The sequence below is a fragment of the Streptomyces sp. AM6-12 genome, assembly GCF_044327085.1.
GTDB lineage: Bacteria > Actinomycetota > Actinomycetes > Streptomycetales > Streptomycetaceae > Streptomyces.
The window spans coordinates 229,757-287,427 of the sequence record NZ_JBIQWN010000003.1 but is presented as its reverse complement, the minus strand read 5'-3'; the positions used below and the strand labels follow the sequence as shown (position 1 = coordinate 287,427).

General features: G+C 71.0%; 35 protein-coding genes and 5 pseudogenes (2 of these 40 running past the window's edge). 10 read left to right on the top strand and 30 right to left on the bottom strand.

All coding sequences use genetic code 11. From position 1 onward, the window contains the following. From ACE4Q9_RS34490 to ACE4Q9_RS34465, 6 genes and pseudogenes are all read right to left on the bottom strand, one after another. Positions 1-113 carry the start of a helix-turn-helix domain-containing protein gene (locus ACE4Q9_RS34490; protein ID WP_397988624.1) on the bottom strand. 862 nt of this gene lie to the left of the window's left edge, so only the first 113 of its 975 coding nucleotides appear in the window; it begins with the start codon at positions 111-113; its stop codon lies off the left edge, out of view. A gap of 1,164 nt (positions 114-1,277) precedes the next feature. Then, positions 1,278-6,293 (bottom strand): amino acid adenylation domain-containing protein, encoded by a 5,016-nt coding sequence (locus ACE4Q9_RS34485; RefSeq protein WP_397988623.1) that lies wholly within the window; start codon positions 6,291-6,293, stop codon positions 1,278-1,280. Continuing rightward, entirely contained in the window at positions 6,290-12,013 is a 5,724-nt protein-coding gene (locus ACE4Q9_RS34480) for an SDR family NAD(P)-dependent oxidoreductase (RefSeq protein ID WP_397988620.1), read from the bottom strand. Before ACE4Q9_RS34480 ends, ACE4Q9_RS34485 begins: the two co-directional genes overlap by 4 nt. Positions 12,014-12,359: 346 nt before the next feature. Continuing rightward, positions 12,360-12,950: an IS630 family transposase gene (locus ACE4Q9_RS34475; RefSeq protein WP_397982123.1), complete on the bottom strand. Its 591-nt coding sequence runs from the start codon at positions 12,948-12,950 to the stop codon at positions 12,360-12,362. Further along, the gene (locus ACE4Q9_RS34470; RefSeq protein ID WP_397982122.1) at positions 12,947-13,462 is read right to left on the bottom strand and encodes a winged helix-turn-helix domain-containing protein; all 516 of its coding nucleotides are present in this window, start codon (positions 13,460-13,462) and stop codon (positions 12,947-12,949) included. Before ACE4Q9_RS34470 ends, ACE4Q9_RS34475 begins: the two co-directional genes overlap by 4 nt. A 53-nt stretch (positions 13,463-13,515) precedes the next feature. Beyond that, a pseudogene (locus ACE4Q9_RS34465) lies at positions 13,516-13,992 on the bottom strand (integrase core domain-containing protein); the annotation flags it as partial. On the opposite strand from ACE4Q9_RS34465, the pseudogene ACE4Q9_RS34460 reads away from it, so the two are divergent. Next, a pseudogene (locus ACE4Q9_RS34460) lies at positions 13,984-14,226 on the top strand (hypothetical protein); the annotation flags it as partial. The pseudogenes ACE4Q9_RS34465 and ACE4Q9_RS34460 overlap by 9 nt on opposite strands. 350 nt (positions 14,227-14,576) lie before the next feature. Then, positions 14,577-15,141: pseudogene (locus ACE4Q9_RS34455) on the top strand (type 1 glutamine amidotransferase domain-containing protein). A gap of 111 nt (positions 15,142-15,252) precedes the next feature. Here ACE4Q9_RS34455 and ACE4Q9_RS34450 read toward each other — a convergent pair. Next, entirely contained in the window at positions 15,253-17,190 is a 1,938-nt protein-coding gene (locus tag ACE4Q9_RS34450; protein ID WP_397988618.1) for a BTAD domain-containing putative transcriptional regulator, read from the bottom strand. Between the two features lie 137 nt (positions 17,191-17,327). Here ACE4Q9_RS34450 and ACE4Q9_RS34445 point away from each other — a divergent pair, with 137 nt between their 5' ends. Then, the gene (locus tag ACE4Q9_RS34445) at positions 17,328-18,206 is read left to right on the top strand and encodes an alpha/beta fold hydrolase (protein ID WP_397988616.1); all 879 of its coding nucleotides are present in this window, start codon (positions 17,328-17,330) and stop codon (positions 18,204-18,206) included. A gap of 47 nt (positions 18,207-18,253) precedes the next feature. Here ACE4Q9_RS34445 and ACE4Q9_RS34440 read toward each other — a convergent pair whose 3' ends face one another. Continuing rightward, positions 18,254-19,069: a helix-turn-helix transcriptional regulator gene (locus ACE4Q9_RS34440; protein ID WP_397988614.1), complete on the bottom strand. Its 816-nt coding sequence runs from the start codon at positions 19,067-19,069 to the stop codon at positions 18,254-18,256. Between the two features lie 83 nt (positions 19,070-19,152). Between ACE4Q9_RS34440 and ACE4Q9_RS34435 the strand changes: the two genes are divergently transcribed. Next, positions 19,153-19,866, top strand: a complete 714-nt coding sequence (locus ACE4Q9_RS34435; protein ID WP_397988612.1) for an SDR family oxidoreductase — start codon at positions 19,153-19,155, stop codon at positions 19,864-19,866. 71 nt (positions 19,867-19,937) lie between these two features. Here ACE4Q9_RS34435 and ACE4Q9_RS34430 read toward each other — a convergent pair whose 3' ends face one another. Then, positions 19,938-20,927, bottom strand: coding sequence for an alpha/beta fold hydrolase (locus ACE4Q9_RS34430; protein WP_397988610.1), 990 nt, complete (start codon positions 20,925-20,927; stop codon positions 19,938-19,940). Between the two features lie 174 nt (positions 20,928-21,101). Here ACE4Q9_RS34430 and ACE4Q9_RS34425 point away from each other — a divergent pair, with 174 nt between their 5' ends. Next, positions 21,102-21,692, top strand: coding sequence for a helix-turn-helix domain-containing protein (locus ACE4Q9_RS34425; protein ID WP_397988878.1), 591 nt, complete (start codon positions 21,102-21,104; stop codon positions 21,690-21,692). A gap of 85 nt (positions 21,693-21,777) precedes the next feature. Here ACE4Q9_RS34425 and ACE4Q9_RS34420 read toward each other — a convergent pair whose 3' ends face one another. The 14 genes from ACE4Q9_RS34420 to ACE4Q9_RS34355 all read right to left on the bottom strand — a co-directional run bounded on the left by ACE4Q9_RS34420 (position 21,778) and on the right by ACE4Q9_RS34355 (position 47,223). Continuing rightward, the gene (locus ACE4Q9_RS34420; protein WP_397988608.1) at positions 21,778-21,933 is read right to left on the bottom strand and encodes a hypothetical protein; all 156 of its coding nucleotides are present in this window, start codon (positions 21,931-21,933) and stop codon (positions 21,778-21,780) included. Next, the gene (locus ACE4Q9_RS34415) at positions 21,930-22,658 is read right to left on the bottom strand and encodes a hypothetical protein (protein WP_397988606.1); all 729 of its coding nucleotides are present in this window, start codon (positions 22,656-22,658) and stop codon (positions 21,930-21,932) included. The genes ACE4Q9_RS34420 and ACE4Q9_RS34415 overlap by 4 nt, the downstream gene beginning before the upstream one ends. Before the next feature lie 274 nt (positions 22,659-22,932). Then, the gene (locus tag ACE4Q9_RS34410) at positions 22,933-23,493 is read right to left on the bottom strand and encodes a GNAT family N-acetyltransferase (RefSeq protein WP_397988604.1); all 561 of its coding nucleotides are present in this window, start codon (positions 23,491-23,493) and stop codon (positions 22,933-22,935) included. A gap of 219 nt (positions 23,494-23,712) precedes the next feature. Further along, the gene (locus ACE4Q9_RS34405) at positions 23,713-24,153 is read right to left on the bottom strand and encodes a cysteine dioxygenase (protein WP_397988876.1); all 441 of its coding nucleotides are present in this window, start codon (positions 24,151-24,153) and stop codon (positions 23,713-23,715) included. Positions 24,154-24,406: 253 nt separating this feature from the next. Beyond that, the gene (locus ACE4Q9_RS34400; protein WP_397988602.1) at positions 24,407-25,246 is read right to left on the bottom strand and encodes a thioesterase II family protein; all 840 of its coding nucleotides are present in this window, start codon (positions 25,244-25,246) and stop codon (positions 24,407-24,409) included. A 25-nt stretch (positions 25,247-25,271) separates the two neighbouring features. Next, complete coding sequence (locus ACE4Q9_RS34395; protein ID WP_397988600.1) at positions 25,272-32,558, bottom strand: amino acid adenylation domain-containing protein; 7,287 nt, start codon at positions 32,556-32,558, stop codon at positions 25,272-25,274. 62 nt (positions 32,559-32,620) lie between these two features. Further along, positions 32,621-38,308 carry an amino acid adenylation domain-containing protein gene (locus ACE4Q9_RS34390; protein ID WP_397988598.1) on the bottom strand — a complete coding sequence of 1,896 codons (5,688 nt, stop codon included), beginning with the start codon at positions 38,306-38,308 and terminating at the stop codon, positions 32,621-32,623. Continuing rightward, positions 38,301-42,122: an amino acid adenylation domain-containing protein gene (locus tag ACE4Q9_RS34385; RefSeq protein ID WP_397988596.1), complete on the bottom strand. Its 3,822-nt coding sequence runs from the start codon at positions 42,120-42,122 to the stop codon at positions 38,301-38,303. Before ACE4Q9_RS34385 ends, ACE4Q9_RS34390 begins: the two co-directional genes overlap by 8 nt. Positions 42,123-42,124: 2 nt before the next feature. After that, positions 42,125-43,168 (bottom strand): TauD/TfdA family dioxygenase, encoded by a 1,044-nt coding sequence (locus ACE4Q9_RS34380; protein WP_397988594.1) that lies wholly within the window; start codon positions 43,166-43,168, stop codon positions 42,125-42,127. Positions 43,169-43,176: 8 nt separating this feature from the next. After that, positions 43,177-44,505, bottom strand: a complete 1,329-nt coding sequence (locus tag ACE4Q9_RS34375) for an MFS transporter (protein WP_397988592.1) — start codon at positions 44,503-44,505, stop codon at positions 43,177-43,179. Continuing rightward, a complete protein-coding gene (locus ACE4Q9_RS34370; protein WP_397988590.1) occupies positions 44,441-46,027 on the bottom strand; it encodes a condensation domain-containing protein in 1,587 nt (528 codons plus the stop codon). Before ACE4Q9_RS34370 ends, ACE4Q9_RS34375 begins: the two co-directional genes overlap by 65 nt. Continuing rightward, a complete protein-coding gene (locus ACE4Q9_RS34365) occupies positions 46,027-46,278 on the bottom strand; it encodes an MbtH family protein (protein WP_397988588.1) in 252 nt (83 codons plus the stop codon). Before ACE4Q9_RS34365 ends, ACE4Q9_RS34370 begins: the two co-directional genes overlap by 1 nt. Before the next feature lie 458 nt (positions 46,279-46,736). Then, the gene (locus ACE4Q9_RS34360) at positions 46,737-47,045 is read right to left on the bottom strand and encodes a hypothetical protein (protein WP_397988586.1); all 309 of its coding nucleotides are present in this window, start codon (positions 47,043-47,045) and stop codon (positions 46,737-46,739) included. 7 nt (positions 47,046-47,052) lie between these two features. Further along, entirely contained in the window at positions 47,053-47,223 is a 171-nt protein-coding gene (locus tag ACE4Q9_RS34355) for a hypothetical protein (RefSeq protein ID WP_397988584.1), read from the bottom strand. A gap of 419 nt (positions 47,224-47,642) precedes the next feature. Here ACE4Q9_RS34355 and ACE4Q9_RS34350 point away from each other — a divergent pair, with 419 nt between their 5' ends. After that, complete coding sequence (locus tag ACE4Q9_RS34350) at positions 47,643-48,614, top strand: LuxR C-terminal-related transcriptional regulator (RefSeq protein WP_397988582.1); 972 nt, start codon at positions 47,643-47,645, stop codon at positions 48,612-48,614. On the opposite strand, the gene ACE4Q9_RS34345 is transcribed toward ACE4Q9_RS34350, so the two are convergent. The 3 genes from ACE4Q9_RS34345 to ACE4Q9_RS34335 all read right to left on the bottom strand — a co-directional run bounded on the left by ACE4Q9_RS34345 (position 48,586) and on the right by ACE4Q9_RS34335 (position 50,067). Continuing rightward, positions 48,586-49,011 (bottom strand): hypothetical protein, encoded by a 426-nt coding sequence (locus ACE4Q9_RS34345; RefSeq protein ID WP_397988580.1) that lies wholly within the window; start codon positions 49,009-49,011, stop codon positions 48,586-48,588. The genes ACE4Q9_RS34350 and ACE4Q9_RS34345 overlap by 29 nt on opposite strands. Beyond that, entirely contained in the window at positions 49,008-49,262 is a 255-nt protein-coding gene (locus ACE4Q9_RS34340; RefSeq protein WP_397988578.1) for a winged helix domain-containing protein, read from the bottom strand. The genes ACE4Q9_RS34345 and ACE4Q9_RS34340 overlap by 4 nt, the downstream gene beginning before the upstream one ends. A 97-nt stretch (positions 49,263-49,359) precedes the next feature. Beyond that, a complete protein-coding gene (locus ACE4Q9_RS34335) occupies positions 49,360-50,067 on the bottom strand; it encodes a DUF4232 domain-containing protein (protein WP_397988576.1) in 708 nt (235 codons plus the stop codon). Between the two features lie 930 nt (positions 50,068-50,997). Here ACE4Q9_RS34335 and ACE4Q9_RS34330 point away from each other — a divergent pair. Next, positions 50,998-51,726 (top strand): DUF4232 domain-containing protein, encoded by a 729-nt coding sequence (locus ACE4Q9_RS34330; RefSeq protein WP_397988574.1) that lies wholly within the window; start codon positions 50,998-51,000, stop codon positions 51,724-51,726. Positions 51,727-51,969: 243 nt separating this feature from the next. Continuing rightward, complete coding sequence (locus tag ACE4Q9_RS34325) at positions 51,970-52,485, top strand: DUF4232 domain-containing protein (protein ID WP_397988572.1); 516 nt, start codon at positions 51,970-51,972, stop codon at positions 52,483-52,485. Positions 52,486-52,820: 335 nt separating this feature from the next. Here ACE4Q9_RS34325 and ACE4Q9_RS34320 read toward each other — a convergent pair. Further along, a pseudogene (locus ACE4Q9_RS34320) lies at positions 52,821-52,943 on the bottom strand (IS5/IS1182 family transposase); the annotation flags it as partial. A gap of 335 nt (positions 52,944-53,278) precedes the next feature. Then, positions 53,279-53,530, bottom strand: coding sequence for a hypothetical protein (locus tag ACE4Q9_RS34315; protein ID WP_397988570.1), 252 nt, complete (start codon positions 53,528-53,530; stop codon positions 53,279-53,281). Positions 53,531-54,033: 503 nt separating this feature from the next. Here ACE4Q9_RS34315 and ACE4Q9_RS34310 point away from each other — a divergent pair. Then, a pseudogene (locus ACE4Q9_RS34310) lies at positions 54,034-55,676 on the top strand (IS1182 family transposase). Between the two features lie 104 nt (positions 55,677-55,780). Here ACE4Q9_RS34310 and ACE4Q9_RS34305 read toward each other — a convergent pair. Next, positions 55,781-55,951, bottom strand: coding sequence for a DUF5670 family protein (locus ACE4Q9_RS34305; protein WP_011113206.1), 171 nt, complete (start codon positions 55,949-55,951; stop codon positions 55,781-55,783). Positions 55,952-56,474: 523 nt separating this feature from the next. Continuing rightward, the gene (locus tag ACE4Q9_RS34300; RefSeq protein WP_397988568.1) at positions 56,475-56,852 is read right to left on the bottom strand and encodes a hypothetical protein; all 378 of its coding nucleotides are present in this window, start codon (positions 56,850-56,852) and stop codon (positions 56,475-56,477) included. 545 nt (positions 56,853-57,397) lie between these two features. Between ACE4Q9_RS34300 and ACE4Q9_RS34295 the strand changes: the two genes are divergently transcribed. Next, a protein-coding gene (locus tag ACE4Q9_RS34295) for a hypothetical protein (RefSeq protein WP_397988567.1) crosses the window boundary here: on the top strand, positions 57,398-57,671 show its 5' portion. It continues 68 nt past the right edge of the window; 274 of the gene's 342 nt are visible here — the first part of the coding sequence; the start codon lies at positions 57,398-57,400; its stop codon lies off the right edge, out of view.

Here is a 57,671-nt window from a genome sequence, read left to right as displayed (position 1 = left end):
GACTGTTCCACTCCAAGGTGGGCGGCGATGTCCGAGGCCTTCCAGCCCTGCTGCGTGATCAGGGCCTCGTAAACCCCGCTCGTCCGCTCATCGAGTCCCAGTACCTCGAGCATCACCGCTCCTGACTCCCTGGCTGTTCCTTCCCCTCAGCTTGCCCCTGCCGTAGTGCCAACGGACTGCTTCTCCTGGCGTCATAAACGTGCACTTCACCATCCTGAGGCGGCGACAGCAGGGAAGATCAACCGTCAAAATGCGGCATTCCGGACGTATCCATTTCTCCGCCGCCCTGCTGCTCCGGTCATCCGGTGCAGGAGTCGACGGTGTCGGCAGAAGCTGCCTGCATAGCGCCCACCGAGGTGGAAGGGCGAGATCACGGTGTGCACTGGACGGTTTCGTACGTGGCCCGCCCGGAGGGCCGACATGTCCCGCACGCGGGGCACGATGAAGCGCTGGGCGACCATCGGACACGCCTCGGACACCGACTCAGCGAGGACCTGCCGCCAAACGTCCCCGCTCGTCTGCCGCTCGGGTTGCGCTCCAGGTGGACGGTGAGGTGCGCGCGGTGCCCCTCGGGCAGCACGACCTGGCGTTCGCCGACGACCACCGGTGTAAAACACTCGGGCCAGATCGAAGTCATTGCCTCGGGGGCCCCGCAGCCTTCCGTCGTGGATGGACACGTCGCGTAGACCGGCCTGGTGGGCCGGCAGTGAGTGTTTGTGGAGCTTCTACACTTCGTCGCCGAAGACCGCATCGGGGTAGCACTCATGGGGTTGGTTGATGCCGATCACGGCCGTCCGAGGCGGAAGGCTGCAGCCTGTGGGCTCGCACCCTGAGCGGCCGCCGGACCGCCGAGGTGCGCTCCGACCGCCGCAGCCATCGCACCCGCCCGGCCCAGCACGCTGTCCATATCGATCTCGCAGACCTGCCGGCCGTCGATGCTCAGCACGACATCCACATGCGCCGCGTCGGTCCAGCGCTCGATCCCCGGGGTATGGGGGAGCAGTCGGCCGGTGGTCGACTCCGACCAGGGCAGCGAGCCGCTCGGCGTTTCCCGAGCAGCGTCGGAGCGTTTCCTCTCGGATCAGTTGAAGCAGCCGTTCAATGTCCGCTGCGAGGGCCTGTGTACGGGATCGGTCAGCCAGTAGGGGGCTGCCCGGCATCCAGCCTTGGCTGTCCGCGAAGGGGTGGCCTCGCATGGCGTCGGCCAGGTTCTCCGCTTCCGTGCTTGTCTCCTCCAGCGCCCGGCCCAGAGGTGGGCACGTCGTGCAGGCTCTGTGTCATCGCGGGCCCCGAATGCGGGCGCCACCGGTCAGGCCCCGAGCGCGCTCGACCCTGCGGCGCAGTGCCTCTTGGCCGGGCGACGATGCGGTGCGGCCCTGTGGTGCCTGCTCCGTGGCGCCCAGCCGCTCGGCCAGGCTCCGCACAGTCGAACACTCGAACATCATGGTGCTGCGCACGGTCCGGCCAAGCCTTCGGGAGAGCCGGCCGGCGACAGTGAGCACCGCCATGGAGTCACCACCCAGCGCGAAGAAGTCGTCGTCCGGTCCGATGCACCGGCGATCCAGCACCAGCTCCCATTCCTCCGCGATGATGCGTTGCAGCTCTGTCGTGGGCCGCGCCGCGGCGGAGTTCAGCTCGTCCGCTTCCTGCGCTGCGGTGATGACGGCCGCATGATCGACCTTGCCGTTCGGCGTGAGTGGAAGTGTGTCGAGAACGACGATGCGAGCGGGGACTAGGTAACCGGGCAACCTTGCCTGCATCCAGCTCCGCAGCTGCGCCGAGTTGGTGGTCGCCCTCGTGGAACCCCATTCCACTCCCGCGAGCAGCCGCCGGCCACCGGCGGGATCATCCGCTGCCAGAGCCACCGCACGCCGCACGTCGGGATGCGCCATGAGCGCGTGCTCGACCTCTCCCAGCTCCACCCGGAAGCCCCGGATCTTGACCTGTCCGTCCGCGCGGCCCAGATACTCGATCGCGCCATCCGGCAGCAGTCGTCCCATGTCACCGGTGCGGTAGAGACGGCTGCCGGGCTGTCCGGGATGATTCAGGAACCGGGCAGCCGTCAGTTCGGGGTCGTTCAGGTACCCCACGGCCAGTCCGCTTCCGCCGACCACGATCTCGCCCACGGCTCCGACGGGCAGCGGCTGCAGCCAGTCGTCCATCACCTGTGCGGTGGAGCCGCTGATCGACGGCCCGACGGGGATGGAGCGGAGGGTGGATGGGTCCCGGTCGAGTCGATAGCAGCAGGAGTACGTGGTGTTCTCTGTCGGCCCATATCCGTTCATCAGGATCCCGCGCGGAACATGGCGCTCCGCTTCCGTGAACAGCCCGGGTGGCACCGCCTCTCCACCCACCAGGAGGTGCCGCATCCCGGCGAGGTGCCCGGGCGACGTCTCCAGCATCCGGGCGAAGAGGGTGACGGGGAAGAACCCGACCGTTACACCCTCCCTGGCGACCGCAGCGCACAGCCTGTCCGGGTCCGCGAGGTCCGCCGGGTCGGGAACGACGATGGAACCGCCGTTCACCAGGGACCCCCAGACCTCCATCGCGGCAACGTCGAACGAGGAGTTGACCACCAGCATGGTGCGGTCCTCGGGCCCCATCGGCAGCGTGGAGCTGCCGTGAACCATTCGCACTACGCCGCGGTGAGGAACGCCGACCAGCTTGGGGATACCGCTGGTGCCGGACGTCGGCATCACGTAGAGAAGATCGTCCGGGCCGGGCGTGGCTGCCGCGGGGATGTCCGAGGGTTCGGCCGGGCGGTCGAGCAGGACAGTGCCGACCGAAGTGGGCAGATCGATCCCGTTCAGCAGATCCGAGCGGCTCACCACGACTGCGGCGTGGGACCGCTCGGCCAGCTGGGTCAGCCGGGTACGGGCATGGTCGGGCGCCAGCGGCAGGTAGCAGGAGCCGACCCGGGCCGCAGCGATCAGCGCAGCGACAAGATCCGGCGACTTGTCTAGCACGACCACGACCGGCCGGCTTTGGTCTGCCCGGCCCCCTATCTCCGCCGCGATGGCGTCCGCCCGCCGAGCCAACTCGGCATAGCTGACCGTCTCGCCCGCGTGGCGGACAGCCGGTGCGGTCGGCCGCTCGGCCAGTTGCCGGTCGAAGAGTTCCAGCACCGTGGTGTCGTCGGACGATGTGCCCGGCACGGGCCGGGCGGCGGCGTCCAGAAGCCTTCCCTCAGCCGCCCCGACCGCCGGGAGCAGCCGTATCTCGGTGTCCGGCGCAGCGGCAAGAGCGGTGAGGAATTCCTCAAAGCCCTCCGTCAAGCGCTGTCGCTCTCCTTCGAGGAAGCTGCTGTCGTCGCACACCCAGCGCAGCCGCAGCCCGTCCCGCTCGTCGACGAAGACGGCGAGATCGTAGACGGCGTTCAGCGGCACGTCCTGCCACTGGGAGAAGACGAGGTCACCGGCGGTCTGGGACTGTTGAGCCCTAATCTCCTGAGCGAGGATGATCCTGGCCGGTGCGGCAACGCCGGTACCTCGTGCGGCGGGCAGGTCCTTCACCATCTCCTCGAACGGCAGGGCGGCGTGAGTGAAGACCTGGTGGGCTCGTGCGGCCAGTGAGCTGAGGTACGTGCTGAACGGCAGCATGTCGTCGACACGGTCGGTAAAGGGCACCAGGTTGACGAAGTAGCCCAAGGTGTCATGCGCGTCTACGGCGTCGCGGCTCGAGTGCGCGACGGAGACGGTGTTCTCCGGACCGAGCGCGCGGCGGTGTAGAAACGCTTTGAACGCCGCTAGGACGGCGGTGAAAAACGTCGTTCCCTCCCGTGTTGCCAGCTTACGCAGTCCCGAGGCCACCTCGGCGGGAACGGCCATGGCGGAACTAGTGGTCCGGCGCTGGTCCGGCGCTGCGCGGGTGAGTGGCTCGGGAAGAGTCATCTGGCCGCTGAAAGCGCCCAGCTCCGCTGCCCAGAAGTCGCGTGAGGGCCGACTCTCGGTGCTGGTGAGCCAGCCCCACTGTGCTATGGCAGCGGGTCCGGGTGCCGTCCCGCCCGGGAGGGGGCGAGCCAGCTGCGCGTCGCCATAGGCGCGTACCAGTTCGGCGTCGAAGATCTCGGCCGACCAGCCGTCGAAGATCATGTGGTCCGCGATGACGACCAGGACCGAGAACTCCGGGGCGCACAGTAGTTCGGCGTCCCAGGCCTGCACGGTGACGTCGAGGCGGCGCCCGCGCAGCTGTTCGAGCCGTGCGTTGACTTCAGCCGAAGACCCCACCCTGCGCAGGGACCACGGCGCGCTGGTCGAGGCGCCTACGTGCTGGCGCAGGCGGCCTGCCTCATCGGTGCGGAATACGGTACGTAGGGCCGAGTGGCGATCCGTCACCGACTGAAGGGCCTCGCGCAGCCGTTCCGTGTCCAGCGGTCCGTCCAACCGGACGGCATGCAACACAGTCGTGTCGGAGCAGTGGGGGTTGAACTCTCTCCAGGCCCATAGCCCCTGCTGGGACGCAGCAGCGGGGAAGACATCCCGGACGTCTTCCCGCCCCGGCTGCGCCGACTCCTCGACGCACCGCTCCGCCAGGGCGCGTACGGTGCGAGTACCCAGGATGTCGGCGACCGAGACTACTAGCCCCTCGGCACGCAGGCGTGCGACGATCCGGATCGCCGCCAATGACGAGCCGCCGCACTGCTGGAAGTCGTCCGTGACGCCTAGCCACGGCAGATCGAGCACTTCGCGCCAGACCTCGGCCAGCAGCTGTTCACGCGGGTTCGCCGGATCGATCTTGTCGCCTGCCTCTGTCGGCCGTTCCGAGGCCAAGGCAATCAATGCCGAATGGTCCACCTTCCCATTGGCGGTCAGGGGCAGGGCCTTCACGGACAGCAGTCGATGGGGAACCATGAAGGCCGGCAGTCGCTCCTCTAGCCAGCGGCGCAGTCCGGTGCTGTCCGTCTCCGTTTCGCTGCTGCCGGGGAACCGCTCAGCGGCGCCCCACAGACGCCGTCCTGACGGGTACTCCTCCGTGAACACCACGGCCCGTCGGATCCCCGGGTGGGCGGCGAGCGCGGCTTCCACGTCACCGGTTTCGACGCGGAATCCGCCGATCTTGACCTGGTTGTCCCGGCGACCGGTGAACTCCAGCGCTCCGTTCGGCAGTTGGCGGGCGTGATCTCCCGTACGGTAGGCGCGGCGGCCGTTGATCGGGTTCACGATGAAGGAGTCCTGGGTGAGCTCCGGGGCACCGACGTAACCTCGAGCCACGCCTGCGCCCGACACCACCACTTCACCCACGTCGCCCGGCTCCACGAGGGCGAGGTCCGGGTCCAGGAGGTGGACCTCCGTTCCCGGCAGCGCCCGCCCGATCGGGGTACGCCGCCAGGGAGCGTCGACTTCGCCCTTGTCGAACAGATGGAGTGTCGCGACGACGGTCGTCTCAGTCGGGCCGTAGCCGTTGACGACGCGCAATCCGGGCACGGCCTCGGCCAGCTGCCCCAGCAGTTCCTGAGGCAGCGGTTCGACCCCGACCAAGACCCGGTCGAGCACCGGCTCGGCCTCAGTCGGTGACGTCCGCCGCGCAGCCGCCTCGACGACTCCCGGGAGCAGCCCCGGCGGAATGTAGGCGCTGGTCACTCCGGCACGGCAGATGGCGCGCCAGACCTGGTCCGGGTCAGCGAGGAGGTCGTCATGGGGAACGTACAGGGTGCCGCCCGTACCCAGAGTCCCGAAGATCTCCCAGACGGATACGTCGAAGGAGGTTCCCGCGATGAGCGTCCCCACGTTGCGTTCCCGCGTGGGGGCCACGTTCTCGTATCCACGCAGCATGTTGAGCACCGAGCCGTGCTCGATCTCGACACCCTTGGGTCGTCCGGTGGAACCGGAGGTGAACATCACGTACGCGAGGTTTGACGCCGCGACCGGGAACGGCTCGACGTACTGCCCTTCCGTAGCGACATCTTCGAACCTCAGCACGGGCAGGTCGCCTGGGATCCCCTCCACTTCGTCGGTGCCCGGGTCCGTCAGCAGCACTGCCTTGGGGGCGAGGTCCTCGAACATCATCCGCCTGCGAGCAGCCGGCAGGGCTGGGTCGATCACACAGTAGGCGCCGCCCGCATGCAGCACTCCGACCAGCCCGAGAACCGTCCGGGCGCTGCGCCCGCCCACAACCGCCACCGCGTCCTCGTCGCCGAGGCCGAGCGCGCGCAGAGCCATGGCGACGGCTGCGGACACTGCTCGTAGGTCGTCGTAGGTCCAGCTGCCCGAGGCGTCCTGCAATGCAATACGCTCAGGGTGACGCCGTGCCTCGTCCATGACGGCAACGGCCAGGGTCTCACTGTTCAAACTCATCGCGTTACGCCTTCGGTGTGCGGAGTGCGGGTGGTGACGACCTCGGCCGGTTCTGGTGCCGGCACGGGTACGGGAGGGAGCACGGACCGGGTGAAGCGGTCGGTGAAGCGAGCGCGGCCAACGGCCTTTGCAAGTGCTGGTGTCCCGACCTCGGATGCGGATCCGTGCTCCGCCAGTGTGTTGAGGAGCCACGCGACGCGCTGAACGAAGCGTTCGACGGTCTGCGGCCGGTAGTGATCTGCCGGGTAGAGCACCTGGAAGGCCAGACCGGTCGGACCGGGAAAGAATTCGACGCTCAGCGTGTACTTGACTCGCGACTGTGTGGGAAGTTCCAGGGCTTTCGCCTTGAGGGGGCCGGCAGGGTGGCTCTGAGCCTGTCCGTCAAACATGGTGGCCATGACGGCGAAGAGCGGATTCTGCGCGCCACGCCCGCCGAGACCGGAGGACCGGACAACTTCCTGGTAAGGCAGATCACTGTGGTCGAGGGCCGACAAGAACGCGTCGCGCACCGCGTCGAGAGACGCTCCCCATGTGCCGTCACCCTCCTTCGGGAGAGGGCGCAAGCGCAGAACAACAGGGTCGACGAACATGCCGACGAGGTGTTCGAGACCGGGCTGGTTGCGGTTGGCCAGGTTCGTTCCCAGCACTACTTCGTCCCGTCGGCACCATTCGGCCAGCGCGATGGTCAGGGCGGTGAGCGCCAGCGTGTACAGCGTGGTGTTCTCCTGCTGGGCCACCCGCCTGAGCCTGGCAAGCACGTCGGGTGCGAGTGTGTGGCGTGCCTCCCTCGCCGCACCCGGTTCGGCTGAGGGATCCACGAGGTCGGCTGGGGGCGCGACGGGTTCGATGTCCTGCGTGACGGATTGCCAGTACGCCACCTGCCGGTGGTATTCGTCCGAATGATGGAACGCCTGCTCGGCTTCTACGAAGTCGCCGTAGGAGGCACCAAGCTGCGAGGGGAGCGCGCCGGGGCCACCCACGATCAGTGCTGCCAGATCGGTGCGGATCAGCTCGACCGACCATGCATCCACGGCGATGTGGTGGCACACCAGTAGCACCCGAGTGTCGCCGAGGGGGGAACCAGCGACCAGCACCCGCATGGATGCTCGTGTGAGGTCGAACGGCCGTCGGATGAAAGCGCCGGCGCGGTCGAGGAATTCGGTCTCGCACTCCTCTTCGGTCATTCCGGTCAGGACGATGGACTCCACGGGCACCTGGTCCGGTGCTGTGATGCGCCGCTCCGGTGCCCCGGCGGCGTCTATGTCGTAGGACGTCCGCAGCGCAGTGTGTCGCTCCACCAGCGCGCGGACTGCAGTCACCACCCGGTTCGGCTCCGTGTCGGTGTACCGCCAGCCGAACGGAACGTTGTAATTGACCTCTTCCGGATCGAGCTGCCACAAGTACCAAAGTCGTTGCTGCACACTGGCCAGCTCACGTGTTACGTCCGGCTTCTGCGATGCCGCATCCAACCTCGCCGTACGCTCCGGTGCTTCCCGTAGGCAAACACTCTCCATCTCCCGTACCGACTGGGCGCGGATGAGGGAAGCCAGCGAGATGTCGACGTCGAGTGACGCCCGCAACCGCGCGGCGATCTGCATCATTTGCAGGGAGTCGGCTCCCAGCCTGTTCAGGCTGTGGTCCAGGCTCTCGGGTGCCCGGCCGAGCACCGCCTCGACGGTGTTCAGGATGATGCGGAGCGCGTCGCTCGACGAGCCTTCGTCGGCGGCTTCGGCATTCCGGGATACGCGGGCAAGAGTGCCGAGCACCTCTGCTCGCCGGTCCTCCGTGGTGTTGACCGCCGCGACGATCACGGGAGCTGTAGCGCGCAGGGCCCGGCGGAGGAGCCACCCGCCGTCCTCGCCGCCCAGAGCGTCGGCTGTGGTGCTCAGGTCCTCGTGCCAGCCGTCCCAGCAGATGCTGGTCCACGGCACACCCGTGTTCGCCCGTTCCCGCACGGCCAACGCGTCGAGGTAGGCGTTGGCACTGACATAGGGCGCGAAACTCAGCGCACCCAGAACGGTGGAGATCGACGAAAACTGCACGACGAAGTCACAGGACTGGTCCCGCAGGACCTTCGCAAGGGTCGCGGCGCCGCGGACCTTGGCCTCGGCCACTTCCGAGGATGGAGTCTCGGCAAGCTCCTCCAGTAGCGGGAATTCGCCCGTGTCGGTATGGCCCGCCAGGTGAAAGACGCCGTCCACCCGCCCGAACTCATCGGTGAGATCGGTCATTACGGCACGCAGCGCCCACTCGTTCGTGACATCGACCTGGAGGGTACGAATGGTGCATCCTCGACGCGCGGCGGCATCCAGCATGGCCTGGCGGCCCGCGTCCAGGGGCCGATGCGGGTGCCGTCCGGCCAGGAAGACGGTTGCCGCGGCTTCCCTGCTGATCGCGTCGGCCACCACCGCGCCGAGCCGCCCTGTGCCACCGAGCACCAGGTATGTACCGCCGTCCTTGAGCGGAGACCGTGCGTCCAGGGACGCCGGAGCGTAATGCGCCGTGAAACGAGTGCCCGATCGATAGGCCACGTCACGCGAGTCGGGATCGGCCAGCTCGCCGACGATCGCGGAGGCCTCCAGATCTGCTTTGGCATTGTCCAGATCGCACAGTTGGGTACGGAGGCCAGGCACGTCGTGCGGAGCACACCGGACCAGGCCGAGTACGGCTGCCGCTCCGACATCAGGTACCTCGTGAGGAGCCACTGCCATCAACCGTCGGGTGACGACAAGCAGTCGCCGCGCAGCCGGCCCACGCGCCAGCAGTGCCCTGGTGGGACTCCACAGGCCGCGCTCCAGCCAGGCGTCGAGTTCCGCGGCGCTGGACGGATCGATCCCTGCCTCGGGCTCACACTCGGCGTGCGTCAGATCCAGTACGGCGTCGGCCGGTCCACGGTCGGCCATGGTGAGTACCGATACACCCGCCTGGGCCAGCTTCGTGGTCACAGCGTCGGCCAGGCGGCTACCGCGAGTGATCACCGCGACCCGCGAGGGGAGGTCCGTGAGATCTGACGTCCTGGTGTTCGCTTGGGTCCGGCTCCGGGGGGAGACCCGCCATCGCGGTGCGTCGATACTCATCGGGCGGAGACGGTCAGCCCCGGCCGCCGGTTCCGGCGCCCTGTCCGGCTGGTGGCTCCAGAAGCGGGTGCTGCGGTCGAAGACATGGCCAGGAAGGGGGGCGAAGGGTTCCTCGGTGGTGCCGTTGAACTCGTCCCAGTCCAGATCCACGCCGTCCTGCCACAGAGCGCCCAGTGTTTCGGCGAGGCCCGTGAATCCGGCCCTTCCGTCGCTCCCCGCCACGCTCAACGCCAAAGGCTCACGAGATGCGTTTCGAAGTGTCAGCCCCGTGAGCGCTGTCCCGGGACCGACTTCGACGTAGCGTCGGCGTCCGGAGTCCAGCAAGGTGCCCAGGGCGGTCCTGAGCTGAATCGGTTCCCTCAGCTGTCGGACCCAGTACTGCGGGTCGGTAGCCTCCTCGGGCCTGAGCCAGGCGCCCGTCAGTGTGGAGACGATGGGTGACTCCGGTGGGTGGGGCGCTGCCTGCCGGACGGCCTCCCGGAACGGGTCAATGATCTCGTCCATGAGTGGCGAGTGAAAGGCGATAGTGCCAGGCAGCCGTCGGCAGCGATGCCCTCGCTCGGACAGAGCGCGCTCGGCGAGGGAAATCGCGTGCTCTGTACCGGCGAGCACGATTCTGTCGGGTGCGTTGTCCGCAGCGAGGGACAGTTCGGGCCCCAGGACGTCGACCACGTCTGCGACTGCGCAGTCCACGGCGCACATGGCTCCGGAGACGGTGGTGCGCATCAGGCGGTCCCGTTCCTGCAGGAGCCTCATCAGGCTTCCCCGCTCGAATACGCCGGCCAGGTGTGCTGCGGCGAACTCGCCGAGACTGCTGCCCACCACTGCATCTGTCTGCAGCCCCAGTTGTGCCAGCAGCCGGGCGTAAGCGATCTCGACGGCCACGTATGCGGGCTGGTAAGGGTTGCCGCTCGGCGCCTCGGTCGGCTCCGCGTGCCCGATCGGCCCGTTGAGGCCGGACATCAGCTGAGCAGCGGTCAAGTTCAGTTCCGCCGCACAGCTGTCGATCTCGGCGCGGAAGACCGGGAAGCGTGCGTAGAGGTCCCCCACCTCGGCTGCCTGCCGACCGGCCTGACCAGGGAAGGCCAAGACCAGCAGGCCATCGGCCCCCGCTCGTTCGCTTGGTTCCCCGGCCGGTGGGAGCTCGCGCAGGGCGACGGCCGCGTCGGTGGAGGAACGCGCGAGTACGGTCGTGCGGACGTGGGAGGCTGCGCGGCCGGTGCCTGCGAGTGTGTGAGCGACGGTGCCGATCCGCAGGGCACTGTCGTGCTCCAGCCGGGTCGCCAGAGCACGCGCGCGGCGGCCGAGCGCGGGAGCATCGTGTGCGCTCAGAGCGAGCACTACGGGACGGGACTCGTCCTGCTCCTCGTCCTCGGACTCAGTCGGTTCATGACGTTCGACGATCGCGTGAGCGTTCGTGCCACCGACACCGAAGGAGCTCACGGCGGCACGGCGTACACGCTCCGGCCATGGTTCAGCGGCCAGAGGGACCCTGAAGGGGGATGCCGCGAGGTCCAATTCCGTGTTGGGTTCTCGGAAACCTGCCAGGGGAGGGCGGATGCCGTCCCGCACAGCGCACACGACCTTGATCAAGCCGGCTACTCCCGCGGCCCTGTCGAGGTGTCCGAAGTTTGCTTTGAGCGATCCGAGGGCCGCGAAGCCGGTGGCGTCGGTGAAGAGTTCATAGGCACGGCTCGCGGCTTCGATCTCGATCGGGTCACCGAGTCGGGTACCGGTGCCGTGCGCCTCGTAGTAGCCGATGCTCTCGGCGTCGACCTGGGCCAGGGCCAGTGCCGTCGCGACGGCCTCCGACTGCCCCCGCACCGTGGGTGCCATGAAACTGCTCTTCGACCGGCCGTCGTTGTTCGTGGCGGTAGCGCGGATCACCGCGTGGATGGGCCGCCGCTGGGCGATCGCGTCCTCCAGCCGCTGAAGCACCACGACACCCGCGCCGTTCGACGGCACCGTGCCGTTGCTGTGGGCGTCGAAGGGGCGGCATCGGCCGTCAGGAGAAGAAATCATTCCTTCTTCATAGGCATATCCGGAATGCTGATCCGGGTCGAACGAGACCCCGCCAGCCAGGGCAATGTCGCAGAGCCCTGACCGAAGGTTCTGCGCTGCGAGATGCACCGCCACCAGTGACGATGAACAGCCCGCCTGAACCGATATCGCTTCTCCGCGGAGATCGAGGAGATAGGCGACGCGAGTCGCAAGAAATTCAGAACTGTTCCCGATGAGGTGCTGATAGCGCTCGTTCTCCGAGCCGTTCCCACCAGCCGGGCGGTACCGGCTCGGCGCCGAGGCGGCGTAGACCGAGATGACTTCTTCGGTCCGCCCCGGTACGACAGCCGCCGATTCCAGCGCTTGCCAGCTGAGTTCGAGAAAGATCCGATTCTGTGGGTCCAGGATCTCGGCTTCGGCCGGGGATACTCCGAAGAAGGCGGCGTCGAACGCGTCGGCGTCCTCCAGCAACCCCACCACGGGCACACGCCCCGGGTCCTCCTGGCCGGCGTCCCAACGAGTCAGGCAGTCGTCACCACCGATGCAGTGCGCCCAGAACTCGTCCACATCGGCTGACTGTGGAAACCGGCCAGCCATTCCCACCACAGCTATGGAAATTCCGTTGTCCGGCGTTGCGTTCATCTCCAACGTCACTCCTGACCAGTGGACCCGGACTCAAAAGCGCAGCAAGCCCTCAGGGCTCTCAGCTGAGCAGAATCGGTGGTCTCTCATCCGTACAGTTCATGCCCTTCCACCCTGCAGTACGGGCCGGACGCCAGACAGCGAGGCAAGCGTCAGCAACATGCACGGACCAGAACCGGAAGGATCAGCAATCAGGGATAATCCACTCCGATGCGGCACAAGTTCGCGCTCGATGGACGTCGGGGAAGGACAGCGGGAGTGTCCGACCGCAACAGCCCCTGCCGCGACCGGCGCCAGGATGCGCTTAACGCCCTGTGCCAACCGGCGCAACCACGCGGACGAGCCGCTACTGATCTTTTCGTAAGTTCGGTGGGTGTGCTGGGTGGATGGTCAGGCCGGTGTGGGTGAGAAAGGACCATGGCAGTTGTGGGTTGTGGTTGATGCGGTGGATGCCTTGTTCGGTGGCGTCGGCGACATCGGCGAGGTGGTCGCCGGCGAGGTTGGCCAGTTCACGCTTCTTGAGCGAGGACCACAGCAGTTCCACCGGGTTCAGCTCGGGAGCGTAGGCGGGTAATCGCTCCAGAGTGATCCAGTCCTGCTCGGCAGCCCAAGCCCGCATCGCCCGGCTCCAATGGGCCGACAGGCCGTCCCAGACCAGGACCACTCGCTCGCCGCGGTAGAACACCTTCATCTGCTCCAGGACCTCGATGAGCCCGGCGGTGTCGTAGCTTCCGGGCTTGAGGTGGAAGCACAGGCGGGCCCCGCGATCGGGGTCGGTGGAGTGGTAACCCAGGGCTCCGGCCATCGACGCCCGTTTCCAGTTCAGGCGGTGCCGCAGCAGCGGGGTCCGGCCACGGGGTGCGTAGGTGCGGCGGATCTGAGGCAGTAGGGAGACACCTGATTCGTCGAGGAAGACGATCCAGGCACGTGTGTTCACGGCCCCTTTTTGATGCGCGGCCACTCGTGCGCGATCCAGCGGGCGATCTCCGACTCGTCCCGCTCGACCGCCCGCCGCTCGGGCCGCTGCAGGCTCCATCCGAGCCGGCCGGTCAGCAGCCGCCACACCGACGCCCTCGACAACACCACCCCCGTTGCCCGGGTGACGACCGTGCCGACTCGTTCCAGCGTCCACAGGTCGGCCTCGAAACCATGAGCCTGGGCACCTTGCTCCAACGCGGCCCGGACCCTCTCGACCTGGGTGTCGTCCAGCTTGGGCGGGCGTCCGGTGGCCGCACGCCGCCGCAGGGCCGAAGCACCGCCTTGCTCCCACACCCGACGCCAGCGCCGCACACTCTCGCTACACACCCCTACGGCCCTCGCGATCTCCGCGTTCGAGACGCCGTCCTCGAACAACTCGACTGCCCGAACACGCCGTGCCTCCGCCAACTGCGGCCTTGACAAAGGAGGAAGAGAGGAGCCGGCAGCCGAGGGGGAAGGTCGATAAGCCACCCGGACATCCTTCCACCCACAGACCCAGCACACCCACCGAACTTACGAAAAGATCAGTAGGTGTGCTGTTCGGAGAGGTTGGTGACGCGGCTGGCGGGTGGTTGGCCGCTGATGCCGATGTGGGGTCGGTGGTAGTTGTACCAGTCGAGCCAGTCGGGAAACGTAGCCTGTCGTTCGGCTTCTGAGGTGCAGTGCCGCTGGTAGGCCCATTCGTCGAGCGGGGTGCGGTGGAAGCGTTCGACCTTGCCGTTGGTCTGGGGGCGCCAGGGCCTGGTCCAGCGGGGACCGGTGCCCAGCTCGCGGCAGGTGTCGCGCCAGGTGTTCGTGGTGTAGGCCCAGGCGTTGTCGGTCAGGACCCGTTCGACGGTGACGCCCTGGGCGGCGAACCAGGCGGTAGCCCGGGGGAGGAAGCCGGCGCAGGTGGCGGCGGTCTCGTCGGGCAGGTGGTCGGTGTAGGCCAGGCGGCTGTGGTCGTCCAGGGCGGCGGACTCCCTGCCGCACTCACCCATCCCCTCAACCCGCATCTGGTGTCGGCGCTGTTCATTCTCAACGACCGCGTATTGACTTCCATGACGCGATCCCCGCTGCACGCCACGGAGTACTGGACACTGGCCTGGCTCGTCACCTCGATCGCCACCGTGGGCGGGGCGCTGGGATCCGGCTTCGAGAGCGCGGAGGCGATCCGGGCAGCCGCCTTCTCCAAGCGCGAACAGGAACGTCGTGACATGCTCCGCGACGACAACGGCGACCGGCCCACGAAGTAGACCCGATCGATCGGTGCGTGGCTGTTTCGCGTCGACAGACGACGGGGACCCGCGCGGTACGTCGCCGGAGTGCCGTAACTCTGCCTGACGGGCCGGCGGCGAGACCACCGTTTCCACCTGATCCGGATGAGCGGCCCGTAGAGGCGTGCCGGGCCACGGACTCCGTCGTGCCGCTTTCGAGAGCCTGGCGGGAGCCGCCGTCCGTCCGCTTCACCGGGACAGGTCAGCCGGCAGACGGCGCGAGGCCCGGCAGGGCGGACGGCGGACCCGCCAAGCCCATGGCGCGCCTCGCGTGCGCGCTGCGGCCGGGCGACGGCCCTCACCAGCCTCTCACTGAAGGGATGAGCGTGATGGCACACGAACTGCGCGGCCAGAAGGTCGCGATCCTGGCGGCCGACGGCGTCGAGCGCGTCGAGCTCGAACAACCGCGTGGCGCCCTGCACGGCGCCGGGCGGAGACAGAGGTCCTCTCCATCCATCCCGGAGAAATCCAGGCCCGCCAGTGGGACCTGAACCCGGCAGGACCTTCCCCGTCGACCGGCTCGTCTCGGACGCCTCCGCCGGCGACTACGACGCCCTGCTGCTGCCCGGCGGCACCATGAACCCCGACCAACTCCGCGTCGACAAGGACGCCGTCGGCTTCGTCAGGGCCTTCGTGGACTCGGGGAAGCCCGTGGCCACGATCTGCCACGGCCCGTGGACCCTGGTGGAGGCCGATGTCGTGCGCGGACGCCGACTCACCTCGTGGCCGAGCATCCGCACGGACCTGCGTCACGCGGGAGCCGAGGTCGTCGACGAAGAGGTCGTCATCGACGGTCAGTTCACCTCCAGCCGCTCCCCCGCGGACCTGCCGGCCTTCTGCTCCGCCATCGTCGAGCAGTTCGCCCAGGCCGGCCACCCGGTGTCCGGCGCCTGACTGGGCAGCGAGAGCGGCTCGAAGGCGTCGGTGACGCGTTCGGCCCGCAGGTGATCGGCTGTGGACCGGCGCGGCGGGCGACGGGAGCTGGCATCGATGGCGGTGGCCTGGTCAATGTCCGCCGGCGCACGCCTCCGCCTCCGCCAGGTACCGCGCCACCGGCCCCAGGGTCAGCATCCCGCTGGCCCCGCCTGCCTGTTCGGTGCGGGCGTCGCGCAGGGCCGTTGCCGCGCGGGCGGCGAGCTGGCGCTCGCCGAGGCGGGCGGCGGCGTGAGCGGTCAGGCACCAGAGTGCTTCCTGCATGTGGTCGGGGGGCGGTTCGGGCGTCATGGTCAGGGCCGTACGGGCCTCTTCGTCACGGTGGTGGGCGAGCAGCACCAAGGGGCGCGCCCAGGGGCGGTACGGGCCCCAGTCGAGGGCGGGATCGGTGGGCGCGGGACGTTCGTGCAGGAGACGCAGGCCCAGGAGGGCGACGGCGAACAGGCCGCGGTGCAGACCGGGCATGCCCGCGGTCTCGGCGAGGGCGTGTTCGGCGGCGCGGTAGTGCGCCGCGGCCGTGGCGGCGGTCGGCCCGCCCGGTTCGGTGCTGCGGGCGGCCGTGACGCGGGCCCGGAACCAGCCGGTGAGCACGGGGACGTCGCAGGCTTCGGTGCTGACGGCGAGGTGCTCGGCGGCCTCTGCGTGTGCGGCCGCGGTGTCGAGGTCGCCGAGGGCTGAGGCGGACTGGAGGCGGATGAGGCGGCCGAGCACGGCGAAATCCGGCAGGTCGTGGCGGGTGGCCAGATCGAGGATCTCGGCGCCGATGACGTCCCGTGCCGCCGCGCGTCCGGGCCGGGTGAAGGACTGGAGGAACACCCCGTTGAGGACGAACGCCAGCAGGGCCGGATCGCCCAGGTCCCGAGCGAGCGCCTCGGCCTCGCGTGCCGCCTGCCCGGCGCGCCCCTGCTCGATCGCGGACAGATCGGCGCTGCGGCTTTCGACCGCGACGGTGGCCAGCAGGCGGGCGCGCAGTTCGGCGGGGCCGCCGGTGCCGAGCGCGGTGAGTGTGCGTTCGGCCGCCGCGACGACGGCGCGGGACTGCTCGGGCTCGTCGGCCCGGCTCCACAGGGCGGGCACGTCGTAGGCGCCGATGACGCGGGCGGTCAGGGTGGGGTCTCCGGTGCGCTCCGCCGCCTGGACGGCGGCGAGGCGGTCGCGGCGCGAGTGGATGAGGGCGTCTCCACCCGCCAGGGCGAGAGTGCGGGCCAGCTCGACGGTGGTGCGCGGGCCGAGTCGTACCCCTGCGGTCCATACGGAGGCCGTGGGCTGGAGGGTGGCGGCTCCGCGGAGGATGTCCGTCTCCAGGCGCCGAAGGCCGGCGCCGGGGTCGAGCCCGAGCCGGTCCACGAGCATGGTGCGGGCGCGGCGCAGGGTGGCCAGTGCGTCCGCCTGGCGGCCGGCCCGGTACAGCGCGCGGGCCAGCAACTCCCAGGCCGGTTCACGCCAGGGGTGTTCGGTGACGTGGGCGCCGAGTTCGGCGACCAGCTCGGCTCCGGAACCGGAGTCGAGCAGCAGGCGGGCGCGTAGTTCCGCCCCCTCCAGCCTCAGCTCCTCCAGTCGGGCCCGTTCGCGCTGGGCCCATGCGGAGCCGGTCACGTCGGCGTAGGCCGGGCCGCGCCAGGTCGCGAGGGCCGCGTCGAGGTCGGTCAGCGCGTCGGGGGTGCGCCGGGCGCGGGCCAGGGCGTCCTCGAACCGGTGGACGTCCACGCCGTCGCGCGGCAGGCGCAGCGTGTAGCCGGGTCCTTCCGTGACGAGGACGCGCGGCGGGGTGCGGGGCGGCCGGCCGGGTTCGACGGCGCGGCGCAGCGCGGCGACGAACGTACGCAACGCACCCACGGCCCGCACCGGGGGCTCTGCCCACAGGTCCGCCACGAGGGTGTCGGTGGCGACCATCCGTCCCCCGGCGGCGACGAGCCGGGCGAGGACCTCGCGGTGGCGGGGTCCGCCCAGGTCGACCGGGGTGCCGTCGTCGTGCAGAGCCCGTACGGCACCGAGGACGTCGATTCGCATGCCCTCCATCTTCCGTGCCGCGGGGCCGCGGCGTCGAAGCGTACTGATCGGCTGCTGATCGCCGTCGCCCACGCTGACTCCGTCACTCCCCGGACCAAGGCTTACGCCGGTCCCCCGACGCCAGGAACGGACCCTTCATGACTCTCGCCATCCCCGGTTTCGACTACGTCCGTGTGCCCGGCGCCGGCGGAGTGGAGCTGGCGGCGGCCGTCGGCGGCCAGGGCAGCCCGGTCGTGCTGCTGCACGGCTTCCCCCAGACCCACCTGATGTGGCGGCACGTCGCCGAGCGGCTCGCCGGCGAGCACATGGTGATCTGCCCCGATCTGCGCGGCTACGGCGCCAGTGACAAGCCGGCGGCCACCGGTCCCGAGGTGTACTCCAAGCGCACCATGGCCGCCGATGTCGTCGCCCTGGCGGCGGCGCTCGGCCATGAGCGCATCGCCCTGGTCGGCCACGACCGGGGAGCCCTGGTCGCGTTCCGGGCGGGGCTGGACCATCCCGAGACGCTCACGCACCTGGGCATCCTCGACGTCGTACCGACCCTGGACATGTGGAACGTCCTGCACGGCGTCCCGGCGGCGGTCGGCTACCACCTGTTCCTCATGGCGCAGCCGCCGGGCCTGCCGGAGACGATGATCACCAACAGCGCGGACGCGTTCTTCGGCTCCTTCCTCGACGCCTGGTCCGGTGATCCGGCCGCCGTGCCGGAACCGGTCCGGTCCGCGTACGTGCGGGCCAGTGCCGCGGCCGTGCCGTCGATCGTCGCGGACTACCGGGCCTCGGCGGACATCGACGTCACACACGACCAGGCGGACCAGGACGCCGGCTCCCAGCTGGCGATGCCCGTGACGGTCGTCCAGCAGGACTGGGGCGCGCGACTGGGCTACGACGCCGCGTCGGTCTGGCACGCCTGGGCGCCGGATCTGGACCACCGGCTGACCGCTGCGGGGCACTTCATGGCCGAGGAGGCGCCCGGCGAGATCACGGAGGTGATCCGCGACCTGCTGCTCCGCTGAGCCCTGGCCGGGACCACGGACGAGAACCCCGAGGCGCAGCCTTCGTTTCAGGTCGCCTGCGCGGCCAGCCCGCGCAGGGCCCGTACGGCAGGTGATCCGGGGTCGGCCGTCATCAGGACGACCTCCTGGTCGTCCTCGGGCACGAGCAGGACGTCGCAGTTCAACCGCACCGCACCGGCCTGGGGATGGTCCAGGATCTTGGTGCGGTGACCGGGGGCGTGGACCGGACGCGTCTCCCAGATCTGCCGGAACTCCTCGCTGCCGGCGTGCAGTTCGGCCAGCAGCGCGGCCAGCCGCGGGTCATGCGGGTAGCGGTCCGCGGCCCGGCGCAGCCGCGCCACCGCGATGTGCCCGAATTCCTCGGCGCTGGAACTCTCGTACGTCCGCCCCTGGCCCAGGAAGCGGCGGCGGGCCAGGTTCGTCGTTCCGCCTCCGGGGTCGGCGCCGAGCAGTGCGCGGGCCAGAGGGTTCCAGGCGACGACGTCGTAGGCCGCGTCCGTGACGATGGCACCGGTGTCCGGCAGCCGCTCCAGCATCCGGGCCACGTGCGGGCGCACCCGCCGCTCGGCGCTGATGCCGGGCGGCGCGGTCGAACCCGCCAGCCGGAACAGATGGCTGCGCTCGGCCGGCGTGAGCCGCAGCGCGCGGGCCAGCGCGTCCAGGATCCGGGCCGATGGCCGCGGCCCCCTGGCCTGCTCCAGCCGCGTGTAGTAGTCGACCGACATGTGGGCGAGTTCCGCCACCTCTTCGCGGCGCAGACCCGGTGTGCGGCGGTCGGTGCCCGTCGCCGCCAGGCCGATGTCGTGCGGACGCAGGGCCGCCCGGCGATCCCGCAGGTAGTGGGCCAGCTCTTGCCGCGCCATGTCGCCTCCTCCCCCGCCTGATCCGCTGCCTGGTACAGGCTGTCCCTGGCAGGGCACCCCACGACCAGGGAAGCGTGGTGGCCATGAACGAACGCACAGCTCTGGTCACCGGTGCCAACAAGGGCATCGGAAAGCATATCGCCCGGCTCCTCGCGGCCGCGGGTTTCACCGTGTACGTGGGCTCCCGTGACCCCGAGCGCGGGCAGCGGGCCGTCGAGGAATTCGGGGCCGGGGCCCGTCTGCTGGTCCTCGACGTGACGGATCCCGACGGCATCGGGCAGGCCGCGGCTCAGGTGGACCGCTTGGACGTGCTGGTCAACAACGCCGGCATCTCGCCGTCACTCGCCTCGCCGACCGACACGGGCGTCGAGGAGTACCGGCGCACCTACGAGACCAATGTGTTCGGGGTGGTGGCGGTGACCAATGCCTTCCTTCCCGTTCTGCGCCGGTCGCCGCGCCCGCGCGTCGTCAACGTCTCCAGTGGCACGGCCTCGCTGGCCTGGAGCACCTCCCCCAACCCCCAGTTCAGTCCGGGAAGCGGCGCCGCCGCCTACCGGTCGTCCAAGGCCGCTCTCAACGCGCTCACCGTCCTCTACGCCCAGGCGCTGGCCGAGGAGGGCTTCAAGGTCAACGCGCTCGCCCCCGGCCTGCGGGCCACCGACCTCAATGCCCGAGCCTCCGCGGCGGGCGGCGACCCGGCCGAGGCCGCGCGGGGTGCGCTCCGCCTGGCGCTGCTGCCGGACGACGGCCCCACCGGCGGCTTCTTCTCCTGGGACGGAACACCCGTGCCCTGGTGATCGGTCAGGGGCGGCGTCCCGTGGCAGCGGGCGAGCCGGTGCGCGGACCGCTGCTCCCGGGGTTGCCTGGTTCAGTGCTGGAGGGTGGCGAGCCAGTCGGTCAGCAGGCGGTTGATCTCGTCGGGGCGCTCCTGCTGGATCCAGTGGCCGCAGCCGTCCAGGAGGTGGGAGGCCGAGAGGCCGGGGAGGGTGGTGGGGTAGGCGTCGATGGCGTCGGCCATCCAGGTGGTGGAGGCGTCCAGCGCGCCCCCGGCGAACAGGGACGGCTGCTTGATCGGGGCGCCGCGGTAGGGGGCGAGGTCTTCCCAGTCGCGGTCCATGTTGCGGTAGCGGTTGAGGGCGCCGGTGATCCCCGTGCGCTCGAACTCCCCGGCGTAGACGTCGAGTTCGTCCTCGCTCAGCCAGGCCGGGAGGACTGCCGTGGGGAAGCGGTCGCGCAGCCGGCCGCCGCCGCGGGTGACGAAGTGCGGGTCGGGCTCGTCACGGGTGGGCATGGTGTCGGCGGACAGGGCTGCGTAGAAGCCCGCGAGCCAGCCCCTGACGTCGGGCTCGATCTCCGCCTCGGCTCGGCCGGGCTCCTGGAAGTAGGAGACGTAGAACTCCTGCTCGGGGCCGCCGAGCCGGCCGAAGACGTCGGTGGGGCGGGGACCGCCGGGCGGCGCGTAGGGGACGCTCAGCAGACCGACGGCGCGGAAGACCTCGGGGTGGAGCAGAGCGGAGGCGGCGGCGATCTGGGAGCCCCAGTCGTGGCCGACGACCACCGCGCTCCCCTCGCCCAGGGCGCGTACGACGGCGGCGTTGTCCGCCACCAGGTCGAGCATCCGGTAGGCCTCGGTCGCCGCCGGCTTGGAGGAGCGGCCGTAGCCACGCACGTCGATCGCCACCGCTCGGTAGCCGGCCGCGGCGAGGGCCGGGAGCTGATGGCGCCAGGAGTACCAGGACTCCGGGAAGCCGTGCACGAGCAGCACCATCGGGCCGGTGCCCTGCTCGACCAGGTGGAGGCGTCCGGCCGGGGCCTCGACGGTGCGATGGCGGACTTCGGCGGTCGGCTCGGGACGCATGGGCTTCTCCTCGGTTCGCGGTGACGCGGCTGCCCATCGATCATGCGGCGCGGCACCGGTCCGGCGCGATCGGCCTTGCCATACTGGCAACCTTGCAGGACGAAGAGGTGGAGGGGCGCGGCGGACAAGGAGCGTGCGGTGGCGATCGGCGACGTGGAAGGGGCCCTGGCCGCGATGGGGCCCCGCTTGCGGGCCGCGCGCGACCGCCACGGGGCGACCCTCGCCGGTGTCAGCCGCGCGACCGGTATCTCGACCAGCGTGCTGTCCCGGATCGAGACCGGCCGGCGCAGGCCCACCCTGGAGATGCTGCTGCGGCTGTCGAAGGAGTACGGCGCCTCACTGGACGAGTTGGCCGGCACAGCACCCGCCCCCGCGGCCCAGCCGCCCGCTACGGCGCCGCTGAGCTTCGGCGACGACAAGGCGGTGCTGCCCCTGACCCGTTACGTCGGCGGCCTGCACGCCCACAAGCACGTCCTGCCCGCCCTTGACGGCACGCCCACGCGGCCACGTCAGGTCTCCCATGACGGGTACGAGTGGCTGTGTGTCCTGTACGGACGGCTGTGGCTGGCACTCGGCGACCACGACCTCGTCCTGACCGCCGGGGACGTCGCCGAGTTCGACACCCGTACCCCGCACGGGGTGGTGAACTCCAGTCCCAGCGGTCCGGTCGAGTACCTGATCATGTTCGGACCGCAGGGCGAGCGCCAGCGGCTGCGCACCCCGCCGGCCGTTCCTCGCGAGACCGGTCACCGGAAAAGCCGCTGAGTGAGCGGCTGTGACAAGCCAGGCGCCTTGCTCATGCGAGGGCACCGTACGGCCAAGTCGCAAGCCCCCTGCGGTCGTTGCGCCGTCAGGCGGTCGTCGCGGCGGCCACCAGCATGTCGTGGGAGGTCTGCCACAGGCGGGCCGCGTTCCGAGGGTCCACGGCGTGGGCGGCCACGCCCCGGCGCACACCGGGCGAGTGCGGGCCGGCCTCGTTGCAGTCCTCGAAGTACCGGCCGGTCATGCCCTCGACCAAGGGCGAGGGCGCGAGGAGTACCGAGGTTGCCGCGCCCTGCTCGATGGTCTTCCACGACACGTCGGTGCTGGTGGGGTCGAAGGAAGCCGGGCCGTTGGAGATGTCCCCGACGTGGCGGCCGAGCCGGGTGCTGGTATGCGGCCCGGATTGAGGGCGTTGGCGGTGATCAGGTCGGACGCCCAGCGGCGGGCCGCCTCGACCGCGAACAGGACGTTGGCGGTCTTGGACTGGTTGTAGGCCGCCCACGGATCGTAGGGGTGCTGCTCGAAGTCGAGGTCGTCGAAGAGGACATCGCCGTTGACGTGGCCGACCGAGCTGACGGCTGTAGTCCTTCGCCGTGATCCCCGGTGGTAAGTGTCGAACCGGCGCGGCGCCCAGTAGCGGCGGCCGGCCTTCTCCAGCACGGCGACCGCGCCCGCGGCCTTCGCCTCCGTCGAACACGAACGCGGCACCAGGCCCTCCCGGCCGGTCGGTGGGTAGACCCGGCGCCACAGCCGCTTCTCGTGGCCGACCAGCTGGTCGATCGCGTCCGGCCGGGAGCGGGCCAGGTCCGCGGTGCGCTTGTCCGCGTCCTTCGGCAGCAGCCGGCCCCGCTCCCAGTGCCGGCGCAGCTTGGCGACCAGCTCGTGCGTGTCCTCGGTGCGGCGGTCGATCTCCAGCAGCACCAGCACCCCGGCCTCCGGCGCCCGCACCACCAGGCCGGCCCGCTGCACATACCCGCCTGCGAGCCGGTGCCCGATCCCGGCGCGGTGGAGTTCGGCGGCCGTCGAGGTGACCGCCGCGGCGTGGTCGTCCTAGCCGGTGCCGAGCAGCTCCCCGGTGTTCCGGTCGTACTCCTGCTTACGCAGTGCGGAGACGCGTATGCCCTTCGGCTCCAGCAGCTGCTTGGGGCGCCGACGGAACTTGCTGGTCAGGGGCTACATCGGGGCTTCTGGAGATCGTTTCCCTCCCGAACAAGACCGGACGCCCGTCGTCAGCGGCGGACAGTCACCCTGAACAGCTTGACGATGTCGGCCGCAGGCCCCATGTCTGCAGGGCATAGGGCCGTCCCTTCTCCTCCCCCTCGATCAGCGGCACGTCAAGCAGGCTGAAGCCCGCCTTGGTGGCCACGGCGACGCTGGCAGCGTTTTCGGCCTCCAGCTCCAAGATCACTTGTTCCACGCCCAGTTGCTCGAAGGCATATGCGGCCATCACCCGCACCGCCCGCGCGGCCAGCCCCTGGCCGCGGTGCGCCGGGCCGACCGCGTAGCCAATCTCCGTGCCCTCTGGAGCGCGCCGCAGCATCACCTCGCCGAGCGGCACGCGGCCGTCAACGGTGATGGCGAGCAGGATGGTCGAGCCCTCCGCCCGCATCTGTCGGTCCCGGTCCAACCGTGCGCGAGCGGCCGCTTCGTCGAAAGGTGAGACCATCGGCGTCCAGTACGCGATGTCGGGATGATCGAACAAATCCGGCATCGCGGCCAGGTCTGCTTCCGTCCAGTCACGCAGGACGAGCCCTTCCCCTGTGAGCTCGATCCGGTCGGGAAACGGTAACGTGTTGCTGCTCATGGTGCGGAACCTCCCTGGCTTGTAGGACGAGGCAGCATAACGGTGCGGTCATCGGCTCACCGGATTTTCTGGTGGGCTCTCATACCTGAGCGCCCACCACGCTAACGACGCTCCTGTGGGCCGTGCTCGCGTCAACCTGACTGGGCGCACCCCGCACTGCCGTTGCTCCTGCGAGGGCGGGGTCAGACACGGCCGCAGGTTCGGCAGCGCGTCAGGCATTCACCGGGCGCGGATCGGTGTGCGCCGCACGTCTGCCGGAAGTGTGCATGGCATCGCGGTGAGGCCCGGGTAGTAGACATGCAGACTCGCCGCAGGTTCCAGCGTGTCGTTCACTACCTCGTGCACATACCCTGGCGCGAACACCCGCTGTGCCCCCTCCGGCAACGCGCGCATGCCGCGTCCCGTCCGCTCGGTCAGTGTGCCGACCAGAACGGTCAGCACACCGGAGGAACGACCGTGGTCGTGCAGCCCGCTGCCCTGCCCCGGCACCCAAGACAGCAGCCATGCCTCGTAGCCCGGGCCGGTTCGCAGCAGGTGGTTCCAGCGCGTGGTCGCGTCGTACGCCACGAGGTGCTCCCACTGCGAGCGGTCGGCCGCGATGGAGCGGGCCAGGCCGGCGAACTCGGCGACGGTGACCGGATGCTCCCGTGGAGGCTGCATGAGGTGCGGGACCTCGAGGATGTCGCCGGCGATCTGGAGGTCGCTGTCGCTCACGCACCAACCGCCTGGGTCGCCGGCAGCCGGACCGCAGTGGGTTCGGCGGCTGTCACAGACTCCGGGGCCCAGGCCTCGGCCGGGAGGCCCGCGGTGACGGCGGCAGTGCGGGCGAGGCCTGTGAACGGATCATCGTCAAAGGACATGAGGTGGGCACAGCACCGGCCAAGCATCGGGCTGGAGGCTTCCATCGTGTTCATCACTGTTCCTTTCGTTCGGGTCGGTCAATCGGGTTGATCGCACGTCTCGCGATCTGTGACGGTCGGCCGGCTGCGGCGGTCAGCGCAGCGCGGACCGTGTCCAGAAGCGCGGTCCGCGCGCTGTGCAGGAAGAAATGGTCGCCGGGCAGGACGTGTTGGGTGAAGCCGCCCGTCGTCTGCTCGTGCCAGGGGGCCACCTGGCCGGGCGGCACCTCCCGGTCCTCCGTCCCGGCGAAGACGACGACGGGGCACCCGAGCGGCGGCTCGGGCCGATGCGTGTACGTCTCGACGACCGAGAAGTCCGCGCGGATCGTCGGCATGAGCAGTTCGAGGAGCTCCGGTTCGGCGTACACGTCCTCCGGTACGGCGCCCAGGTCGCGCAGCCTGGACACCACGACGTCGTCCGGCTGGTCGTGGATCAGCGGCAGCCGACGCGGGAGTTGGGGTGCGGGGCCGCCGGAGACGAAGAGGACGCGCGGCTCGTCGGCGCCGCGCCTGCGCAGCGCCCGTGCCAGTTCGAACGCCAGAAGGGCGCCCATACTGTGCCCGAAGAGTGCGTAGGGGACGTCGAGTTCGCCTTCCAGCGCGGTGGCGAGCGCCTCGACGAGCGGTTCGGCCCGTTCGAAGGCGTTCTCGCTCCAGCGGGTCAGCCGGCCCGGCAGTTCGACGGGGCAGACTTCGATGTCGTCAGGGAGGAGGGCGTGCCAGGCGGCATAGGCCGAGGCACCGCCTCCGGCGTACGGGAGGCAGAAGAGACGGACGGCCGGTGCGGCCGGGCGCCGCGCGCCCACGATCCAGCCGTGGGCACGCGTCGCGCGGATGGTTGCGGTTCGGTTCACGTTGAGGTCTCCGTGACAGATCGGCTCAGTCGGCGAGCAGCGCCTGAGCTTCTTCCTCGGTCAGTTCCTCGATTTCGGCGAGGATGTGGTCCTCGACTACGAGCGCGGTGTCCTCCAGCGTGTGGCTGTCGAACAGGACGCGGATGGGCAGTTCGGTGCCGAGCGCCTTGCGCAGGCGGACCACCGCGCGCATGGCCATGAGCGAATCTCCGCCGAGGGCGAAGAAGTTGTCGTGGATGCCGACGCGCTCGACCTGGAGCATGCCTGCCCAGACCTCGGCGATGGCCTCCTCGATCGGCGTCCGCGGGGCCTCGTAGGGCGGCGCGGCTTCCTCGACCGCCTGCTCGGGAACCACCAGGGCCCGCCGGTCCACCTTGCCGTTCGCGGTGAGCGGCAGTGCGTCGATCTCCACGTAGACGTCCGGCACCATGTAGCGGGGCAGCTTGTTACCGAGGAAGTCGCGGAGATCCTGCGGAACATCGTGCATGGTCTGCGGGACGACGAAGGCGACCAGCCGCTTCGCGCCGCGCGGCTCCCCCTGGACCACGGTCACCGCTGCCCGGATGTCCGGGTGCTGCATGATCGCGGTCTCGATCTCGCCGAGTTCGATGCGGTAGCCCTGCACCTTGACCTGGAAGTCCTCGCGGCCGAGGAACTCGATGTCGCCGCTCGGCAGGAAGCGTCCGAGGTCTCCGGTGCGGTAGAGGCGCTGGCCGGTCTCCGGGTGGACGACAAAGCTGGCCTTCGTCTTGGCCTCGTCGCGCAGATAGCCCTGCGCCAGACCCACGCCGCCGATGTAGAGCTGGCCCGGCACCCCGATCGGCCGCGGCCGGAGGGCGTCGTCAAGGACATGGAACGTCTGGTTCCGCATCGGCCTGCCGTACGGGATGCTCGGCCAGTCGGCGGGTACGTCCCCGATCGGGTAGAGGATGGACCAGATCGACGCCTCCGTCGCGCCGCCGAGGCTGACGACCTCGGGGGCGCCGAGTGCCCGCCGGATGCGGTCCGGCAGAGTGACCGGCAGCCAGTCGCCGCTGAGCATCACGAGCCGCAGCGCGGTGCTGGTCGCCTCCTTCACACTCATGTGCTCGACGAGCAGCTCCATCAGCGCCGGCACGGAGTTCCAGAGGGTGACCCGGGCCGTTTCCAGCAGATCGAGCCAGGCCGCCGGGTCGCGGTGCGCGCTCGCGTCCGGCATGACGACGGCACCGCCGACCGCCAACGGGCCGAAGACGTCGTACACCGACAGGTCGAAGCTCAGCGAAGACAGGGCCAGGACCCGGTCGTCCGCCCCGACACCGAAGCGGTCGTTGATGTCGACGACCGTGTTGAGGGCGCCGCGGTGGTCGATCATCACGCCCTTCGGCAGACCGGTCGAACCCGAGGTGAAGATCACGTACGCGAGATCACCCGGCGTGGCGGGACCGTCCAGCCGCAGACCGTCGGCCGCGTCTTCCTCCAGAGGGAGTTCATCGACCCGGAACACGGCCTGTACGCCGTCGAAGCGGTCCTCCCTGCCCTGTGCGACCCGGCCCTGGGTGAGGACCGCGCGGGCCTGTCCGTGTTCGAGCAGGAGCTGGACGCGCTCGTCGGGCAGTTCGGGGTCGATGGGCAGGTACGCAGCGCCCGCGGCGAGGATGCCCAGGACGGCGGCGCACTGTTCCCAGCCCTTCTCCATCACGACGGCGACCAGGTCGCCCGGGCGTACATCGAGGCCGGTCAGACGCCGGGCGATGCCACCGGCCCGCGCGGCGAGTTCGCCGTAGCTGAGCGTGCGGCCGGGGGTGACGACGGCGGTGCGCTCGGGCGTCCGGGCCGCCGTGGCGAAGAACGGCGCGTGCAGCAGCCCCGCCGGCAGCGGGCCCTCGGTCCGGTTGTACGCCTCCCGCTCGGCCAGTTCGGCGCGCGGGACGAGCAGGGGCGCGGGCCGGCTCCAGTTCTCCTCGTCCTCGGCGAGCCACCGCAGCAGTTCCAGGGTGGCCGCGTGGATCGCGCCGACCAGGCCCTCGGGGAAGAGCTGTTCGACCGCGTCGATGTCGAACGCGAGCGCGCCATCCACCTCGTAGACCTGTGCGTCGATCCAGACCTGCGGGGTCTGCGAGATGCTGTACGCCACTTCACCGATGGGTGTGTCCTGGCCGTGGTCGAGGAAGAGGCTGGTGAACACGACCGGCATGGCCGCGGCAGCGTCACCGCGCACCTTCTTCATCTCACGGATGACGCGGACACCGCTGAACACGCGGTGGTCGATGTCGGTGATGAGCCGGTCCCGCACGGCGCAGGCACGCGCCTCGAACGAGGCCTCGCTCGCCGCGTCGACCTCCAGCAGCGTCACCGAGGTGAAGTCACCGACGATGGCGTCCACCTCCGGGTGGAGCGGAAGCCGGTTCGCCATGGGGAGGTTGAGCGTGAAGCGGCGGTTCTTCGACCATGTGGCCAGCGCCTCGCTGTAGGCCGCCAGGAGCAGTGCGGTGGGGGTGATGCCACGCTGCGACGCCCATCCCTTCACGCGCTCCCAGGTCTCCCGGGGCATCTTGCCCTCCACCCGCTTGAAACGCGGGGACTCGACGGTGCGTGGGTCGCAGGCCAGCGGCAGCTCCGGGGCCGTCGCCAGGCCGGGGATCCGCTCCCTCCAGTAGCTCTCCGCGCGGCGGTACAGCTCGGACGACTCCAGGTCCTTCTCCGCCAGCACGTAGTCACGGAAGGACAGCTGCAGCGCGGGCAGTTCGACGTCCGGGTGCTCGTAGAGGTGGGCGAGTTCACGCAGCAGGACGTTGGAGGCCCGGGCATCGGTGACCAGGCCGTCGATGCTGTAGTGCAGTCGGGTGCGGTCGCCGTCGAGGACCGAGGCGCGCAGTTCGAACAGCGGCCAGCGGTCTGCCTGGAAGTTCTGGTGGGACATGGCCGCGCGAGTGCTGTCGAGCGCCGCGCTCACCTCGTTCCCGGGCAGCCCGCGCAGGTCCTCCGTCTCAATGACGTAGTCGGGGACGTCGGTCAGGATCTGCTGCTCGCCGTGCGGGAGCACGATGGCGCGGAGCATGCCGTGCCGCTGGATGAGCCGGCGGAACGCCTGCTGCATACGAGGCAGGTCCAGGTCCTGGACGTCGAACTCCTCATAGCCGTGCATGCCGACGTTACCGATCTCGAAGACGCCGGTACGGCCGATCCAGTACGCCTGCTGCACGTCCGTCAGCGGGAAGGGCACACCCTCGTTCGCGGGGTCGGGCACGACGGCCGGCAGCGCCTCCAGCAGGGTGTCGCCGGCCTCGGCGCGGGCGGCGCGCACGGCGGCGGCCAGGCCTCGGATCGTCGGCTCGCCGACGAACGTGCGCAGCGGGACCTCGACGCCGCACACCGTGCGGACCTGCGCGACGAACTGCGCCGCGAGCAGGGAGTGGCCGCCGAGTTCGAAGAAGTTGGTGTCCGGTGCGATGTCCGCCATGCCGAGGAGGTCCGAGAAGATCGCGGCGACCTGGCGTTCGGTGTCGTCGGCATAGTCCGCGCGGCCCTCGGGGGTCGCGTCCTGCGCGGCAGGTTCCGAGTCCGGCGCGAGGTCGGCGCTCGGCTCCACGACCGTCTGGCAGCTGCCGGCGACCGAGCCCACCACGCGCGCCGCCCACCGCTCGACTGTGGCGTGGTCCGCCCGGGACCACACGACGCCGGTCCACGGGGTCTCGGACTCGCGACGCACCAGCGCGACCTGCGTTTCCACGACGGCGGCGACGGCCGAGCGGGACGGGTCGAAGTCGTAACCGCCCACGAGATGGACCTCGCAGGCGAGCACGGTGCCCGCGGGCGCCTGGGCGACCGCCGCGATGGCGCGCTCCAGTGCGTCCCGCACACGTTGCTGCGGGGCCGTCGCGTCGAGCAGGACCAGGACGGTGGACGGTACGGCCGCCGCCGCGGACAGCGGGGTGACCGTGGCACCCGCGGATGACAGGGCCCGGCCGAACACGGCCGCGATCCGCTCGTCACCCGTCGACGCGTAGTGCGCACCCGTGTGCCGGCGGGCGTCGGCGGCCGCCGGGGTGTTCAGGGGCTCCAGCTCCGGTACGAAGCGGTGCCCGCCGCGGAAGGCGACCACGGGCTCCTCGGGCTTGGCGTCGATCTCCGTGAGCAGCGCGGCGGCCAGCCTGCGGGCGGCTGCGGCGGTCCCGGGTACGGGCAGGTCGAGAAGCGTCCGGGAGCCCGGCCGGCCGGCGCGGGCCCAGGCGGTCAGCGCGCCCCGCTCGGGCACGAGCGGTTCCTCACCGGTGACGTCGAGCGCGCCGGACACCACGGCGACGAGCCGCGCGCCGTCGTCCCCGCGGGCCGCGAGAGCCCGTTCGAGTGTCTCCAGTTCCTCCGGTGCACCGTCGGCGCGGGCCTCTTCGGCGCCGGTGCCGAGGAGCGCCGTGTGGAGCACGCCCTCGATCCGCTCGTCCGCGGGGAGCGACGAGGCCAGGATGCGGTCGCAGTCGTCCCGGGTGCCGACGGCGTCGGCCGGGATCTCGATCACCCGGCGGTGGGCGCCGCGCAGGCGCTCGGTGAGGCCGTCGGGGGCCTCCGCCGGGTTCGTGACCAGCAACCAGGAGGCCGGTGCCGCACCGTCGTGTGCGCCCGCGGGGGTCGCCGGGCCTACCCGGCGGAAGCCGCGCGCCGCCAGGCCGTCCGGGTTCGCACGCACCGTGCGGGTGCCGCGCGGCGGGTCGACCCAGTACCGCTCGCGTTCGAAGGGGTACGTCGGGAGCACGGTCCGCAGCGGCGTCTCCTCGCCGTGCAGCGCCTCCCACGCCAAGGGCGCTCCCAGGCGCCACAGTTCGCCGGCGGCGGTCAGCACCTCCGTCTCGGCGTCGGGACCGGCCGACGGCAGTGAGGCGACCGCCCCGTGCAGGTCGTTCCCGCCGCGGACCAGGCCCGTCAGGACCCGGCCCGGACCGACCTCGAGCAGCGTCGCGTCGGGGCGGCACACCGTGCGCAGGCCGTCCCCGAACCGCACCGTGGAGCGCAGGTGACGGGCCCAGTACGCCGGGCTGGTGGCCTCTTCCTCGGTGATCCACGTGCCGGTCACGTCCGATACGAAGGGGATCCGGGGGGCCGTCAGCGCGACGCGGGCGACCTCCGCCTCGAACGCGTCGGCGGCGTCGTCCATCATGCGCGAGTGGAAGGCGTGCGAGGTGCGCAGCCGCTTCGTGGTGACCCCGCGTTCGGCGAGGCGCTCCTCGACGGCGGCGACCGCCTCGAAGGGACCGGACACCACGCACTCGCGCGGCCCGTTCACCGCGGCCAGGGCCACCTCCGCGCCGAGGAGCGGCGTGACGTCGCCCTCCGCCAGCGGAACGGCCGCCATCGCACCGGCGGGCGCGCCCTGCATCAGCCGACCGCGCACGGCGACCAGGCGCAGCGCGTCCTCGTACGACATGACCCCGGCCAGGCACGCGGCCACGAACTCGCCGAGGCTGTGTCCCAGCATGGCCGCCGGGCGAATGCCCCAGGAGATCCACAGCTGGGCGAGGGCGTACTCCACGGCGAAGAGGGCGGGCTGCGCGTACTCAGTCCGCCGGATCTTCTCCTGAGCGGTCTCCCGCTCCGCCTCGGCGGGGTACAGCAGACGGCGGATGTCCTCGCCGAGGACCGGCAGGAGGATCCCGGCGGCGCGATCGACCTCCGCGCGGAAGACCGGCTCGCGCTCGTACAGGGCGAGTCCCATGCCGACTCGCTGTGCGCCCTGCCCCGGGAAGGCGAAGACGACCTCGCGGTCCCGTTCCGTCTCGGGCTCGGCGGGGCGCGCCGGGGCGGGCCCGCTCAGCGCCTCGGCCGCCTCCTCGGTGCCCCCGGCCACGACGAAGCGCCGGTACGGCAGGGTCCAGCGGCCGCGCTGCAAGGTGTACGCCACGTCGTCGAGGCGCTCCTGCGGGTGTGCGCGCAGATGGGCGGCGAGTTCCGCGGCCGCGGTGTCGAGCGCGGTGGGCGTGGCGGCAGAGAGGGGCAGCACGTGCCGGGCGCGCCCCGGGCCGGCGGCGGCGCGCTTGGGCGCCTCCTCCAGGATCACGTGGGCGTTGGTACCGCCGATGCCGAAGGAGCTGACGCCCGCGCGCAGCAGGTCGCCCTGCCACGGGGCGAGGGTGGCGTTGACGTAGAACGGCCCCTCGTCCAAGCCGAGTTGCGGGTTCGGCGCGGTGTAGTGGAGGGACGGCGGGAGTTCCCGGGCCTTGAGCGCCAGCACCGTCTTGATCAGGCCGACCACGCCCGCGGCGGTGTCGAGGTGGCCGATGTTGGTCTTCACCGAGCCAAGGGCGCAGCGGTGCGCGGCGCCCGCGTCGGCGAAGGCGTTCTTCAGGGCGGCCACCTCGATCGGGTCGCCAAGCTGGGTGCCGGTGCCGTGGGCCTCCACGTACGACACGGTGGCCGGGTCGACCTCGGCGACGTCGAGGGCCTCCGCGATCACGTCGGCCTGTCCCTCGACGCTCGGGGCGGTGAAGCCGACCTTGCGGGCGCCGTCGTTGTTGATGGCGGAACCACGGATCACCGCGTGGATCACATCGCCGTCCACGAGGGCATCGGCGAGGCGCTTGAGGACCACGACACCGGCGCCGCTGCCCGGTACGGTGCCGGACGCACCGGAGTCGAAGGCCCGGCAGCGGCCGTCGGCGGACAGGACGCCGCCCTTCTCGTAGCGGTAGCCGCGCCGGTGCGGGACGACGGTCGCCCCGCCGGCGAGCGCGACATCGCACTCGCCGCCTATCAGGGCCTGACACGCGGTGTGCACGGCCACCAGCGAGGTGGAGCAGCCGGTCTGCACGCTGACGCTCGGGCCGCGCAGGTTCAGCTTGTACGAGACCCGGGTCGGCACGAAGTCCTTGTCGTTGCCGATGGAGGTCTGGAAGGCGCCGATGCGCTCGACCAGGCCGTCGTGGGCCAGCAGGTTGTGGCGCAGGTACGCGCTCTCCCCCACTCCGGCGTAGACACCGGTGACGGCGTCGGTCGCGTCCGAGGGCCGGCCCGCGTGTTCCAGGGCCTCCCAGGCGCACTCCAGGAAGATCCGGGCCTGCGGGTCGAGCATCTGGGCCTCGCGCGGGGAGAACCCGAAGAACCGCGCGTCGAACCGGTCCATGCCGTCGAGGACGCCGAGCGCCGGACGGTGGTCCGGGTGCGCGATGTCCTCGGGGGCCGCGCCGTCGGCGAGGAGTTCCTCGTCCGTCAGGGTCGTGACGCTGTCCACGCCGTCGCGCAGGTTGCGCCAGAAGGCGTCCGGCGTGCGGGCGCCGGGAACCCTGAGGGCCATGCCCACGACGGCAACGGCGCCGGCGGGCAGGTGGTTTTCGTCGCTCATCGCTTCTCTCTCCAAGTGGTCCGTCATCGGTGGCTTGACCTGCGTCCGCGGCGTCTGCGGTCTCATGTCGTCTGCCTCCTGGTCCTCGCCGTCCGAGCGCCCTGCCGCTGCCGGCGGGCGGCGCCGCGGCGGCGCCCCTCTCCTCCGGCGGCCGCTGTGGGCCCGTCGCCGGCGGCGAGGTGCCGGGCGAGGGTGCGTACCGTCGGGTACCGGAACAGGTCGACCACCGGCACCGCCGTGCCGAGCGTCTCGGACAGCCGGGACTGCACGCGCACGACGAGGAGGGAGTGGCCGCCCAGTTCGAAGAAGTTGTCGTCCACGCCGACGTGCTCGGCGGCGAGGACCTCGCGCCAGATCGAGGCGACCACGCGCTCCACGTCGCCCATGGGGGCGTCCGGCACCGTGGCTGTCGGCTCCGGGCGGACGGGGGCCGGCAGGGCGCGCCGGTCGGTCTTGCCGCGCTCGTTGCGGGGCAGCCGGTCCAGCGTGACGATCGCGGTGGGCACCATGTAGCCCGGCAGCCGCTGTTCCAGGTGCGCGCGCAGCTCCGTCTCCGGCGTGGTGCCGACGAGCGCCACGTATCCCACGAGCTCAGGCCGGCCGGGGGTGTCCTCGCGCAGCACCGCCGCCGCATCCCGCACCCCCGGGTGCGCGGCGAGAGCGGCCTCGATCTCGCCGAGTTCGATGCGGAAGCCGCGCAGCTTGATCTGGTCGTCGGTGCGCCCGAGGAACTCCAGTTCGCCGTCGGCGCCGCGGCGGGCGCGGTCCCGGGTGGCGTACATGCGCTCACCGGGCCGCCCCCAGGGGTCGGGCAGGAAGGATCCGGCGGTGCGCACGGGATCGCCGAGGTAGCCGTGCGAGACGCCGGGGCCCGCGAGGTACAGGTCGCCGGGGACGCCCTGCGGAACCGGCCGCAGCGCGGCGTCCAGCACATAGGCGCGCACCCCGGGCAGCGCTCTGCCGATCGGTACGGTACCGCCCGGCGCCCGCCCGGACACCGCGGTGGCGGACGGCTCGTGGACGGTTGCCGTGATGGTCGTCTCGGTCGGGCCGTAGGCATTGAGCAGGCGGATGTGCGCGGGCGCGGTGGCCTGCCACTCGGCGAGCTTGCCGCCGTCGACACGCTCGCTGCCGACGATCACGAGGCGCAGCTGGTGGCACGCCGCCGGCGGGTGCCGGTCCAGGGCGGACACCCACTCGTGCCAGTACGATCCGGGCAGGTTGAGCACCGACAGGCGTTCGCGCCGGGCGAGGGACGTCAGCTCGGCGATGCCGGGCACGGGCCCGGTCGGCAGCAGGACGACGGTCGCGCCGCGGACGAGGCTCGCGAAGAGCTCCTCCGCCGCCACGTCGAAGGTGAGCGACGCGAACTGCAGGACCCGGTCCTCGGCGCCGAGTCCGTACCGCTCCGCGACCGCCTCCAGCGTGTGCACGAGGTTCGCGTGGCTGACGCACACCCCCTTCGGGCAGCCCGTCGTGCCGGAGGTGTACAGGACGTACGCGGTCGCCGCGGGGTGCACGGCCGGCTCCCCGGCGGGCAGGTCGGCCCCGGCCGCGAAGGCGTCCTCCACGGCGGCGAAGGGCACCGTCACGTCCGGCGGCGCGCCGTCCGCGCGCGACCCGAGGACGAGGGCGGCCGCCGCGTCGCGCAGCACATGACCGAGACGTTCCGGCGGGGTGCTCAGGTCGACGGGGACGTAAGCGGCGCCCGCCTTGAGCACGCCGAGCAGCGCGGCGGGCCACGCCAGGCAGCGGTTCATCCGTACGACGACGGTGTCGCCGGCGCCCACCCCGTGAGCGCGGAGGTACGCGCACACGGCGTCCGAGCGCTCGCGCAGCTCCGCGTAGCCGATCGACCGGTCGCCCTGCACCAGTGCCGTGCGCTCCGGCGTGCGGGCGGCCGCGGCGTCGACGAGCCCGTGCAGCGTGGCGGACGGCCGCTCGGGCGCCCCGGCCACCGGCCCGACCAACGCGGTGAGTTCCTCGGCGCCGATCATCTCCAGGTCGGTCAGGCGGGCGTCCGGTGTGGCGAGCGCGGAGTCGAGGAGCGTGACGTAGTGCCGCATCATCCGCTCGACCGTTGCACGGTCGAAGAGGTCGACGTCGTACTCCACCGAGCCGCACAGTTCGCCGGCGTCCAGCGACGCCTCCTCCCACGCCACGGTCAGGTCGAACTTGGCGGCCCTGACCGTGCCTTCGCGCAGTGACACCGTCAGGCCGGGCAGCGCGGTGGTGGCCGCCGGCGCGTTCTGCATCGCCAGCATCACCTGGAACAGCGGCGTCCGGCTCGGGTCACGCGGCGGCCGTACCGCCTCCACGATCTGCTCGAACGGTACGTCCTGGTGCTCGTAGGCGCCCAGCGTGGTCTCCCGCACCCGGGCGAGGAAGTCCGCGAAGGTGAGCCGGTCCTCCCAGCAGGTGCGCAGCACCAGCGTGTTCACGAAGAAGCCGACGAGTTCCTCGAACTCCGGCCGGGTGCGCCCGGACACCGGCGTGCCGACGCTGACGTCCCGCGTCTGCGCGTACCGTCCCAGGACGAGCTGGAACACGGCCAGAAGCGTCATGAAGCGGGTCACGCCGTGCGCCCGGCTCACCTCGCCGAGGCGCTCGGTGAGCTCGGGGGTCAGCCGGAGCGGGAACACCTCCCCGGAGTTCCGGGGGACGGGGGGACGCGGGCGGTCGGTCGGCAGGTCGAGACTCGCCGGCGCCCCCGCGAGGCGGTCCTTCCAGTAGGCGAGTTGCTCCTCGCGCGCACCGGCGTCGAGGAAGCGCCGCTGCCACTCGGCGTAGTCCGCGTACTGGACCGGGAGGGGCGGCAGGGACGCGGCCGCGCCGTCCAGGGCCGCCGCGTACAGCGCACCCAGGTCGCGGATCAGGACGCCCACCGACCAGCCGTCGGAGACGGCGTGGTGCATCGTGAGCAGCAGCAGGTGCCGCTCCTCGGCGAGGCGCAGCAGGCGGACCCGGGCCAGCGGCCCCCGGGCCAGATCGAAGGGTTCTTCGGCCTCGCGCCGCGCGCGCTCGTCGGCCTCACGCTCGCGGACCGTCTCCGGCAGCTGCCGCAGGTCCTCGATCCGGACGGGGAGTTCCGCGTCCGCGTCGACCACCTGGAGCGGCTCGTCGCCGTCCGCCACGAGCCGGGTGCGCAGCGAGGCGTGCCGCCGCACCAGCGCCCGGACTCCCTCGCCGAGCGCGGCCACGTCGAGCGGACCGTCGACGGCGAGTACCAGCGGCACGTTGTACAGGGGGCTGCCCGGGGCCAGCCGGTCCAGGAACCACAGGCGCCGCTGGGCGAAGGACAGCGCGTGCGGGCCGTCACCGGTGGCGGCGACGGGCAGGTGGGTGTCCCCGCGGCGGGCCGCCGCGGCACGCGCGGCGAACCCCTCGACCGTCGGCGCCTCGAAGACCGCGCGGACGCCGAGTTCCACGCCGAGCCGTGCCGCGACGCGTGTCACGGCCTGCGTCGCGAGGAGGGAGTGACCGCCGAGCGCGAAGAAGTCGTCGTGGGCGGAGATCCTCGGGACGCCCAGGAGGTCGCCCCAGACCTGCGCGACGAGTTCTTCGGTCGCACCGCGCGGCGCGACGTACGTCTCGGCCTGGACCCCGTCCTCGTCCGAGGGGGCGGGTAGGGCGCGGCGGTCCAGCTTGCCGTTGGGGGTGACCGGCAGTTCGGGCAGCGTGACGTACCGGGCCGGCACCATCGCCTGGGGCAGCCGGGACGCGACGTACGCGCGCAGCTCGCGAGGCGTGGCCCGCCGCGCGCCCCGCGGGACGACGTACGCGACGAGGCGCACGGAGCCGTCCGTGCCCTGGACGTCGACGACGGCCGCCTGCACGTCCCGGTGCGTGGAGAGCACTCCGGCGATCTCGTCGGGCTCGATGCGCACGCCCCGGATCTTCACCTGTGTGTCGGCGCGGCCCAGGTATTCGAGCGCACCGTCCTCGCGCCAGCGGACCACGTCGCCGGTGCGGTACAGGCGCTCGCCCACGCCGAACGGGCTCGGCACGAACCGCTCCGCGGTCAGGTCGGGCCGTCCGGCGTAGCCGCGCGCGAGGCCCGCACCGCCGATGTGCAGCTCGCCGGGCACCCCGATGCCGGACTCCCGGCCGTACGGGTCCAGCACGTGCAAGCGGGTGTCGGCGACGGGCCTGCCGATGGGCGTACGCGCCGCGTCCGGCGCCGGGTCCACGACGTCGTAGGTGCTGGCGATGGTGGTGCCCTCGGTGGGGCCGTAGGCGTTCACCAGCCGCAGCCGGGGCGCGGCCGAGCGCAGGGCAGCCACCCGTCGCGCGTCCGCCGCCTCGCCGCCGAAGAAGAGGGTGCGAAGGGAGGCGAACATGGCCGGCTCGGTGTCCACGCACCGGTGGAAGAGGGCGGTGGTGAGCAGCATCGCGGTGACGCCGTGCTCCTCGACGCGGCCCCGGAGCAGGGCGGGCGTGAGCACCTCGTCCTTGCTGATGCCGACCAGCCGGGCACCGTTCAGCAGCGCGCCCCAGACCTCCCAGGTGGCCGCGTCGAAGGAGGTGTTGGCTATCTGCGCGACGACGTCGGAGGGTCCGAAGCCGAGGTAGTCCGCGTCGCACACGAGGCGCACGATCCCGCGGTGGGTGATCGCGACGCCCTTGGGACGGCCGGTGGACCCGGAGGTGTAGAGCACACATGCCTGCTGCTCCGGATGCACCGCGGGCGCCTGCGCCCTGGTCACGGGGAGGCCGGCACGCGGCGCGGGCAGTGCGTCCACCCGCAGGACGGGCACCTCGGCGAAGTCGACGTCCCGGTCGGCGAGCACGAGGCGCGCGCCGCTGTCTTCCACCATGAACGCCAGTCGCGCTTCCGGGTGTCCCGGGTCCAGCGGCAGGTACGCCGCACCCGCGGTGAGGACGCCGAGCATGGCGACGACGAGCGACGCCGACCGCTCCATGGCGAGGCCGACCACGCTCTCCGGCCCGACGCCGCGCTCGGTGAGTAGGTGCGCCGTGTGCGCGGCGCGTTCCCGGAGCCGGGCGTAGCTGAGGGTCTCGTCGCCGTAGATCAGTGCGACGGCGTCCGGGGTGGCCTCGGCCCGGGCCTGGAAGGCGGCCACGACGTTCTCGGCGTGGGTCGCGCCTCCTTCGGTGCCCCATGCGGCCAGCAACGCACGTTCCGCGGGCGTGGTGTGCGCCAGGTCCGCGAGGTGTGCCCCGGGCGTGGCCAGCGCCGATTCGAGCAGGGTCAGGTAGTGCGTGGCGAGCCGTTCGACGGTCGCGCGGTCGAGCACGTCGCCGTCGTACTGCGCCGTACCGCGCAGCACGCCCGGCCCCGAGCCGCCGGCCGGCTCCGTCTCCCACGCGACGTACAGGTCCTCGGTCCGGAACGGCGGCACGGTGCCCGGCCCGCCGGACGACCCGGGGGTTGCTGGCAGGCATTCGTCCACCTGGCGCAGGAACTCCGCGAAGCTCTGCCCGTCCTCCCAGCGCGCCGTGACGAGCCTGGTGCGCGGGCCCGAGGAACCGTCCGACGGCAGGTGCACGTCGATGCCGACGTCCCGCACCCCCGCGTACCGGCCCATGACGAGCTGGAACACGGCGAGGAGCGTCGTGGCGCGGGTGACTCCGTGCGCCCCGCTCACCTCGTCGAGTCGGCAGGCCGCGGCCGGATTCAGGGTGAACGTGAGGGACCGCGTGCCGCGGCGGCGCTCGGCGGAGGGCACCCGGTCCGCGAACAGACGGAGCGCGGGCGGCTCAGAGCCCGGCTGCTGACGTTCAGTCACGGTTCCCCCGACCCTGCGTGGACTCCTCGATCGCCCGCGTCACCAGGCCGGCGAGCTCGCCGACCTCGGGCGCGCGCATGATGCCGTGGTGGTCCGCGTCGACGGAGGCGAATGAGAGGCCCGGCCCGACCAGCGCGCGCCAGCCCCAGCTCCGGTCCTCGTCCTGCGGCTCGCCCGTGGGCTCGGCGCGGACCAGCAGGACGGGGTAGTCGGGGGTCCGGGTGCTGTCGTCCGTGTCCTCGCAGAGCCCCTCCAGCGCGGTCATGTTCGACGCGTAGACGTCGAACAGCGTGCGCAGTTCCGCCTCGCCGGCGGTCGGCGGCAGGTGCCCGTTGCTCTGCATGGCCTCGAGGAGGAGGTCGTACGCCGCGGGTCCGGAGGGCAGTTCGTCGGGCAGCTGAAGCTCGTAGTGCCAGGCGAAGCGGCCGACGAGGACCGACTCGGTCAGCGGCTGCGGCGCGTCACCGGCCTCGTCCTCCTCGTCGTACCCGGGGGCCGGGCAGTCGACGATCACCAGCCTGGCCACCTCCACGCCCTTGCGGCGCAGGGCCCGGGCCGTCTCCAGGGCCATCAGTCCGCCGTAGCACCAGCCGATGAGCACCGGCGGCTCGTCGCAAGCCGCGGCGATCGTCTCCGCGTAGCTCTCGGCCATCTCACGGAAGTCCCGGTGCGGCGGCCTTCCGTGCAGCCCCCAGGACTCGACGCCGAGCACGGGCCGGTCGGCCGGGAGCAGCCGGGCGAGTTCCCAGTAGCTGAGCGTGCTGCCGCCGCCGGGGTGGATGCAGAACACCGGGGCGGCGCCCTTGGCGTGCCGCAGCGGCACCAGGTTGGAGTCCTGGGCATCGCTGCCGCGCACCAGTTCGGCCATCGCGGCGACGGTCCGCGCCTTGAAGATCGCGGACATCGGGAGCCGGCAGCCGAAGGCGGCGTTGGTGCGGGAGATCAGCTTGATGGCGCGCAGCGAGTGTCCGCCGAGCTCGAAGAAGTCGTCCTCGGGTGAGATGCCGTCCACGCCCAGGACCTCGGCCCACAGCACGAGCAGCCGCTGTTCGACGGCGTCGCGCGGGCGGCCGGCCCGGGTGCGCTGCGCCTCCACCGGCGTCAGTGCCTTCCGGTCGAGTTTGCCGTTGCGGGTCAGCGGAAGCCGTGGCAGGACCTGCCATCCGGTCGGGACCAGGGCCGCGGGCAGCTCGTCACCGAGAGCCTTCCGCAGGTCAGCGACCGACGGGGCGCTCTCCTCGGTGGCCCCCACGACGTAGGCGTCGAGGTGGGACACCAGGCCGTTCTCGTCGGTACGCGCGACCACGGCCGCGGCGCGCACGCCGGGCCGGCGGTGCAGCAACGCCTCGACCTCACCGAGTTGGAGCCGGTAACCGCGCAGTTTGACCTGGTCGTCGAGGCGGCCGATGATCTCGACGCCGACACCGGGCACCACTCGGCCGACATCGCCGGACCGGTAGCCTCCCTCGTCACCGGGGCGGCCGAAGCCGGTGCAACCCTTGTCGAGTTCGGACAGGTAACCGAGGGCGACGCCGGGGCCGCTGATCAGCACCTCGCCGGGGCACCACGGCGGCAACGGCCGGCCCTCGCCGTCGACGACGGTCAGCGTGTTCCGCCCGAGGCCGGTGCCCACCGGTACCGAGGAGCACCGCGCGTCGACCGCCGCCTCCAGCGGCAGGCACGAGGCTCCGATGGTGGTCTCCGTGGGCCCGTAGTGATTGAAGACCCTCAGCTCGGGGGCGAGTTCGCGCAGCCGGTCGTGCAGCGCGCGCGGCAGCGGCTCGCCGCCGAGCACCAGCACCTCGCGCGGGAGCAGCTCCCGCGGGTCGTCGGCCTCGGCCAGCAGCGCGGAGAGGTGCGAGGGCACGAGCTTCATCGCGGCCACGGGGTGGGCGCGCAGCCGCTCGGCGAGCGCCCGCGGGCTGGTGGCGACGTCCGTGTCGAAGAGATGGACGCAGCCGCCGCTCGCGAGCGTGGGGAACACGGCCGTGTAGGAGAGGTCAGCGGCCAGCGTGGACACGGCCGCGAACCCGGCGCCGTCCGGCAGCCCGAACCGCTCCAGCGCCGCGTCGGCGTAGTGGGCCAGCTGTCGGTGGCCCACCACGACGCCCTTCGGCAGCCCCGAGGTACCCGAGGTGAAGATCACGTACGCGGGACCCTCGGCGGTGACCGAGTCCGGCGTGCGGTCGGCGGCCGGCCCGTCGAGGTCCGGCACGGGCAGCGACGGGACGGAGAGCGCCACCTGCGCTGCGGCCCGGGGCACCAGCACCGGTGCGGAACCGAGCTGGCCGACCACGGTCTCGATGCGCTCCGTGGGCCACGCCGGGTCGACGGGCGCGAACGCGGCCCCGGCCAGCCAGATGCCGAGCATCGCGGCCAGCGTGTCCGCCGATGCCGGGGCCAGCAGGGGTATCCGGTCGCCGGCCCGTACTCCCCGCGTGCGCAGCAGGGCACCGACCGCCTCGGCCCGCCGGGCCAGTTCGCGGTAGGTCAGAGTCTCGTCCCCGCTGCGTACGGCTGCCAGATCAGGGGTTCGCGCGGTCTGCTCCAGGAAGCGTCGCAGCACCGTCTCGTACTCGTCGGCGAGTTCGGCCGCCGGCTCGGGCACGGCGGCCGCGACCAGACGCAGCGTGCCCGCGGCCCGCCCGGGATCGGCGAGGGCGTCGGCGAGCAGCTGCTCGTACGCTTCGGCGAGCGGCACCAGGTCGTCGGGGGCGATCCGGGCGCCGGTGCCCGCGAAGGTCAGGAACAGGCTCTCGGGGCCCTCGGTGCACTCCAGGTGGAGCGTGCCGGGCGTCTCGGACCTGTCGAGGAGCCCCGGTTCGATGACCGCGGCCCAGGGGTCCCGCTGGTGGCGGAAGGAGAGTACGGGGCCCAATTCGCCGCTGACGGCGGTCTGCGGGTCGCACTGGCACTCCTTGGCCGCGGCGTTCCGCAGGGCACCGGCCGCGGCACGCGCGGCACTCGCGTACGCGTCCTCCGGGTCGAGGGGCAGACGCGTGGCCACCGGGCGGTCGAACGGACCGGGCATTGCGCTGAGTCCGTCCGCGGAGCGCCCGTCCGTGACCACCAGGACCCGGTCGTCGCTGTTGTGGGTGTAGCGCGCGTACAGGGAGCGCCACGCGGCGAGCAGCAGCGCCGCCTCGTCCACGTCGAGGTCACGGGCGACGGCGCGCAGCCGCTGCAGCACGGGGCCCTGGACCATCAGGGTGAGCGTCTCGGGTGCGGCGTCGGGGTCGCACACCCGGTCGGGCGCGAGGAACGGGAGCGCGGTCCGTGTGCCGGCTGTCTCCTCCGTGTCCTCGGCAGGGTCCGCCGCGGCGAGTTCGTCGGTGAGCCAGCCGGCGACGTCGGCGTACTGCAGCCGCTCCTGCGCGGTCTGCGCGTCGCCGTCCCGGGGCTCCTCGCCGAGCAGGAATCCGGTGATCAGGCTCCAGGTCGTCCGGTCCACGCTCAGCCGCGGCAGACCGAGGCGCAGCAGGGTGCCGTCCGGGCTGTCGGTGTGCTCGACCGTGAGCTCGCCGGCCCGCAGCAGCGTGCTGCCGAGCGGTCCGGTCCCGATGTCGGCCGGTCCGGCCGCGTCCACCACCTGGACGGGGAGCCGCAGCCCGGGAAGGGCCACGTACCTGGTCCGCAGGATCTCGTGCTCCTCGACCAGTGCGGTCAGCCGCCCGGCCAGCAGGCCGGCGCCGATCCTCGACGGGCAGCGCACGCTGCGCTCGGCCCTGTTCTGTGCGCCCTCCCGCAGGTAGACCGCCTGCTGCTGGGGCGAAAGCTGGTAACCCTCGATCTGCTCGGGCTCGACCGCGGTCATCGTCATTCCCCCGTACATTCGTTCTGAGATCCGTCGTGCTCGTCGGTCATCGCCACCAGGACCCGGCGCGGGCCCTCGTACGGGTCCCGCCCGTGCGAGACGAGCATGTTGTCGATCAGCAGGACATCGCCCTCCTGCCAGGGCTCGCGCACCGTCTCGGCGTCGAAGGCCGCGCGCACCTCGTCGAGCACGGCGTCCTCGATGGACTCGCCGTCCCCGAAATAGACCTGCCGCGGGATGTCCGCAGGGTCGCCGTCCAGCAGTTCGGCGCTCACCTCGGCGGGCAGCGCGGAGGTGTGGAAGAGGTGGGCCTGGTTGAACCAGAGTTCCGCCCCGGTCACCGGGTGCTCGATCACGGCCTGGCAGATCTGCGAGGTGCGCAGCTGGTCATCCCCGTACCAGGTGAACTCGATGCCCTGGGCCCGGCAGAGCGCCTCGACCTCGGTGCGGTCCTCGGTCTCGAACGCCTGCTGCCAGCTCAGGTCGAACCCGGTCCCGTAGTTGCGCACGTACCGCACTCCGCGCCGCGCGAACTCGTCCAGCAGCGAGCGGTCCAGGCGTGCCGCGACCCGGCGGCTGTCCGCGAGCGGTGTCGCGCCGCCCGCGACGGCCGCCTGGTGGCAGTAGAACCACAGGTAGGTCGGCCAGATCCGCGCATAGGCCATCTCGTTGTGCTGCGGGATGGTCTGGTCGGCGGGGTACTCGGTCGACGTGTACACCCCGGCCACGTCCGCGCGGCTGCGCGGCGTCGATCCGTAGGTGTAGTTGAGCAGCTCCGGGCACCACGACTTGACGACGGCGTGGAAGTCCTCGGCGTCGGATATGGGGAAACCCCGGAACAGCACCGCGCCGCGTTCGCCCAGCAGAGTCTCCACGCGGGAGCGGTTCGTGCGCACCCAGTGGGGGAGGTCCACCGAGGGCGCCGTGGGCTCGACCACGGAGATGACGGAATGCCGGCTGTGGCTGACGGACACCAGTTCCTGCGTGCCGGACACGGCGACTCGGCGACGGATGCCCCGGACGCTCGTGGGAGACGTTGTGGTCATGATGGTCCTCAGTGGTCGAGTTGGAGAGACGGCTGGGGGGACTGCGGCTCGTCCGCGGCCTGTGCCGCCTGCGCCGCCTGTGCCGCCTCGTCCAGCCGGCGCACACCGCGAGCCGGGGAGAGGAGCAGGATCACGGACGGCACGAACAGGCCGATCGCCGAGACCAGGACGGCCTGCCTGAGGCCCAGGGCGGTGCCGAGCGCGCCACCGAGCAGCGAGCCCACCGAGAGGGCGCCCCAGGCGAAGGTGCGCACCGTGGCGTTCACCCGCCCGAGCAGGTGGTCCGGAGTCACCGCCTGCCGGAAGCTGATGACGGTCACGTCGAAGACGGGGATGCCGAAGAGGGCGACGAAGCTGGCGACCGCCGCGGTCGCGACCGCCCCGAAGGAGTTCCCGTGCACGCTCGCGAGGACGAGGTAGCCCAGTGCCGGGAAAGTCAGGGAAAGGACCAGCGTGGGTCCGACGCCCAGCCGGAGGGTCAACCGGTCGGCGGCCAGCGCACCGCACAGGGCACCGGCGCTGCCGATTGCCGTGATCACGCCGATCTCGGCTGCTCCGACCTTGGCTTCCCTGATCAGGAAGAGGAAGTACACGGCCATCACGGCGCTGAAGAAGAGGCTGGTGAAGACCGCGGCCACCGTGCACCAGCACAGCAGGGCGTGCTGCTTGATGACGCTGAAGCCCTCGCGTACCGACGCCCAGACCGAGGGCGCTTTCCCGTCGGCCTTCGGGGCGTGCGGAGCCGCGTCCGCCGGCAGCTTCAGCAGCGCCAGGGAGGAAACGGCGTAGCTCACGGCGTCCAGCAGGATCACCACGGGCGCGCTCAGGGCGCTGATCAGCACGCCCGCGGCGCCGGGGCCGACGACCTCGGCCACGGACTCCGACACCTGGAGCTTCCCGTTGGCCTCCATCAGCCGTTCGCGGCCGACCAGGCCGGGGACGTAGGACGGATAGGCGATTTCGAAGAAGACGGTCATCGTGCCGACGACAAAGACGACCAGGAACAGCTGTGCCATGGTCAGCATGTCCAGCGCGTAGGCGAAGGGGATCCAGGCCAGCGCGGCGAACCGGACGGCGTTGGTCCAGATGAGGATCGGCCGTCGGGCCCGGCGGTCCACGAACACGCCGACGAAGAGTCCGAACAACAGGAACGGCAGCTTCTCGAGCGCCCCCACCAGCCCGGACTCCATGGCCGTCGCGTCCAGGACCAGCACCGCGGTGAGGGGCAGCGCGACATAGGTGACTTGCGTTCCGAGGAACGAGATGGACTGACTAGACCACAGCAGGAAGAAACTGCGGTGCCGGAAGAGGGAGTCCGGCTTGGCGGTTACCGCCACTGGAGACCTCCAGTTCGGTCGTATGGGTTGCGATCTCGGAAAGCCGTCGGTCCGGGGCGGCCGCGGCGGCCGAGAGGAAGGCGCTGAACTCCTCGATCAGGCCGCGCACGCTCTCCTCGTCGAACAGCGAGGTGTCGTACTCGACACGAAGTTCCAGCCGGTCCCGCGTCGGGAGGACATGGAAGGTGAGGTCGAACTTCGTCGCCTCGATGGTGTCGGCCGCTTCCTCGACCTCGAGGCCGGCCATCTCCAGGGGTGCGTCGGGAACGTTCTGCAGGGCCAGCCAGGCCTGGAACAACGCCTTGCGACCGTCGGTCCGCTCACCCACGCGTTCGATGACCTGCTGGAACGGCACGTCCTGGTTCTCGTAGGCGTGGAGCGTGCGCTCTCGTACCCGGGAGAGCAACTCGGCGGCGGTGGGGTCGCCGGACAGGTCCGTCCGCATCGCGAGCGTGTTGATGAAGCAGCCGATCAACGGATCGACCTCGGGGTCGGGCCGGCCGGCCACCGGCGTTCCGACCACCACGTCCTGGCGCCCCGCGCGGCGGCCGAGGACCGCCGAGTAGGCCGCGAGCAGCACCATGAACAGGGTCGCCCCGGTGCGCTGGCTCAGTCGGAGGGCCGGATCCGCCGGGATCGCGGTGGTGAGACAGCGCCCCGGTACCAGCGGCCGGTGCTCCGCCGGCCTGGGCCGGTCGGTGGGCAGCCCCAGATCACGCGGAGCGCCGTCGAGCGTCTTCTGCCAGTAGGCCAGCTGCCTGGCGAAGGGCTCGGCCTGGGCGCGTTGCCAGCGAGCGTGGTCGCGGTACTGGACGGTGAGCTCGGGAAGTCCGGGCCGCTCGCCGCGGATGTGCTTGGTGTACGCGGTCGTCAGCTCCTGGAGCAGGATGTTGGTCGACCAGGCGTCCGTGACGATGTGGTGCAGCGTGACGTGCAGATAGTGCTCGTCGTCGGAGACCTTCAGCAGCACGGAGCGGATCGGCGCGTCCGCCTCCAGGTCGAACGGCGCGGCGGCGGCACGGTCGAGCAGCTCGCCCACGTTCCCCTCCACGTGCCGGCACGGCAGGTCCACAGGCTCGGGATCGTGGACGACCGCGATCGGTTCGCCTTCGGGCCCGATCGGATAGCGCGTGCGCAGAATGCTGTGCCGGGCGGTCAGCGTCCGCAGCGCCTCCGTGAGGGCGGGCACGGACAGGGCCCCTCTGAGGTGGAGGGTGACCGGCACGTGATAGGCGGACGACTGGTCCTCGAAGGTGTACGCGATCCAGAAACGCTCTTCGGGAAAGCTCAGCGGTCCGCGCCGCTGATCGGCGGAGAGCGCGGGGGATTCCGCCCCGGCCGCGGGCGGGGAGGCAGCACCGGGCCGCCTGCCACCGGCCAGGCGCTTCGCCAGGAGTGCGCGCTTCGCCGGCGATATCGCGTCCAGGCGTGACCGCGGTGTTCTTCCCTCACCCGGCGCATCGGCTCGCTGCGGTACGGAGATCAGTGCCTCGGGAGTGGCATCGGAGCCGCCGGGGGTCATCACCGCTCCCCCCGGCCGTCGGCGGAGGCCTGCGCCATGTGGGCGACCAGACTCAGCGGACGCATGTCGGTCCAGTGCGTGTTGATGTATTCGAGGCAGGAGGACCGGTCGGCAGCGCCGTGGCACACGGTCCATCCGGCCGGGACGTCCGCGAAGGCGGGCCAGATCGAGTACTGGCCCTCACCGTTCACTACGACGTGGAAACTGTCCTGGGGGTTGTCGAGCTGGTTCGACATCACACCTCGCTTCACCTGATGTTCCATGGGATTGCGCCGGCGGCCGGGTCGGTCGTGGTGAGGCCGTCCGCACGCCGTGCTGCGCATCGGCCCCGGTGCGACGAGACGCGCGACGCGACCCCAGGTCCCGGTTGTCCGTGTCTGTCGGCACCGTCCCCGTGCCGGCGTGGTCGGTCGCCGACGCACCGGGCAACCGCTCCTCCGACGGAGACAGCGGCGACCGCAGGGGTGCGGCGGCGGATGGCAGGCATGACTGATCGCCTCTTTCCAAGGGCAGGCATAGGGGACGGCACGGAGCTCACGTCATCGCGGCTGTGCTGCGGGAACAGCCGTCGCGAGGACGTGGCGACGGGGGACGGCTTCGCGCACGACGCGCTCTGCCGGCCTGGTGCGGACTGCTGTCCTGCAGGAACAGCGGTCGAAAGGGCGGGGGCCGGCCTCGGCGGCGTGTCGGAAGGCGATCGATGACGCGGCTACACCGGCATGTCGGGCGGCAGGTAGCGGTGCTGCATCAGCGGTGAAGCCGCATGGCAGCGGTGCAACAGGTCGTTGATGCGGCAGGTCGCACTGCGGAAACCGGGCGCGGTGGGATCGAGAGTGAGCAGGTACATCAGCAGGTCGACACGGTCTCTCTGGGCACGGCCGGAAGCGTGCTCCAAACCGTCCTCCGATGTGGTGTGGGCCCACAGGGTGCCCAGCACCTCGGCCACCTCGGACACCTCGCTGATCGGGTCGGTAAGACCTCTGCCACGACGCTTCAGGCTCGTGTAGACGATCTCCATACGGCGGTCAGCCGCCCCAGGTACCTGTGCTCGGGGACGGTACCTGGGTGGCAGCGGCCGGGGCGGCTCCCGCCGTGGTGGAGGGTATGGCCGCGACCGCGGCGGGGGTGACGAGCACGGTGACGCCGAGTACGAGGGCGACGACCGCGGCGGCCTTGGCGATACAGGTGCGGAGCATGGTGCGAGCGTTCCTTCCGAATCAGATGGCGAGGTGCCCTGGTCCGGTCTCGCGTCCCGCGGTTGACGCTTCGACCGGCTGCCGTTCGGGCTGTTGCGTGCCGGCGATGAATAGCTTCACCGCAGACCAGAACCGGTGGAAGGTTTTCCGGGAGTCCTGAACAGGGCCTATCCGGATCAGGACATGCGGCCGCGCTCGTCTGCAGCCGCCGCAGGCCCTGCGAGCCCTGAACGGATGCGGACATTCCGGTTTCGTCCGCCGTCGCGCCCGGGGCCACACGCCGTGGGCCACCAGCGGGATGTCCGTGCGCCAGAAGTCGACATGTGTGGCTCAAAAAATCTTGAATGCGGACACCGGGTATTGGGATCATGAGACTCGACGTGCGCCGGGGGACGGCGTCAGGAAGGAGTTACGGGGGCATGCTGCAAGCACTCGGAGTGAGCGACGCCGCCGCAGAGGTCTACCAGGCGATGCTCGTCCACCCGGACTACGGCGTGGATCAAATCGCTGCCGTGTGCGGCCTGACTCCCACACAGGTGCACGACTGCCTCGACGAACTCGGCCGGCTGATGCTGGTCCGCGCGTCCAGCGAGCACCCCGGACAGATGCGGGCCGTCGACCCCGACATCGGCCTGGCCGACATCGTCGCCCGCCAGGAGGCCGAACTCGCCGCCCGGCAAGCCCAGCTGGCCGCATCCCGCGCAGCCGTCACCCGCATGGTCGCCGATCGCGCCCAACACCGTTCGGCCCACGGCGAGCGCCTGCTCGGCATGGACGCCATCCACAGCCGGCTCGAGCGCCTGTGCCGCGCCGCCCACACCGAGATCATCGGCGTCCAGCCCGGCATCCAGCGCCCCGACGACCTGAACGCCGGCCGCGACCACGACCTCGCCGCCCTCGGCCGTGGTGTCGCCTTGCGCGCCCTCTACCAGGAACACGCCCGCCGCCACACCCACATCGCCGCCTACGCCAACACGCTGCTCAGCCACGGCGGAGAGGTCCGCACCGCCCCCACCGTCCCCCAACGCATGGTGATCGTCGACCGCACCCACGCCTTGGTGCCGACCGACCCCGCCGACAACCGCAAGGGCGCACTGCACGTCACCGAACCCGGCATCGTCACCGCCCTGCTCGAACTCTTCGAGCAGGCCTGGAGCACAGCCGTACCCCTCGGAACCACCCGCCCCGACGACCCGCGGGCCGGCCTCACCGACCACGAGCGCGAACTCCTGCGCCTGCTCGGCACCGGCCTCACCGACGAAGCCGCCGGACAGCGCCTCGGCCTCACCGATCGCACCATCCGGCGGCAGGTCGCCTCGATCATGGAACGCCTCAGCGCCTCCAGCCGCTTCGAAGCGGGCATCAAGGCCGCACAACGCGGCTGGCTCTGACGAACCCGACGGCCGCCACCGGCCGATGACACCCAAACCGAACAAAACAGCGTCGAGCCGCGGGGCGAGCCCCACAGTCTTGCTCCGCGTCGACTTCCGCCACTGGGATGGCCCGACCACCGTCCTCGCGTTGGTGGACGTGGCCGTCGGCGGCAAGACCGGTATCAACACCACCAAGGGTCACGGCGTCGGCGCCGGTCGCCGCCGTGAAGAACCCGGTCTTCGTGGCGATGCGCACGTGCGGACGGGTGGCCAGGACCGGGGCCAGGAGGTTCTGTGCCTGATCGGTGGCGTAGTTGGGTGCGGCGTCAATCCACGCGCCGGAGGCGGCCGCACGGGCAGCCGCCTCCGGGATCGCCCGGCACCGGTAGGTGCCCAGAGCGAGCTTCGCTGTCACAGAAGGCTCCCCACCGTCGCGGCCTGCCCGGCAACGAGCTCCTGGACCAGCCCGACGACGTCCTCCAGGGCGAGGCCGGCCGTGTCGGCGAGCGCGGCCAGGTCCACGGTCCGCCCGTCGATCAGCGGGCGCAGCACCGCCTCCGCCTCAGGCGCGAACTCGAACGTGCTCCTGGCGGCGGACAGCGTCAGAGTGTGCAGTACGGCCTCGATGCGCCGGCATACGTGGACGAGCCCACGCACCTGGCGCACGCGTGTGTGCGTGGGCTCGACTCGACCGAGCTGTCGTCCGCGTTCGCCGCCGCTGCGCGCCCTTCGTCCACCGCTGGGGCGTCGGCCGGATGTACGGTCAGCCGCCCTGGCCGGCGCTGCCCACTGGTCCGACCGTCACCTGGGAGGTGGTTTCGTCCGTGACGGGCAGCGTGGCGGCGCCGGGCCACTTGAGGGTGACCGTCCGGGTCTCGTTCGGCGGCGTCACCAGCAGCCCGGTGATGCGGACGCCGGAGCCACCCGTGTCGTTGGACGGGTAGTGGATGCCGAAGGCGATCGACTGTCCGTTCTTCAGGACGGACGAGGTGGCCTTCTCCCCCGTGCGCTTCGCGGACAGCCTGCCTTCCCTGAGTTGCAGGTCGACGCCGGCGTAGCCCGAGATCGTGCAGTCCCGGCCACCGTCGTTCTTCATCGTCACCGTGACGGTGCGGGTGGGGTCTCCGTCGATGGTGTTGTCCGCCGCCGTGATCTCCAAGTCGTCGGTACGGCACCAGGCGGCTTTGCCGGTGCCTGCCGCGCCGGATGAGCTGCCAGCGGCCGTGCCCTGCGCGGAGGAACCCTTGCCCGCCGAGCCGTTCCCGGCCGAGCCGGCGCCTTCGGACTCGTGCGTGCCGCCGCCCTGACCGGAGCCGTCGGCCGCTCCCGTACCGCCGTTTTGCGCGGAAGCGGTGGCTGCGGCCGACGAGTCGCTCTGCCCCGCCGTACCGCCGTCGTCGTTCTGACAGGCGGTGAGCGAGAGACTCGCAGCGACGGCCAGAGCGGCGAAGGTGAGCTTGTGAACGCGCATCGTTTTTCCTCGGATCGGTTGCTGGCATCAGCCGCTCGGTACCGTCCTGCATGCCTCCGCGTGCGATGGCGGGAATCGGTATCGGCGAACGTTTCTGATCAATAGGACTGCTCGGTCACCGCGAGCCGTTCCCCTGAACACCCGTCGAAGACAGGCCTGTTACAGAGGCAGTGGCACAACACATGCCACCACTGGCCACGCCGCCCCTTGCCGCCCGCCAAAAGCCAGCGCCAGGCGGGACAGACCCGTGACCGGGTGGCACTTGACCAGTGCATCGGGCACGGCAGCCGCACCCAGCAGCCGCCCGGTCCCGATCACTGTGTCCAATGAGACCAGCCGGACCTGCTCCGCGCTGATCTCAGTGAGTCTCCGACGCTCCTGTCCGCGCTACCCGATGCTCTGCAAAGGGGCGGACCGCGCACGGCCTGGGTCCGGCGCGTCGACTGCTCTCGTTCCACCTGATGCGCAGGCCCCCATCGCTTTACAGGGGCCTGCGAATCCGCGCCACCGCATTCGCCAGCGTCGCCGGCCTGTTGGGCAGCTCCAGCACCGCGTGGTGATCGTCACGCGTGAGGCGCCCCGTGATGCACACCATCGGCGGTGCCGGGGACATCAGGTCCAAGGCCGGCCAGGCGTCCGCGTGTTCGCGGCCTTGGCTGACTTGCCGTATGCGATGAGGCCGCCGAGACGGTCGCTCTGTGCTGAACACGACCGGTCCAGGCGAGTTCCGGCAGCCATGCCATGCCGGTTCACCGGATTCGCCCCACTTCGAACAAGGAATTGTCACGGCTCATCAACTCGCCTGTCACAGCGGCATCTTGATGAGACCTGCATCGCAACGGGCCGCCCGGCAGCGGACATCCCCAAAGACGAACGACAGCGGCTCGCCAGTTCGAGCGGGCCGGACCAGACCACCTCGCAGGAGTGCACATGCGCGTCAACAAGATCTCCGCCCTCACCGTGATCGTCGCCGCGGCCGGCCTCTCGCTGACCGCGTGCGGCGGCAGTGACGGTTCGAGCACGGCCGCGCAGCACAGCGCGCAGACTTCCGCGAGCAGCTCCACGAGCGGCCAGGACACCACCGGTGCCTCCTCCACCGCCTCCAGCGACACCAACGGCGGCACGGGGACCACCACCCGCGGCAGCACCAGTGGCGGGAACAACGCCGGCACCGGATCCGGCACCAGCGGCGGCACAGGGAAGAAGGCCACCGCCCGGACCGGGACCACCGCGTCGGGCGCCCCGTGCAAGACCGCGCACCTCGGCTTCAGCGCCGCCTCCGCCGGAGTCGCGAACGAGATCGTCGTCAACCTGAAGAACACCGGCTCCGCCACCTGCACCATGCACGGCTTCCCCGGCGTCCAACTCCTCGGCGCCGACGGCCTGGGCGACAAAGGCCCCGACGCCGCCCGCACCGACACCACCGCGCCCACCGTCACCATCGCCCCCGGCGAGGAGACCCGCTTCCTCCTCCACTACATCCCCGACACCAGCGGCTCCGGCAAGACCTACACCAAGCTCGCCGTCACCCCGCCCAACGAAACCGTCCTCGACGTCATGAGCCTCAACGGCCTGAAGATCACCGTCCCCGCCACCACCGGCAACGCCCCCGACGTCTACGTCGACCCCGTCGGCTACCACACCGGCACCGGCAAGTGACCACACCAACAGCCCCGCCCCACACCAGCCATCCTCGCCCGCCCGTAGCGCTCCACCACCCCCACCGACGCCGTCCCCGACCGGCACCGGCGGCGACGGACCGAGGAGAGCGCCACTCCGGCCCCTGTGGCGAAGGCGTTACATCGCCGTGACGCCCACAACGAAGAAGATCGACAGGCTTCGTGGTGTCAGGAGTTCGGGGCGGGGGCCCCACGTACGACCGCTAGACACGGAGAGTCGACCATGACCAAGTCCACCAAGTTCGTGATGGCAGTTGCCGGCGTCGCACTGGCGGGGATCGCCGGCACGGGTGTCGCGCAGGCATCCACCACCGCGCACCCGGCCGGCTCCGGCGCGCCGTCCTCGTGCCGCCCCGCCAACCTCAAGACGAAGATCACGCCGGACACCGCCAGCTCCGGGCACCGCCACTACCGCGTCACGCTGACCGCCGCTCCCAAGACCAGCGCCTGCCAGCTCGCCGGCTCCCCCCGCAACGTGAAGTTCTACGACAACGGCTCCCTCAAGGGCATCACCACCAAGCCCTACGGCTCGCAGAACACCAAGGTGACCTTCGGCCCCGGCCACCCCGTCCACTTCGACATCCAGGTCTCCAACACCGCCAAGGGCGCGCCCGCCAACCGGACCGTCTTCACCCTCCGCACCCCCGGCGGCGGAGTCATCCCCGGCAACCAGGAAGCCGACGGCAAGCTCTCCGTCGACTTCGGCACCCAGATCGGCCCCGTGAAGCCCGGCGCCTGACCCACACCAAAGGACCTATCGCGTGCGGCCCGCCACCCCACGGTGGCGGGCCGCACCCGACGGTGCGGGGGCATACGCCGACGCCGGTTGGCGCCTCGGAGAACGCCCGTACGGCGGCTGCCGGGAGCACATCCCGACGGGAAAGGGCAGCGCACCCGCATCAAGGAAGCGGGCGATCCCCGGCGCCCTCCCCGCTCCCAGGGTGACTTCGGGCGTAGGCGGCCGGTCGCCTCCCAGCACCTGGCGCGGTGACTTCGCCGCCCGTCGTGGTCCACGGCGTGAGGAGCGGACGCCGTCTCGCCCTCGGGGACGCGGTGATCGGCGGGTGCCGAGGAGTCGTAGCGCCGGTGCAGTCGGCGGCAGCCTGAGAGCCGGGAGATGGTGCGTTCGACGACCCAGCGGGGTCGGCCAAGTCGCTGCGAGGACTCTCCCCGGCGGCCTGTGCGGGGCGATATGCCGTGTGCTCAGTGCACCCTTCGCGCCTGTGCGACAGGTAGCCCTCCTGTTCCAGGTCGCCGGTGATCCGCTGGACGGCCCGCTCCGTGAGCCGACAGTGCGCCGCGATGTCGCGGATGCGCACGTTCGGGTCGTCGGCGATCGCCGCCCTCACACGTGGCTGACGACGAACGTCCAGCCGTTGTGGGGGCCAGCGCTCACATGCATCAATCCTGCAAGCCGATTGACTCCCCACCGCACGAACGGTGGCGGGCGTCGGGTACGCGCCCGACGACCTGGCCCGCGAGCGCTTGGTGGAGGCTGCCGCCTCAGCACTGGACGCCGCAGGCCGCAGCTGTCAGGCGTAGTGCCAGTAGACCATCATGGTGGGGGTGGCACCGGCGGGCACGTCCTCCTGCTCGCAGTAGTCAACGACGATCGCGCGGCCCTGCCCGATCTCGCGCTTGGTCTGGTCGCTGTAGCAATCGTTCGCGATCTTGCCCGGAGTCTCCGTGTTGTACTCCGTCGCCGCCTGGGAAACACCGGCGGCGGCCCCCGAGAAGGCCAGGACGGTGGCGCCGAGCACTGCTGCCCTCTTGAACTTGCGCATACTCAGTCTCCCTCGCTCGTAGCCGACTGCCATGCGGGACAGCCGGTGATCTTCGACCATGTGAATCAACTGCCCGAGGCTCACTCGGACATGCCTCAGTCGATCGCACGGGCGGAGCGCCCCCCAAGCGCCACGTGAACTTGTTACACGTCTCTGACATCGCGCCTCAGGCACGCCGTGCACTTCAACAAGGCGGCCGAACTCGCCCGCGTCAAAAGGTATCCAGGGACCGGAGACCGTGGAATCAGCAGCGACCCCGCGGACAGGAGGAGCAGGGTTCCACTGCTGGGTCCGCGGGGCCGGTGCATCACTCACCTACCCTGCGGTGCGTCCGATACGCCCGATCCCTCCCAACCTCTCGTACCGTGACGCTTTTTACGCGAGCGGGGCCCGGCCGTATCCGGACACTGTTGGTAAATGGTTCGGCCCCTGTGCGTGACGTCGGCCTTCATCGCCTGGTTGTGGGTGGTGAAGGCCGACGATGCGTTATGGGGAGGGTGTCGGTGTCGCTGAGGGAACCGGGTCTGGGTGAGATTCCGCCGGAGACAGAGCGGGTGGCTCGGGCGGTGTGTCCGGACGGAACGCCGGCGATGCGGCTGCGTGATGAGTTCGGGGACGTTTTCACCGGTGAGGCGTTCGCCTCCCTGTTCCCGCGCCGCGGTCGTCCAGCAGTCCCGCCGGGGCATTGGCGCTGGTCACGGTGTTGCAGTTCGCTGAAGGACTGTCCGATCGGCAGGCCGCTACCGCAGTGCGGGTGAGGATCGACTGGAAGTACGCCCTCGGGCTGGAGCTGACCGATACCGGCTTCGACTACTCGGTGCTCAGCGAGTTCCGAGCCCGCCTGGTGAAGGGTCAGATGGCCGATGAACTCTTCGAGCAGGTGCTTCGAGCGGCCAAGGAACGAGGGCTGCTGAAGACATCGGGCCGGGCCCGGACCGATTCTGCCCGGGTCCTGGCGGCGATTCGGGCGGTCAACCATGCAGAGATGTCGGAGAGACACTACGGGCAGCCCTGAACGCGCTCGCCGCAGCGTGCCCGCAGTGGCTGGCCTCGCAGGTGGATGCCGACTGGTTCGACCGCTATGGGCACCGGGTGGAGGAAGCGAGGCTGCCCCGCGGCAAGGAGAAGCGCCAGGCGTGGATCGAGCAGGCCGGGGTGGACGGGATACTCCTGTTGGAAGCGGTCTTCTCCCCACAGACTCCTCGCCGGGCGCGGTCGCTGGAGGCGGTCAAGCTGCCGCGGCAGATCTGGGTGCAGAACTTCCAGATCGTCGACGGGGCCGTCTGCCGACGGGATGCCAACAACGTACCTCCGGGCCGGTTACGGCCCTTCTCGCCGTATGACGCCGACGCTCGCGCCGGCGCCAAGCGAGGCACCGGGTGGACCGGCTACCTGGTGCAGCTGACCGAGACGTGCGAGCCGGACGCGCCCAACTTGATCACTCATGTCGCCACCACTGACGCGTCCGTGAGCGACGTGAAGATGATCAGTGCCATCCACGCTGACCTGCGTGCTCACGGCAGGGTCCCCGCCGTGCATCTGGTGGACGCGAACTATGTCGATGGCCAGGGCCTGGCTGACGCCGGAGAAGCGGGCATCGAGCTGGTGGGACCGATCCAGCGCAACACCACCGCCCAGTCATTCGGTCCCTTCGCCACCGACGCCTTCACCGTGGACTGGGAGAACAAACGAGTCACCTGCCCCAACGGAAAGGTCGCCGACCACTGGTATCCGCGTGTCTCCTCGCATGGAATTCCGGTGATCCGGGTCCGGTTTCCCGCAGCTGACTGCCGGTCCTGCCCGGACGTGAACGACTGCGCGCCCTCCAAGGGCGGCAGGGGCCGGGAGATCATGCTGCGGGAGAAGGCCGTACACGAGGTCACGAGGAAGAACCGTGCTGCCCAGCGGAGCCCGGAGTGGCGGAGCGTCTACCAGCACCGACAGGGCATCGAGGCCACCGTCTCCCAAGGCGTCCGAGCCTTCGGCCTTCGGCGGTCCCGCTACCGCGGGTTACCCCAGAACCCGACTGCAGCACCTCTTCACCGCCACTGCGATGAACCTCGCCCGGCTCGATGCCTGGATCACCGGAACACCCCGAGCCGGGACCCGTATCTCCCGCTTCGAACGATTGCGTCCCGCTGCCTGATGGCAGCGGGACGCAGTGGGAGTCTCATTTACCAACGGTGTCCGCGGTGGGCCGGGCCCCACTCGCTCTCGCCTGGCGCGCTCAACGCACCTGGCGTCCATCGGCTACCAGCGGTACCAGCGACCCTTGCGGCCGCCGCTGTCCGCCGTGCGGACGACGAAGCCCAGCAGCCACACGACGAGCACGATCACCGCGATCCACCACAGCGCCTTCAGAGCGAAACCCGCACCGAAGAGAATCAGGGCCAGAAGAAGAACCAGAAGCAGGGGAACCATCGTTATCAACCTCCTGGCCACCGAATGCCCTTACCTGAGGCCGACAAGCCCGCAAAGCGGGAGTTATTTCCGCGCGGTCCAGGGCATATGCGCAGGCTCGCACACCAGGCCCTCTACCCCGCCGTACCCGCCGGTCCAGCGCCGGGATTCGGCCGGCCCGGTCGCCTCACTCCCCCACCAGCCGTGCTGCATCGGCCGCACACCGGTGGCCAGCAACAGGTGAAGACGGCCCTGCGTCATGAGGAGCGCCGGGTGGGCATGGCCGTGGCGGGGCCGGCGGCTTGGGGACCGAACTTCTCGCGGATACATGATTGATGGGCGACGGGGTTGCCGGCCAGGACCATCGCCGGCTCGCTGGGCGCCAGGCTCGTTCGAGGGGCAACTCTGCCTCCCTGCGCCCGTTTCCGGCACCGGTCGGCCCGTGCGTCGACCGGTGGGAAGGAAGCCGACCACGGCGCCGGCCGCGAGGGAGGTGTCATGCCCCGCGCGCGGTCGCGCACCGGCCGGGTCGGCGCGGTACGTGTCAGGGGTGCGCTATCTCGGTCGTGACCTCGTCGTACCGGACGAGACGAGGGGTGAAGGAATAGGAGGGATGTCTGTCCTTCAGCCGCGCCGTGGCGTCGTCGAGATACGCCCACATGTCGGCGGGGTCGGCATCGACGCCGAACGTCGCGTCGTTCAGCACCTCCATGTCGGGACTGGAGATGTACGCCACGTACTTGAGGGTCTGACTGCCACCGGCCATGGTTGTCACGGTCTCCTTCGAGGTGTCGTGCGGTGTGTCCGTGACCTTGCCGCCCGCGGTCTCGGCGGCCTGCGCCGTGCCGGGCGCCGTGAGAAGTGCCGACGCGGCGACTGCGCCGGTGGCGCCCAGGACGGTGCGTCTGGAGATGTCTGACACGGTCCTCCCCCTACCTCCTTGCGACCCTCCTCGCGAAGGCCCGCGGCAGACGTTACAGCGGCGGCTTCGCCGTGGAGGGCGAATTCGGTGGCCGGGGAACTTCTGTTCGGTCGGGCGGCTCGTGGGCTGCTGGGAGCGGCGGCCACGGCGCCGCGGCGCTCGGCTGAGTTCCGGCCGGTGCCCGGTGGTTCACGCCAGACGGCGGCCGGTCCCTCGGACCGCGGCGATCGTCAGGGTGCTGCCCACCGCGACCGGTCGCCGGGGCCGGAACTCCGCCGGGGTGAGGCCGACGCGACGGCCGTGCGGTGCGGTGCCGTTCCCGGTCCGAAACGGGATGAACCCGTTGCCGGCGGTCGCCCTGCGCCACGTCCTCTTCCGGACCGCGGGGAAACTGCCGCGCCCCCGAACGCACGGACGAGCGCTGGCTAGGATCAGGCATGAGACCGAACTTCATGCATTCTGAGACGAGTTGGTCGCGGCGCACAGTGGCTCTGGCTTCCTTGCTGAGTGCGGCGGCCCTTGTATGGACTGCGGTCGCACTGAGCGTGCACACGACCGGCTCGATCGCACTGGACCCCGACAGCGTGACCGATGCCGATATGGCCCGGCTGGCCGCTGCCGTGATGGCCGGCATTGCGGCGGTGGCCGCCGGACTGTGGTGGCGCCACTGGGTGACCGTACGTCGGCCGACGACTGGCGGAGGCTGGGCTCGGGCGGCGTTTGCCGTCTCCGCCGTCCACTCGGTGTTCGTCGTGCCGGTGATCGTGCTCGCCTCCTGGGAGTGGAGTGCGTCCGCGATCCTGTTCACGTGCGCGCTGA

Bases quoted from the DNA above. Each gene is read 5' to 3' on its own strand.
- ACE4Q9_RS34480 (WP_397988620.1), bottom strand. From the start codon at position 12,013: ATGAACGCAACGCCGGACAACGGAATTTCCATAGCTGTGGTGGGAATG.
- ACE4Q9_RS34315 (WP_397988570.1), bottom strand. From the start codon at position 53,530: ATGCGCAAGTTCAAGAGGGCAGCAGTGCTCGGCGCCACCGTCCTGGCC.
- ACE4Q9_RS34360 (WP_397988586.1), bottom strand. From the start codon at position 47,045: ATGGAGATCGTCTACACGAGCCTGAAGCGTCGTGGCAGAGGTCTTACC.
- ACE4Q9_RS34445 (WP_397988616.1), top strand. From the start codon at position 17,328: ATGACTCTCGCCATCCCCGGTTTCGACTACGTCCGTGTGCCCGGCGCC.
- ACE4Q9_RS34450 (WP_397988618.1), bottom strand. From the start codon at position 17,190: ATGCGAATCGACGTCCTCGGTGCCGTACGGGCTCTGCACGACGACGGC.
- ACE4Q9_RS34380 (WP_397988594.1), bottom strand. From the start codon at position 43,168: ATGACCACAACGTCTCCCACGAGCGTCCGGGGCATCCGTCGCCGAGTC.
- ACE4Q9_RS34395 (WP_397988600.1), bottom strand. From the start codon at position 32,558: ATGAGCGACGAAAACCACCTGCCCGCCGGCGCCGTTGCCGTCGTGGGC.
- ACE4Q9_RS34410 (WP_397988604.1), bottom strand. From the start codon at position 23,493: ATGAGCAGCAACACGTTACCGTTTCCCGACCGGATCGAGCTCACAGGG.
- ACE4Q9_RS34355 (WP_397988584.1), bottom strand. From the start codon at position 47,223: ATGCTCCGCACCTGTATCGCCAAGGCCGCCGCGGTCGTCGCCCTCGTA.
- ACE4Q9_RS34335 (WP_397988576.1), bottom strand. From the start codon at position 50,067: ATGCGCGTTCACAAGCTCACCTTCGCCGCTCTGGCCGTCGCTGCGAGT.
- ACE4Q9_RS34370 (WP_397988590.1), bottom strand. From the start codon at position 46,027: ATGACCCCCGGCGGCTCCGATGCCACTCCCGAGGCACTGATCTCCGTA.
- ACE4Q9_RS34430 (WP_397988610.1), bottom strand. From the start codon at position 20,927: ATGCGTCCCGAGCCGACCGCCGAAGTCCGCCATCGCACCGTCGAGGCC.
- ACE4Q9_RS34440 (WP_397988614.1), bottom strand. From the start codon at position 19,069: ATGGCGCGGCAAGAGCTGGCCCACTACCTGCGGGATCGCCGGGCGGCC.
- ACE4Q9_RS34485 (WP_397988623.1), bottom strand. From the start codon at position 6,293: ATGAGTTTGAACAGTGAGACCCTGGCCGTTGCCGTCATGGACGAGGCA.
- ACE4Q9_RS34305 (WP_011113206.1), bottom strand. From the start codon at position 55,951: ATGGTTCCCCTGCTTCTGGTTCTTCTTCTGGCCCTGATTCTCTTCGGT.
- ACE4Q9_RS34420 (WP_397988608.1), bottom strand. From the start codon at position 21,933: ATGACCGGCCGGTACTTCGAGGACTGCAACGAGGCCGGCCCGCACTCG.
- ACE4Q9_RS34435 (WP_397988612.1), top strand. From the start codon at position 19,153: ATGAACGAACGCACAGCTCTGGTCACCGGTGCCAACAAGGGCATCGGA.
- ACE4Q9_RS34350 (WP_397988582.1), top strand. From the start codon at position 47,643: ATGCTGCAAGCACTCGGAGTGAGCGACGCCGCCGCAGAGGTCTACCAG.
- ACE4Q9_RS34425 (WP_397988878.1), top strand. From the start codon at position 21,102: ATGGGGCCCCGCTTGCGGGCCGCGCGCGACCGCCACGGGGCGACCCTC.
- ACE4Q9_RS34385 (WP_397988596.1), bottom strand. From the start codon at position 42,122: ATGACCGCGGTCGAGCCCGAGCAGATCGAGGGTTACCAGCTTTCGCCC.
- ACE4Q9_RS34325 (WP_397988572.1), top strand. From the start codon at position 51,970: ATGACCAAGTCCACCAAGTTCGTGATGGCAGTTGCCGGCGTCGCACTG.
- ACE4Q9_RS34405 (WP_397988876.1), bottom strand. From the start codon at position 24,153: ATGCAGCCTCCACGGGAGCATCCGGTCACCGTCGCCGAGTTCGCCGGC.
- ACE4Q9_RS34330 (WP_397988574.1), top strand. From the start codon at position 50,998: ATGCGCGTCAACAAGATCTCCGCCCTCACCGTGATCGTCGCCGCGGCC.